General features: G+C 62.9%; 57 protein-coding genes (2 of these 57 only partly in view). 24 read left to right on the plus strand and 33 right to left on the minus strand.

Annotated features, from left to right (window positions below):
* Window positions 1-586, minus strand: the 5' portion of a protein-coding gene (locus tag EB235_RS04600; RefSeq protein WP_027032131.1) for a helix-turn-helix domain-containing protein. The gene continues 218 nt to the left of window position 1, outside the view; the window shows 586 of its 804 coding nt (coding positions 1-586); its start codon is at window positions 584-586; its stop codon lies off the left edge, out of view.
* A 114-nt stretch (window positions 587-700) separates the two neighbouring features.
* Between EB235_RS04600 and EB235_RS04605 the strand changes: the two genes are divergently transcribed.
* From EB235_RS04605 to EB235_RS04620, 4 genes are all read left to right on the plus strand, one after another.
* Window positions 701-1,561, plus strand: a complete 861-nt coding sequence (locus tag EB235_RS04605) for an SMP-30/gluconolactonase/LRE family protein (RefSeq protein ID WP_027032130.1) — start codon at window positions 701-703, stop codon at window positions 1,559-1,561.
* Window positions 1,562-1,654: 93 nt separating this feature from the next.
* Window positions 1,655-2,035, plus strand: a complete 381-nt coding sequence (locus tag EB235_RS04610; RefSeq protein WP_027032129.1) for a nuclear transport factor 2 family protein — start codon at window positions 1,655-1,657, stop codon at window positions 2,033-2,035.
* A gap of 124 nt (window positions 2,036-2,159) precedes the next feature.
* On the plus strand, window positions 2,160-5,003 hold the full coding sequence (locus EB235_RS04615; protein WP_171878132.1) for a caspase family protein: 2,844 nt from the start codon (window positions 2,160-2,162) through the stop codon (window positions 5,001-5,003).
* Between the two features lies 1 nt (window position 5,004).
* Window positions 5,005-5,604 carry a DNA-3-methyladenine glycosylase gene (locus EB235_RS04620; RefSeq protein WP_080680877.1) on the plus strand — a complete coding sequence of 200 codons (600 nt, stop codon included), beginning with the start codon at window positions 5,005-5,007 and terminating at the stop codon, window positions 5,602-5,604.
* A 132-nt stretch (window positions 5,605-5,736) separates the two neighbouring features.
* Here EB235_RS04620 and EB235_RS04625 read toward each other — a convergent pair whose 3' ends face one another.
* Window positions 5,737-6,441, minus strand: coding sequence for a phosphatase PAP2 family protein (locus tag EB235_RS04625; protein ID WP_027032127.1), 705 nt, complete (start codon window positions 6,439-6,441; stop codon window positions 5,737-5,739).
* A 15-nt stretch (window positions 6,442-6,456) separates the two neighbouring features.
* Window positions 6,457-6,798: a hypothetical protein gene (locus EB235_RS04630; protein WP_027032126.1), complete on the minus strand. Its 342-nt coding sequence runs from the start codon at window positions 6,796-6,798 to the stop codon at window positions 6,457-6,459.
* Window positions 6,799-6,967: 169 nt separating this feature from the next.
* Here EB235_RS04630 and EB235_RS04635 point away from each other — a divergent pair, with 169 nt between their 5' ends.
* A complete protein-coding gene (locus EB235_RS04635; RefSeq protein WP_027032125.1) occupies window positions 6,968-8,362 on the plus strand; it encodes a sensor histidine kinase in 1,395 nt (464 codons plus the stop codon).
* Window positions 8,359-9,021 carry a response regulator gene (locus tag EB235_RS04640; protein ID WP_027032124.1) on the plus strand — a complete coding sequence of 221 codons (663 nt, stop codon included), beginning with the start codon at window positions 8,359-8,361 and terminating at the stop codon, window positions 9,019-9,021. Before EB235_RS04635 ends, EB235_RS04640 begins: the two co-directional genes overlap by 4 nt.
* 124 nt (window positions 9,022-9,145) lie before the next feature.
* On the opposite strand, the gene EB235_RS04645 is transcribed toward EB235_RS04640, so the two are convergent.
* Together EB235_RS04645 and EB235_RS04650 are read right to left on the minus strand one after the other, a co-directional pair.
* Window positions 9,146-9,727 carry a hypothetical protein gene (locus EB235_RS04645; protein WP_027032123.1) on the minus strand — a complete coding sequence of 194 codons (582 nt, stop codon included), beginning with the start codon at window positions 9,725-9,727 and terminating at the stop codon, window positions 9,146-9,148.
* 549 nt (window positions 9,728-10,276) lie between these two features.
* The gene (locus EB235_RS04650) at window positions 10,277-10,789 is read right to left on the minus strand and encodes a hypothetical protein (RefSeq protein ID WP_027032122.1); all 513 of its coding nucleotides are present in this window, start codon (window positions 10,787-10,789) and stop codon (window positions 10,277-10,279) included.
* Window positions 10,790-11,092: 303 nt separating this feature from the next.
* Here EB235_RS04650 and EB235_RS04655 point away from each other — a divergent pair, with 303 nt between their 5' ends.
* Window positions 11,093-13,096 carry a PhoX family protein gene (locus EB235_RS04655; protein ID WP_027032121.1) on the plus strand — a complete coding sequence of 668 codons (2,004 nt, stop codon included), beginning with the start codon at window positions 11,093-11,095 and terminating at the stop codon, window positions 13,094-13,096.
* A gap of 134 nt (window positions 13,097-13,230) precedes the next feature.
* Window positions 13,231-13,455: a hypothetical protein gene (locus EB235_RS04660; protein ID WP_027032120.1), complete on the plus strand. Its 225-nt coding sequence runs from the start codon at window positions 13,231-13,233 to the stop codon at window positions 13,453-13,455.
* 21 nt (window positions 13,456-13,476) lie between these two features.
* Here the strand turns inward: EB235_RS04660 and EB235_RS04665 are convergent, their stop codons facing one another.
* From EB235_RS04665 to EB235_RS04675, 3 genes are all read right to left on the minus strand, one after another.
* A complete protein-coding gene (locus EB235_RS04665; protein ID WP_027032119.1) occupies window positions 13,477-14,157 on the minus strand; it encodes a GNAT family N-acetyltransferase in 681 nt (226 codons plus the stop codon).
* Entirely contained in the window at window positions 14,154-14,639 is a 486-nt protein-coding gene (locus tag EB235_RS04670; protein WP_080681059.1) for a MarR family winged helix-turn-helix transcriptional regulator, read from the minus strand. Before EB235_RS04670 ends, EB235_RS04665 begins: the two co-directional genes overlap by 4 nt.
* A gap of 207 nt (window positions 14,640-14,846) precedes the next feature.
* Complete coding sequence (locus EB235_RS04675) at window positions 14,847-16,034, minus strand: flavin-containing monooxygenase (RefSeq protein WP_027032117.1); 1,188 nt, start codon at window positions 16,032-16,034, stop codon at window positions 14,847-14,849.
* A 437-nt stretch (window positions 16,035-16,471) separates the two neighbouring features.
* Here EB235_RS04675 and EB235_RS04680 point away from each other — a divergent pair, with 437 nt between their 5' ends.
* A complete protein-coding gene (locus EB235_RS04680) occupies window positions 16,472-17,509 on the plus strand; it encodes a phosphatidylglycerol lysyltransferase domain-containing protein (protein ID WP_027032116.1) in 1,038 nt (345 codons plus the stop codon).
* A 31-nt stretch (window positions 17,510-17,540) separates the two neighbouring features.
* On the opposite strand, the gene EB235_RS04685 is transcribed toward EB235_RS04680, so the two are convergent.
* The 3 genes from EB235_RS04685 to EB235_RS04695 all read right to left on the minus strand — a co-directional run bounded on the left by EB235_RS04685 (window position 17,541) and on the right by EB235_RS04695 (window position 20,291).
* The gene (locus EB235_RS04685) at window positions 17,541-18,302 is read right to left on the minus strand and encodes an ABC transporter permease (RefSeq protein ID WP_027032115.1); all 762 of its coding nucleotides are present in this window, start codon (window positions 18,300-18,302) and stop codon (window positions 17,541-17,543) included.
* Window positions 18,299-19,225: an ABC transporter ATP-binding protein gene (locus EB235_RS04690; protein WP_027032114.1), complete on the minus strand. Its 927-nt coding sequence runs from the start codon at window positions 19,223-19,225 to the stop codon at window positions 18,299-18,301. Before EB235_RS04690 ends, EB235_RS04685 begins: the two co-directional genes overlap by 4 nt.
* A gap of 109 nt (window positions 19,226-19,334) precedes the next feature.
* Complete coding sequence (locus EB235_RS04695; protein ID WP_027032113.1) at window positions 19,335-20,291, minus strand: quinone oxidoreductase family protein; 957 nt, start codon at window positions 20,289-20,291, stop codon at window positions 19,335-19,337.
* A 60-nt stretch (window positions 20,292-20,351) separates the two neighbouring features.
* Here EB235_RS04695 and EB235_RS04700 point away from each other — a divergent pair, with 60 nt between their 5' ends.
* The 3 genes from EB235_RS04700 (at window position 20,352) to EB235_RS04710 (ending at window position 23,334) form a co-directional block, all read left to right on the plus strand.
* The gene (locus tag EB235_RS04700) at window positions 20,352-20,840 is read left to right on the plus strand and encodes a MarR family winged helix-turn-helix transcriptional regulator (protein ID WP_027032112.1); all 489 of its coding nucleotides are present in this window, start codon (window positions 20,352-20,354) and stop codon (window positions 20,838-20,840) included.
* A 117-nt stretch (window positions 20,841-20,957) separates the two neighbouring features.
* Entirely contained in the window at window positions 20,958-22,319 is a 1,362-nt protein-coding gene (locus EB235_RS04705) for a cytochrome ubiquinol oxidase subunit I (RefSeq protein ID WP_027032111.1), read from the plus strand.
* A gap of 10 nt (window positions 22,320-22,329) precedes the next feature.
* Complete coding sequence (locus EB235_RS04710; protein ID WP_027032110.1) at window positions 22,330-23,334, plus strand: cytochrome d ubiquinol oxidase subunit II; 1,005 nt, start codon at window positions 22,330-22,332, stop codon at window positions 23,332-23,334.
* 16 nt (window positions 23,335-23,350) lie between these two features.
* On the opposite strand, the gene EB235_RS04715 is transcribed toward EB235_RS04710, so the two are convergent.
* Window positions 23,351-25,939 carry an ATP-binding protein gene (locus EB235_RS04715; RefSeq protein ID WP_027032109.1) on the minus strand — a complete coding sequence of 863 codons (2,589 nt, stop codon included), beginning with the start codon at window positions 25,937-25,939 and terminating at the stop codon, window positions 23,351-23,353.
* Window positions 25,940-26,183: 244 nt separating this feature from the next.
* Here EB235_RS04715 and EB235_RS04720 point away from each other — a divergent pair, with 244 nt between their 5' ends.
* Both EB235_RS04720 and EB235_RS04725 read left to right on the plus strand, forming a co-directional pair.
* Complete coding sequence (locus tag EB235_RS04720; RefSeq protein WP_027032108.1) at window positions 26,184-26,456, plus strand: DUF4242 domain-containing protein; 273 nt, start codon at window positions 26,184-26,186, stop codon at window positions 26,454-26,456.
* A gap of 339 nt (window positions 26,457-26,795) precedes the next feature.
* A complete protein-coding gene (locus tag EB235_RS04725) occupies window positions 26,796-27,302 on the plus strand; it encodes a hypothetical protein (RefSeq protein ID WP_027032107.1) in 507 nt (168 codons plus the stop codon).
* Between the two features lie 108 nt (window positions 27,303-27,410).
* On the opposite strand, the gene msrA is transcribed toward EB235_RS04725, so the two are convergent.
* The 5 genes from msrA to EB235_RS04750 form a co-directional block, all read right to left on the minus strand.
* On the minus strand, window positions 27,411-28,139 hold the full coding sequence (gene msrA / locus EB235_RS04730) for a peptide-methionine (S)-S-oxide reductase MsrA (protein WP_027032106.1): 729 nt from the start codon (window positions 28,137-28,139) through the stop codon (window positions 27,411-27,413).
* Between the two features lie 113 nt (window positions 28,140-28,252).
* Window positions 28,253-28,576, minus strand: coding sequence for a hypothetical protein (locus tag EB235_RS04735; RefSeq protein ID WP_027032105.1), 324 nt, complete (start codon window positions 28,574-28,576; stop codon window positions 28,253-28,255).
* A 119-nt stretch (window positions 28,577-28,695) separates the two neighbouring features.
* Complete coding sequence (locus EB235_RS04740; RefSeq protein ID WP_027032104.1) at window positions 28,696-29,394, minus strand: DUF1223 domain-containing protein; 699 nt, start codon at window positions 29,392-29,394, stop codon at window positions 28,696-28,698.
* Window positions 29,395-29,658: 264 nt separating this feature from the next.
* Window positions 29,659-30,030, minus strand: coding sequence for an endonuclease domain-containing protein (locus tag EB235_RS04745; RefSeq protein WP_032925709.1), 372 nt, complete (start codon window positions 30,028-30,030; stop codon window positions 29,659-29,661).
* A gap of 136 nt (window positions 30,031-30,166) precedes the next feature.
* Complete coding sequence (locus EB235_RS04750; protein ID WP_027032103.1) at window positions 30,167-31,246, minus strand: TadE/TadG family type IV pilus assembly protein; 1,080 nt, start codon at window positions 31,244-31,246, stop codon at window positions 30,167-30,169.
* 162 nt (window positions 31,247-31,408) lie between these two features.
* On the opposite strand from EB235_RS04750, the gene lepA reads away from it, so the two are divergent.
* The 4 genes from lepA (at window position 31,409) to EB235_RS04770 (ending at window position 36,607) form a co-directional block, all read left to right on the plus strand.
* Window positions 31,409-33,214 (plus strand): translation elongation factor 4, encoded by a 1,806-nt coding sequence (lepA, locus tag EB235_RS04755; RefSeq protein ID WP_027032102.1) that lies wholly within the window; start codon window positions 31,409-31,411, stop codon window positions 33,212-33,214.
* A gap of 124 nt (window positions 33,215-33,338) precedes the next feature.
* A complete protein-coding gene (locus EB235_RS04760) occupies window positions 33,339-34,058 on the plus strand; it encodes a hypothetical protein (protein WP_027032101.1) in 720 nt (239 codons plus the stop codon).
* Window positions 34,059-34,107: 49 nt separating this feature from the next.
* On the plus strand, window positions 34,108-36,240 hold the full coding sequence (locus tag EB235_RS04765; RefSeq protein ID WP_167334883.1) for an NACHT domain-containing protein: 2,133 nt from the start codon (window positions 34,108-34,110) through the stop codon (window positions 36,238-36,240).
* A 196-nt stretch (window positions 36,241-36,436) separates the two neighbouring features.
* On the plus strand, window positions 36,437-36,607 hold the full coding sequence (locus tag EB235_RS04770; RefSeq protein WP_155256445.1) for a hypothetical protein: 171 nt from the start codon (window positions 36,437-36,439) through the stop codon (window positions 36,605-36,607).
* A 533-nt stretch (window positions 36,608-37,140) separates the two neighbouring features.
* Here the strand turns inward: EB235_RS04770 and EB235_RS04775 are convergent.
* A complete protein-coding gene (locus EB235_RS04775; protein WP_027032099.1) occupies window positions 37,141-37,338 on the minus strand; it encodes a hypothetical protein in 198 nt (65 codons plus the stop codon).
* Window positions 37,339-37,425: 87 nt separating this feature from the next.
* Between EB235_RS04775 and EB235_RS04780 the strand changes: the two genes are divergently transcribed.
* Window positions 37,426-37,941 (plus strand): hypothetical protein, encoded by a 516-nt coding sequence (locus EB235_RS04780; protein ID WP_027032098.1) that lies wholly within the window; start codon window positions 37,426-37,428, stop codon window positions 37,939-37,941.
* A 265-nt stretch (window positions 37,942-38,206) separates the two neighbouring features.
* On the opposite strand, the gene EB235_RS04785 is transcribed toward EB235_RS04780, so the two are convergent.
* The 3 genes from EB235_RS04785 to EB235_RS04795 form a co-directional block, all read right to left on the minus strand.
* Window positions 38,207-39,847: an ABC transporter substrate-binding protein gene (locus EB235_RS04785; protein ID WP_027032097.1), complete on the minus strand. Its 1,641-nt coding sequence runs from the start codon at window positions 39,845-39,847 to the stop codon at window positions 38,207-38,209.
* Between the two features lie 538 nt (window positions 39,848-40,385).
* The gene (secB, locus tag EB235_RS04790) at window positions 40,386-40,892 is read right to left on the minus strand and encodes a protein-export chaperone SecB (protein ID WP_027032096.1); all 507 of its coding nucleotides are present in this window, start codon (window positions 40,890-40,892) and stop codon (window positions 40,386-40,388) included.
* Window positions 40,893-41,013: 121 nt separating this feature from the next.
* On the minus strand, window positions 41,014-41,514 hold the full coding sequence (locus EB235_RS04795) for an FxsA family protein (RefSeq protein WP_027032095.1): 501 nt from the start codon (window positions 41,512-41,514) through the stop codon (window positions 41,014-41,016).
* Between the two features lie 198 nt (window positions 41,515-41,712).
* Here EB235_RS04795 and EB235_RS04800 point away from each other — a divergent pair, with 198 nt between their 5' ends.
* The 4 genes from EB235_RS04800 to EB235_RS04815 all read left to right on the plus strand — a co-directional run bounded on the left by EB235_RS04800 (window position 41,713) and on the right by EB235_RS04815 (window position 44,562).
* Window positions 41,713-42,420 carry a Tim44/TimA family putative adaptor protein gene (locus EB235_RS04800; protein ID WP_027032094.1) on the plus strand — a complete coding sequence of 236 codons (708 nt, stop codon included), beginning with the start codon at window positions 41,713-41,715 and terminating at the stop codon, window positions 42,418-42,420.
* Window positions 42,421-42,546: 126 nt separating this feature from the next.
* Window positions 42,547-43,644, plus strand: a complete 1,098-nt coding sequence (gene mltA, locus EB235_RS04805) for a murein transglycosylase A (protein WP_027032093.1) — start codon at window positions 42,547-42,549, stop codon at window positions 43,642-43,644.
* Window positions 43,644-44,174 (plus strand): Smr/MutS family protein, encoded by a 531-nt coding sequence (locus tag EB235_RS04810; protein ID WP_027032092.1) that lies wholly within the window; start codon window positions 43,644-43,646, stop codon window positions 44,172-44,174. Before mltA ends, EB235_RS04810 begins: the two co-directional genes overlap by 1 nt.
* A 19-nt stretch (window positions 44,175-44,193) precedes the next feature.
* On the plus strand, window positions 44,194-44,562 hold the full coding sequence (locus EB235_RS04815; protein WP_027032091.1) for a helix-turn-helix domain-containing protein: 369 nt from the start codon (window positions 44,194-44,196) through the stop codon (window positions 44,560-44,562).
* 69 nt (window positions 44,563-44,631) lie between these two features.
* Here EB235_RS04815 and EB235_RS04820 read toward each other — a convergent pair whose 3' ends face one another.
* The 4 genes from EB235_RS04820 to EB235_RS04835 form a co-directional block, all read right to left on the minus strand.
* Window positions 44,632-44,874: a hypothetical protein gene (locus tag EB235_RS04820; RefSeq protein WP_027032090.1), complete on the minus strand. Its 243-nt coding sequence runs from the start codon at window positions 44,872-44,874 to the stop codon at window positions 44,632-44,634.
* Window positions 44,875-45,058: 184 nt separating this feature from the next.
* Window positions 45,059-45,673 (minus strand): transglutaminase-like cysteine peptidase, encoded by a 615-nt coding sequence (locus EB235_RS04825; RefSeq protein WP_027032089.1) that lies wholly within the window; start codon window positions 45,671-45,673, stop codon window positions 45,059-45,061.
* 261 nt (window positions 45,674-45,934) lie between these two features.
* Window positions 45,935-47,212 carry a polyhydroxyalkanoate depolymerase gene (locus tag EB235_RS04830; RefSeq protein ID WP_027032088.1) on the minus strand — a complete coding sequence of 426 codons (1,278 nt, stop codon included), beginning with the start codon at window positions 47,210-47,212 and terminating at the stop codon, window positions 45,935-45,937.
* Window positions 47,213-47,496: 284 nt separating this feature from the next.
* Window positions 47,497-47,865, minus strand: a complete 369-nt coding sequence (locus EB235_RS04835) for a septal ring lytic transglycosylase RlpA family protein (protein WP_027032087.1) — start codon at window positions 47,863-47,865, stop codon at window positions 47,497-47,499.
* 309 nt (window positions 47,866-48,174) lie between these two features.
* Here EB235_RS04835 and EB235_RS04840 point away from each other — a divergent pair, with 309 nt between their 5' ends.
* A complete protein-coding gene (locus tag EB235_RS04840) occupies window positions 48,175-48,351 on the plus strand; it encodes a hypothetical protein (RefSeq protein ID WP_167334882.1) in 177 nt (58 codons plus the stop codon).
* A gap of 164 nt (window positions 48,352-48,515) precedes the next feature.
* Here the strand turns inward: EB235_RS04840 and EB235_RS04845 are convergent, their stop codons facing one another.
* The 8 genes from EB235_RS04845 to tauA form a co-directional block, all read right to left on the minus strand.
* Window positions 48,516-49,313 carry an ATP-binding cassette domain-containing protein gene (locus tag EB235_RS04845; RefSeq protein ID WP_027032086.1) on the minus strand — a complete coding sequence of 266 codons (798 nt, stop codon included), beginning with the start codon at window positions 49,311-49,313 and terminating at the stop codon, window positions 48,516-48,518.
* A 5-nt stretch (window positions 49,314-49,318) separates the two neighbouring features.
* Window positions 49,319-50,095: an ABC transporter permease subunit gene (locus EB235_RS04850; RefSeq protein ID WP_027032085.1), complete on the minus strand. Its 777-nt coding sequence runs from the start codon at window positions 50,093-50,095 to the stop codon at window positions 49,319-49,321.
* Entirely contained in the window at window positions 50,092-51,273 is a 1,182-nt protein-coding gene (gene ssuD / locus EB235_RS04855) for an FMNH2-dependent alkanesulfonate monooxygenase (RefSeq protein WP_051429730.1), read from the minus strand. The genes EB235_RS04850 and ssuD overlap by 4 nt, the downstream gene beginning before the upstream one ends.
* A 70-nt stretch (window positions 51,274-51,343) precedes the next feature.
* The gene (locus tag EB235_RS04860; RefSeq protein WP_027032083.1) at window positions 51,344-52,297 is read right to left on the minus strand and encodes a sulfonate ABC transporter substrate-binding protein; all 954 of its coding nucleotides are present in this window, start codon (window positions 52,295-52,297) and stop codon (window positions 51,344-51,346) included.
* A gap of 161 nt (window positions 52,298-52,458) precedes the next feature.
* On the minus strand, window positions 52,459-52,647 hold the full coding sequence (locus tag EB235_RS04865) for a hypothetical protein (RefSeq protein ID WP_027032082.1): 189 nt from the start codon (window positions 52,645-52,647) through the stop codon (window positions 52,459-52,461).
* A gap of 26 nt (window positions 52,648-52,673) precedes the next feature.
* On the minus strand, window positions 52,674-53,534 hold the full coding sequence (locus tag EB235_RS04870) for an ABC transporter permease subunit (RefSeq protein WP_027032081.1): 861 nt from the start codon (window positions 53,532-53,534) through the stop codon (window positions 52,674-52,676).
* Window positions 53,531-54,304 carry a taurine ABC transporter ATP-binding protein gene (locus tag EB235_RS04875; RefSeq protein ID WP_027032080.1) on the minus strand — a complete coding sequence of 258 codons (774 nt, stop codon included), beginning with the start codon at window positions 54,302-54,304 and terminating at the stop codon, window positions 53,531-53,533. Before EB235_RS04875 ends, EB235_RS04870 begins: the two co-directional genes overlap by 4 nt.
* A gap of 123 nt (window positions 54,305-54,427) precedes the next feature.
* Window positions 54,428-55,423, minus strand: the 3' portion of a protein-coding gene (gene tauA / locus EB235_RS04880) for a taurine ABC transporter substrate-binding protein (RefSeq protein ID WP_027032079.1). It continues 18 nt past the right edge of the window; 996 of the gene's 1,014 nt are visible here — the last part of the coding sequence; its start codon lies off the right edge, out of view; it ends in the stop codon at window positions 54,428-54,430.

The raw sequence follows: 55,423 nt of genomic DNA on the forward strand, positions 1-55,423 counted from the left end.
GCCGCACCATCTCCGCCGTCTCCGGCCGCATCCGCCTGGAGAAGCTGACGAAGGTCGCCTCCTTGTCGATATGGGTGATGGCCCAGCCGATGAAATTCTTGTTGGTCATCTCGAACAGGGGCCTGAGCGGTCCTTCGAAATTCCACTGGATCGGCGTCTCGACCAGCAATCTTGCCGAAAGGCCACGCCCGATTTCGATCAGGCCGAGCTCCTCGAGGTCACGCAGATAGAGGAACATCGAGGCTTCGCTCAGGCCCTGTGAGCGCATCACGCCTTCCGGCGTGAACTTTTCCGACAGCATGACGAAGATGAACAGCAGCGCCGGCCGGCCAGCGAGCCTGTGCTCGATCTCCGGTGCGATATGGTTGACCGGCCCCGGCCCCCGGTTCATCGAGCCGAGCACGTTTTCCAGCTCGACGCCGGCGGCAGCGCAGATCTCCACCAGCCGGTCGAGCTTGCAGTTGCGCTCATGGAAGATGCGCTTCACCGTCGGCTCGGAAACGCCCATGCGCTCGGCAAGCGCGCGATAGGTGACGCCCTTCGCCTTCAGCGTCCGCTTCAGTGCCTCGAAGATCAGTCCGTTCATGGGATGCACCTCCAGCCGCTAGTTTCGTATCGATATACGATACTAGCTGTAATCGGCCTTCCAGAAAAGTATCGAAAATTCTAGCTCTCCGCCTGTCATCACAGGAGAACAGCCATGAACCGCCTCATCATCCCAGCCTTTATCGCCACCATCGGTATCGCTGCCATATCGGCTGCCCAGGCCGACGAGCTCTGGCGCGCCCCGGGGCTCGAACAGCCGGAATCGGCGCTGTTCGACGCCGCCAACAATCGCATCATCGTCTCCAACATCGTTGGCAATCCGGGCGATGCCGACGGCAACGGCTATTTGTCGGTGCTGTCGATGGACGGCAAGACGGTGACCCAGCACTGGACCGACGGCATGGACGCGCCCAAGGGCATGGCGATATCGGGCGGCAAGCTCTATGTCGCCGACATCACCAAGGTCCGCGTTGTCGACTTGGCCAGCGGCAGGCTGATCACCAGCATCACGGTGCCGAATGCCGTGTTCCTCAACGACATGACCTCGGACCACACAGGCAAGGTTTATGTCACCGACATGCTGGCCGACACGATCTACCGCGTCGATGGCGACCAGCCGGAACTGTTCGTCAGGGACCCGTTGCTGGCTTCACCCAATGGCGTCTTCGCCGACGGTGACCGTTTGATCGTCGCCTCATGGGGCAAGGGCATCAAGCCCGACTTCAGCACCGCCGAACCGGGCGGACTGCTGTCGGTCGACATTGCCAGCAAGGTGGTTTCGCCATTGCCCGGAGCGCAGAAATTCGCCGACCTCGACGGCGTCGTCGCCATCGGCGACACCATCTATACCACCGCCTACATGACCGGCACGCTCTACCGATACAAGGCGGGCGGCGCGCCGGAAGCGGTGGCGCATTTCAAGCCAGGCAGCGCCGACATCGGCACCGACGGCAAGTCGATCCTCTACGTGCCACTGATGAACGAGGGCGAGGTGGCGGCGTTGAAGCTCGACTGAGAGCCGGCGCCAATTCGCGAGACCTTCGCTAACAGCTTCAGGATGGACCGTGATATCACGGCCCATCGACGGTGAAGGTCAAGGAGGTTCGCCATGGAAGACCCCGAAATCGAGGCGGCCCTAAATCGCCACTGGGCTGCTTCCGACGCCGATGATTTCGAGGCCGAGCACGAGATCTACCGGGAGGATGCGGTGCTCGACTATCCGCAATCGGGCGAGCGCATTCGCGGGCGGCGCAACATCCAGTCGTCGCGCGCCGCGCAGCCGAACCGCAAGCGCTTCACAGTGCGGCGGATCACGGGTGCCGGTGATCTCTGGATCACCGAATATGTGCTGACCTATGACGGGCGGCCATCCTACACGGTCAGCATCATGGAGTTCCTCGACGGCAAAGTGGCCCGCGAGACCCAGTATTTCGCTGATCCGTTCGAGCCGGGACCATCGCGTGCGCAATGGGTCGAGCGGATTCCGTGAAACCGGCCGCCGGCGCGGCCGACAAAGTTGCGGCTGGCCCCGTGCGGCCGGCAAGCATTGCCCGCCCAACTTCCGTCGATTGTCAGGTCTATCAGCGTTGGCTACGATGTAGCGGGGGCTACCAATGCGATCCGGACATGCGCTTCTTGCCGCTCTTGCCTCGGTGCTGTTGCTTGGCGCGGCGCCCGCGCTTTGCGCCGAGCTGCACGGCGTGGCGCTGGTCATCGGCGAGAGCGACTATGACAGCGAGGCGCTTCACGACCTGACGAACCCCAAGAATGATGCGCGGGCGATGGACGACCTGCTGGGCAATCTCGGCTTCGATGTCCACCGCGCGCTGAACGACAACCGGGCCGACCTCGAAAACGATATCCAACGGTTCGTCCGCGACGCCAAGGGCGCCGATGTGGCTCTGGTCTACTATTCTGGCCACGGCGTCGAGGCCGGTGGCGCGGACTATCTGGTGCCGACCGATGCCGATATCTCGACACCGGAGAAGGCCGGTGAGAGCCTGGTGCCGGTGCAAGACCTGCTCGAAGAACTGGCCAAAACCGTGCCGGTGACGATCACGCTGCTCGATGCCTGCCGCACCAATGCTTTCCCGAAAGGCACGACGATCCAGCTGCCCGGCAGCGCACAGATGATCGATGTCGCGACCACCGGGCTCGGCGAGATGCGTGGCGCGACGCCGATCGCAAAGCCCGGCGTGTCCAAGGACAGCCTCGGCATGGTGATCGGCTTCGCCGCATCGCCCGGAGAGGCGGCGCTCGACGGGCAAGCGGGCGGCAACTCGCCCTACGCGGCGGCGTTGCTCAAGCATTTTGGCGCCGGCGGCTATCCGTTCGACGAACTGATGACGCTGGTGCGGCAGGAGGTCTACCTCAAGACCGATGGCCGGCAACTGCCATGGACGAATTCGTCACTGCGGCGGGTGCTGAGCTTTGGTGCTCCGGCGCCCACGGGTGACAAGGACCAGGAGGCCATTCGCGAAGGCAGGCGGCGCTTGCTGCTCAGCATCGCCGACACGCCGGCCGATCTGCGCCGCGAAGTGGAAGCGGCCGCCGCCAAAGCGGCCGTGCCGATGGACGCCATTTACGGCCTGCTGCAGGCGCTGGGGCAGAAAGTGCCGAGCGATCCGACCGAGCTCGATCAGTTGCTGAAGGCGCAGACCGACACCATCAAGAAGGCGATGGCCGAACACACGGCGCTGACCAGCAGCGATCCGGAAATCGCCCGGCTCTCCGGCCTGGCGCAACAGGCGCTCGACGAGGGCGCGCTCGATCTCAGCGTCAGCTTCTGGGAACAGGCCAAGGACCGATACCTCGTCATCAGCAAAAGCCTCGATGCAGCGGAGGCCGATCTGAAGTCGAGGCGGCTCGAAGGCGGCGCGGTTATCGCCAAGACGGCGCAGGCCTACGCGCTTACGGGCGATTATCCGGCGGCGGCGGAGAACTATCGGCTGGCCTTCGACCAGGTCAAGAAATGGGACAGGGCGACGGCGGCGACCTACAAGGGCGGCGAGGCCGATGCGCTCGAGACGCAGGGCGACCAGAAGGGCGACAATGACGCCCTGAAACAGGCGATCGCGGCCTATGGCGATGCGCTGGACCTGTTGCCGCGCGGCAGCGACCGCCTGGGCTGGGCGCAGCTGCAGAACGGCCTTGGCTATGCGCTTGAAAGGCTCGGCGAACGCGAGAGCAGCACCGACAGCCTGAACGCGTCCATCAAGGCATTCCGCGCCGCCCTGAAGGAGCGCACCCGCAAGCGCGTGCCGCTCGACTGGGCGGTGACGCAGGGCAATCTGGGCATCACGCTCGCAATGCTCGGCGAACGCGATAACGGCACAGACACTTACAAGGCCGCCATTGCGGCCTTTCGCGCAGCACTGGAAGTCGAGACACGCGACCGCGTACCGCTCGACTGGGCCACGACGCAAAGCAATCTCGGCAATGTCCTCGTCCAGCTTAGCCAGCGCGAAACCGGTACCGACAGCCTGAACGAAGCCATCACGGCGTACCGCGCCGCACTGGAGGTGGCGACCCGCGATCGGGTGCCGTTCCAGTGGGCCGGGACGCAGTACAATCTTGGCGTTGCCCTCAAAATTCTCGGCACGAGTGAGAGTGGCAACGACAATCTGAACGCCGCCGTCACGGCGTACCGTGACGCGCTGGAAGTGATGACCCGCGACCGCCTGCCGCTCAACTGGGCGATGATCGAGAACAGTCTGGGCAATGCGCTTCGAACGCTGGGCGAGCGCGAGAGCGGGAGCGATAATCTGAACGCCGCCATCACCGCCTACCGGGCCGCGCTGCAGGAATGGACGCGCGATCGGGTGCCGCTCGACTGGGCGCTGGCACAGAACGATCTCGGCAAGGCGCTCGCGACGCTGGGCAAGCGCGAGAAAGGCACCGACAGCCTGGTTGCGGCGATAGCCGCCTTCCACGCCGCGTTGGAAGAAGCGACCCGCGACCGGGCGCCATACGACTTCGGCATTTTGCAGCGCAATCTGGGCGATGCGCTTGCAACGCTTGGCGAGCGCCAGAGCGGAGAACCCGGGGCGGACGACTGGCGGGCGGCCATCGCGGCCTGGCAGGCAGCGGCGGAGGTCCAGACAAGAGAGGCTCATCCGGGCTGGTGGGCGTATCTGCAGAGCGCGATCGGCTATCAGTTCGTGCTGCTGGGCGAGCGCGAAAACGACGTGACGCAGTTCGAGGCGGCCATCCCGATCCTGAGAAGCGCGCTCGCAGTCGAGGAAACGGTCGAGCCGCGGGGTGTCCCCAATACCCAGGATAGCCTGTGTCACGCATTGCTCGGGCTGGGCAGCCGCACAGGCGACCGCGACAGTCTGGCGGAAGCGAAATCGCTCTGCGAGGCAGCCATAGCGGGAAACGTGGCCATGGGTGTCGATGCCGGTGAAACGCCGGCCACTCTCGCCGCGGTCAATGTTGCCCTGGCGAAGTTGAATTAGAGTGGCCACCCGCCATCCGATCGCTCGTTCGGAGTTGCCGGACGATACGGCAGCCCTCGCCAGCACTCTGATCGGCAAGCTGGTGGTGCGCGAATTGCCTGAGGGCATTGTCAGCGGCCGCATTGTGGAGACCGAGGCCTATGTCGTCGGCGACGCCGCCGGGCATGGTTTCAGGGGGATGACGCCGCGCAACCGTTCGCTGTTCCTCGAGCGCGGCCACGCCTATGTCTATCTCGCCTATGGCATCTCGATGATGCTGAATGTCTCCAGCGAGATGGAAGGCATCGGCACCGGCGTTCTGATCCGGGCGCTCGAGCCTGTCGAGGGCATCGAGATCATGCGGCGCAATCGCGGTGTCGAGCGCTTGCGCGACCTTGCGCGCGGGCCGGGAAGGTTGGCCACCGCGTTGCGGATCGATCGTTCGCTCGACGGGCTCGACCTCTGCCGCAAAGGCCCGCTATGGCTCGCAAACGATGGCTTTGCAGCCGCCGAGGTCGGCCAAGGTGTCAGGATCGGTATTACGAAAGATGCGGACAGGCCGCTGCGCTTTTATGTCAGGGGCAGTCCGTTCGTCAGCGGTCCAAGATCGCTCAACCGATAAGAGAAAGGGATAGCGCCGTTGAAAGCTCTCAAATCCTTGATGATTTCGGCATCTGTGCTGTCGATGGTTTTCGCGCTGACGGGTTGCGGGCACTTGATCAACAGATTGATCTGACGGCGAGCCCTGGCGCCATCAGGCGCCATCGTCACTCATCACCTTGCGCCGCTGCAGCAGCCGCGCCACCAGCCAGCACAGCATCGCCCAGGCGAAGCCGGCGCACCAGCCGGCCAGCACATCCGACGGCCAGTGGACGCCGAGATAGATGCGGCTGACACCGACCAGCACCGTTGTCAGCACGGCGAGTGACAGGACATAGATTTTCGTCGCGCGGCCGTGCAGGACGCGCGCCGCCAAAGTGCCGAGCGTCAGATACGTCACAGCCGACAGCATGGCGTGGCCGCTCGGGAAAGACAGCGACGTCTCGTCGACCAGATGCGAGACGAGTTCGGGGCGCGGCCGGTCGATACCAAGTTTCAGGAGGCTCGACAGAACCTGGCCGCCGGCTACCGCGACAAAGAAGAGCAGTGCCATCGCCGGTCTGCGGATCAGCAGGAAATAGATCACCGTGGCGGTCGTGATCAACACCAGAACGGCGGAACTGCCGAGGCTGGTGACGTCGCGTATGGCGCTCTGCAGCCAGAGCGGCCCGATTGGAACGTTCGGCTGGCCAACTTGTCTGAAGGCGAGCAGGATTTCGGTATCGAAGGCGTGCGGCGTGGTGGCCCGCGCCACTTCCATCAGTTCCTCGAAACCCCATAGACACCCGGCGATGATCAAACCGGCCAGCAACACCGGAAATTCGATGCGGTTGAACAGACTGTTGGGGTCGTTCTTCATCGGCGGCCGGTCCCGTTACATCCGCCCCTGCAGATAGGGTCCAAGCGTGATCAGCGCCACCGCCGCTATTGCCAGTACGATGCCGCTCGCCTGCAGCGCGTTGACGCGCTCGCCGAAGAACACCAGCGCCACGACATTGACCGAGACCAGCTGGATGACCGCCGACAGGCTGAACGAGACAGACATGCCGAATTCGCGGATCAGCCGCAGCATGATCAGATTGCCCAGCGAATAGAGTGCCAGCGTCAAAAGGATCTTGCCCAGGCTTGGCGCCAGCCCCCACTGCTTGGCCGCGGTCGCCGCCAGAAGGAAGATCACCGTCGAAAAGCCAAGCTGCAGCAGTCCCGAAAAACTCAACGTCCCGTCCCCTTCGAAGCGGCTTTAGCCGCATGTGTCGCGGCCCTTGTTTCCGAAGCGCGCCCAGACGTCAAGCGACGTCGATCGAACGTAGGTCTTGGCAACGGCAAAGCGGAAGCTCAATGTGTGGGCGTCGCCCAGTCGATCGATGAAGGGCGGTCAGGGGCGGATGATTCGTATTCTTGGAAACCTGTTGCGGCGCTGGAGCGAGCTTTCGCTTGCCTTGCAGTTCCTCGTTGCCGGCGGCTTTGGCCTTCTGGTCGTCATGCTGGTGGTGGGCGCTTGGGTGACATCGCAAATCCGGGAAGGCGTCATCCACAATTCGGCTGCGTCGACGGCGCTTTATGTCGATAGCGTGATTGCGCCGCTGCTGCCCGATCTGCGCAAAAGCGAGGAACTCAGCGAGTCCGCAAAGCAGGCGCTCGACGAGACGCTCGGCCAGGGTGCGCTCGGCAAGCGCCTGGTCTCGTTCAGGCTCTGGCGCCTCGACGGTACCGTGCTCTACGCGAAAGACTCGACGCTAATCGGTCGCCGCTTCGATCTGACCGACAATCTGCGGTCCGCCTTCCAGGGCAACGTCACCGCGCAATTCGATACGTTCGACGGAGACGAAGTCAAGGAGCAGGGCATCGGCGTGCCGCTGCTGGAGATCTACAATCCCGTGCGCGAACCCTGGTCCGGCGAGGTAGTGGCTGTCACCGAGTTCTTCGAGGTCGCCAGCGATTTCAAAGCCACGCTGGCTTCCGCCCTTTTGTCGAGCTGGCTGATCGTGGCCGGCACCACCCTGACGGCTTTCCTGCTCCTGTCGGGTATCGTCTTGCGCGGCAGCCGCACCATCGACGATCAGCGCGGGGCGCTGCGCCGCCAGGTGTCGGAGCTGCAGGGCCTGGTGACGCAGAACAGCGCCTTGCGGCAGCGTGTGCAGCGGGCGTCCCGACGCGCCACCGCGCTCAATGAGAGATATTTGCGCCGGATCGGCGCCGACCTTCATGACGGGCCGGCCCAGCTCGTGGCCCTGGCGGCGCTGCGCATGGACAGCCCGGTCTTTTCCAGCGACGGCCAAGGGGGCGAAAGCCGCGCGGCCGAGGTCGCGATGATCCGCAAGACGCTGGAGGATGCGATGCGCGAAATACGCGGTATCTGCACTGGCTTGGTCCTGCCGCAGATAGAAACCGCCGCCGTAACGGATATACTGCGGCTGGCCGTCAACGAACATGAACGCAGGACGGGGACGTCGGTGACGCTCACGCTGGCCGGATCGTTGCGCGAACCCGGCGCCTCCGAGAAGATCAGCATCTATCGTTTCGTGCAGGAAGGGCTGAACAACGCCTATCGCCACGGACGAGGCAAGCATCAAGCGGTGAATGCAGGGATGAAAGGTGGCCGGCTGTTCGTTGAAGTATCGGACGCCGGACCAGGCTTCGATCCGACCGCACGGGTCGAGGGGCTGGGGCTTGCCGGCCTCAGGGAGCGGGTCGAAAGCATTGGCGGCCAGTTCGAAACCTTGACCGGGCCGCAAGGCACGCGATTGGTGATCAGTCTTTCGGTAGAGGAGCAAGCATGACTGGAGCCATTCGCGTTGCCATTGTCGACGATCATCCGCTGTTTCGTGAAGGCGTGACGCGCAGCCTTTCAGAGATCGGCGGCTTCGAAATGGTCGGCGAGGGCGCCACGGCGCAGGATGCCGAACAGATCGTCGCCAGGGCGAAGCCCGACATATTGCTGCTCGACATCTCGATGCCGGGCGGCGGCCTGGCCGCGGTTGCAGGCATCCTCGCCGGCCATCCCGGGCAAAAGATCGTCATGCTGACCGTTTCGGAGGCCAACGCCGATGTGACCAAGGCCCTGAACGCTGGGGTCCGCGGCTACGTCCTCAAAGGTGTCGGGTCGCGCACACTCGCCGATATCCTGCGCAACGTGGCGGCCGGCGAAAGTTATCTTTCGCCGATGTTGTCGGCCCGGCTGCTTTCGGATCTCCAGTCCCAAAAACCTGCCAACGCCATCGTCGGCCGGCTGCAGCAACTCACAGCACGGCAGACAGAAATCCTCCGGCTGGTGGCGGAAGGACTCAGCAACAAGGAGGTTGCCTTGCAACTTGAGCTGCAGGAAAAGACCGTCAAGCATCACATGACGGGCGTGCTGGCGAAACTCAATGCGCGCAACCGCACCGAGGCGGCCCTGATGATGCGTGAGTCGCGCGCCCGCGAAGAGAACCATTCTTAGGCTAGCAGGCTGCCCACCCTCGCGACGGCGGCAACCGCATGCTGCCTTACGGAGAGGAGGTCACCTCCGCCCGGGGGGCGGGCGGAGGTGACATGCGAAACTGACCGTTGCCCGTTGGTCAGCTTCACAGGGCCTTGAGACGCCTGATGTCGGCCGGCGTGACCCGACGGTCGATGATTGTGCGGCCGAGCGCATCCTCCATCCTGAAACGCCCGTTCTCGACCTTTTCCGTTATGCCATCGGGATGCTGGACCGTGATCTTCTTGCCGTCCATTGCGACCTTGTCACCGGTCGCCACATTGACATGATTGCTGGCGCCGCTGTCCGTTCCGGAATTCCCGTTATCACCGCTATTGCCGTTCCCGCTATCACCGCTGTTGCCGCTATTGCCGTTGCCGTTGCCGCTGTTGCCGTTGCCGCTATTGCCATTCCCGCTATTGCCATTCCCGCTGTTGCCGTTGCCGCTATTGCCGTTCCCGCTGTTGCCGTTGCCGCCGCTGTTACCGTTCCCGCTGCTGCCGCCGTTGCCGTTGCCGTTCCCGCTGTTACCGCCACCATTGCCTCCCTTGCCGGCCTCGGCGTCGGCGGCATGGATTCCGGGAACGAAGCTATGGAAGGCAATCCGATAGGGAGCGATGGCCAGCGCCAGCGCGACCGCTGCTCTGAGCGCCAGCCATAAGCAACGGGTCGTGATCGATCTGTACATCCTGCCTCGGTCGATTGAGCCCAGCGCGCCCAGGGTCAAGTTACAGCCGCAACCAGCATCGCCGAAAGACGTTGCCTCCGGAAGCTGCTTCCGAACGATTCGGCGCGACCTAGGACTTTTGCGGGCAAAAGCTTGGACTAAAGTCCAAGCACATGCTAATAAACGCCTCGTTTGGGCGGCGACGCGACCGCCATCGCCGACAGGAGTCAGGCTTTTTCCTGGTGCCCGGTGGTGGCATACGCCGCTCATCACGTCACCTCCGCCGGGGGCGGCGGAGGTGACTTGTGATGCTGGCCGTCGGCAGTTGCTCCCACCTTACAAGACTGAAGGCGATTGGTATCATCGGGAGTAGACCGTCGTTCAACGATCGTTCGGCCAAGGAATCCTTGATCTCGAAGCGTACCTCTTCCTGGGGACCGCCGTGATGCTGGACCTCAACCTTGTCATCGTCCTGCTGGCATTCGTGATATCGAGGTGACGCGGAAAGTCACCCCCGCCGGGGTGCGGCGGAGGTGACGTGTGATGCGGGCCGTTGCCTGTTGGCTCGCCTCACAAAGACTGCAGGCGGCTGAAATCTGCCGGCGTCGCCGGCCTTTCGACGATTGTGCGGCCGAGCGAATCCTTCATTTCGAAACGGCCGTTCTCGATCTCCTCCTTGGTGCCGTCGACATGTTCGACCTCGATCTTGTTGCCCTCTGCTTCGACCTTGTCGCCGGTCGCCGCATTGACGTGATGGCCGTTGTCGTCAGGGCCGTCGTCGTCGTGCTGGCCCGTGCCGGGTCCGGAATTGTTGGTGCCGCCGTGATCGTCACCGGCACCGTCGTCGTTGCCGCCGCCATCACCGCCGCCGCCACCGTTTCCGCTGCTGCCGCCACTTCCGCCCCCATCGCCACCGCCGCCCCCATCGCCACCGCCGCCATGTCCCCCATCCTTGGCATAAGCACTTGCGGCGACCACGCCGACCGCCGAGCCATGAAGCGCCAGTTGATAAGGGGCGATGGTCAACGCCAAGGCTGATGCCGCTCTCAATACCAGCCAACGGGTCGTGATCGATTTGCGCATCTCGGTTCCTTTCAATCATGCCGGCGGATCTCGAACCGGCGTTGCAGGTGCCGAGACCATCGCTGATTGAGAGACGTGATGTAACCGGCCCACGACCGATGCCGCGCCAGCCAAGACTTATGAAGGGACCGACCTCGGACCAAAGGCCCGGCGGCACACCGTCGCCAGAAAAACCTTTGCCGACGAGGCGGGTGCGGGTGCCGAATGAGCTTGCACGATTCTTAATGTCACGAAAATGTGATCAGCAGGCATTAGGGCTCGAAAGGTCACATCCAGCCACGCCAACAAGCCAGAGGACAGATCATGACCGACCACCGCTCCCCTGACAGCCGATTCCGCACCAGCCAGCTCGAGGAGAATGACGGCCCGGCCGTCAACCCAACGGACAACCGCACCATGGGCGAGATCATAGCCGCCAGGTTCTCGCGCCGGGACTTCCTCAGGGGGTCGCTGGCCGTCTCGGCCATTGCGGCCACGGTCAGCCCGCTCGCGCTTGTCGCCGCCGACGATGCCCGCGCCGCGGAAGGCTCGGCCTTCAAATTCGACGAGCTCCAGGCCGGCATCGACGACAAGCACCATGTCGCGCCGGGTTATGATGCCGACGTGCTGTTGCGCTGGGGCGATCCGCTGTTTGCCGATTCGCCGGAGTTCGATCCGACCAAGCAGTCGGCGCAGGCACAGGCCAGGCAGTTCGGCTACAACAACGACTATGTCGGCTACATCGCGATCGACGGCTCGGCCGAGCACGGCCTGCTGGTGGTTAACCACGAATACACCAACCCGCATTTGATGTTCCCGGGCATCGTCACGATCGTCGAGAAGGACGGCAAGAAGAAGCCCGAACTCGCGCTGCTGTCGAAGGAGCAGGTCGACGTCGAAATGGCGGCCCATGGCGGCACCATCGTCGAGATCCGCAAAGTGTCCGGCAAATGGCAAGTGGTGCGCGACGGCAAGCTCAACCGCCGCATCACCTCGACCACCGAAATGGCGATGTCGGGCCCGGTCGCCGGCCACGACCGCGTCAAGACCAATGCCGACCCATCCGGTACCAAGGTGTTCGGCACCATGAACAACTGCGCCGGCGGCGTCACGCCGTGGGGCACCTATGTCATGGCCGAGGAGAACATCCACGGCTACTTCGCCGGCGAACTGCCGGAAGGCCACAAGGAAGCCGCCAACTACAAGCGTCTCGGCATTCCGGAAGGCGCCTATGAATGGGGTGCGCATCACGACCGCTTCAACCTGGCCAGGGAGCCGAACGAACCCAACCGGTTCGGCTGGATCGTCGAAGTCGACGTCAACGATCCGACCTCGACCCCTCGCAAGCGCACCGCCATGGGCCGCTTCAAGCATGAGGGCGCCGAATCGATCGTCGCCAGGGATGGCCGCGTCGTCTTCTATCTCGGCGACGACGAGCGCTTCGACTATGTCTACAAATTCGTCACCACAGGCCGCTTCAACGCCAACGACCATGCCGCCAACAAGGACCTGCTCGACGACGGCACGCTGCATGTCGCCAAATTCGCCGAGGACGGCACGGTGGACTGGCTGCCGATCGTCTTTGGTCAAGGCCCGCTGACGGCGGAAAACGGCTTTGGCAGCCAGGCCGATGTGCTGATCGAAACGCGGCGTGCCGCCGATCTGCTCGGCGCCACCAAGATGGACCGGCCCGAAGACATCCAGCCCAATGGTGTCAACGGCAAGGTCTATGTCATGCTGACCAACAATTCCAAGCGCAAGGCCGACCAAGTCGACGCCGCCAACCCACGCGCTGAAAATGCCTTTGGCCATATCATCGAGGTCGCCGAGGCCGATGGCAATTTCACCGCCACCAAGGGCAAATGGGAAGTGCTGCTGAAATGCGGCGATCCCTCGGTGGCGGAAGTCGGCGCCACCTTCTCGACAGCGACGACGGCCAATGGCTGGTTCGGCATGCCCGACAATTGCGCGGTCGATTCGGCCGGTCGCCTCTGGGTCGCTACCGACGGCCAGGGTCCGAAGGCCACCGGCCGCACCGACGGCCTGTGGGCGGTGGATACGGAAGGTGCCGCGCGGGCAACGTCAAAGCTGTTCTTCCGGGTGCCGATCGGCGCCGAAATGTGCGGCCCGCTGTTTGCACCGGACGATCAGACCGCCTTCGTCGCCGTCCAGCATCCGGGCGACGGCGGCGAGGACTGGGAAGGCTTTGGCCGCCCGTCCTATTATGAAGATCTGTCGACCCGCTGGCCCGACTTCAAGCCCGACATGCCGGTGCGGCCGTCGGTCGTCGCCATCACCAGGCAGGGCGGCGGCAAGATCGCGGTCTGATCGCGGCCTGCATGCGTAATCTCAGGGAGGGGCTTCGGCGATTCGACGCCCCTCCTTTCCACGAAATCATTCAAGCCTCGGGAAAGATTGGCCATTTACACGTGGCGCCCTAATTCCTCTTTCAGGAGGTCGCCATGCCGAAGTCCATCTATGACCGTGGCCTGCTCAAGCCTGACGACATCGCCCGGCTGCAGCGTGTCTTTGATGAAGCCTGCAGAAGACGCGAAGCGCACCCCGAATCGACAGAGGCGCGTGAGCTGGCTCTCACCCTGCTCGCGCTCCACAATGCCGGCATGGTCGACGAGGAGATGCTGATGGAGGCCGTCGGTTTCCGGCGACTGGAGCCGAAATCGGCATGATGTCCGCCGTCGCGTCCAGCCTTATGCAGCGCGCTGGACGACGGCGACATTGATCGGGGTCCGCAAGCTGAAGCCGATGGACTCATACAGCTTTATCGCGCCGGCGTTGCTGGCATAGGCGTGCAGGTAGGGGATTTCGCCGCGTGCGAAAATCTGGTTGGTCACGAACACCGACAGCAACCGGCCAAGGCCGGCGCCGCGAAACTCGGGGTGCGCGCACACGCCGCTGAGTTCGCTATAGCCAGGCTGCTTCATGCGCTCGCCGGCCATCGCCACCAGCCTGCCCTCGACCTTCACGCCCCAGAAGGCGCCGAGGTTCAAGGCCCCTGACGTGAACGGGCCAGGCTTGGTAAGCGACGCCAGCGCCAGCATTTCGGCGGCGTCGTCCTGTGTCAGGAGCTGCACGCGTTCGTCCGACACGGCCTGTGACGGCGCCTGCGCGACCATCTGGACGGCGTTTGCGGTCGAGGTGGCCGCGAGGTCAGGCGGAAGAGCAATGGTGTCGGATTGCGCCATGATCACGCTTTCACCAGGACCAACAAGGTCGCTGAGCGCCTGCAGGCTTGCGGCATCGTCGGTAGCGGTGGCGGCAAAGAGGGCGATGGACGGTGAATAGCGCCTGGCGAGCTTGCCGCCTTGCGCGAAGGCCTGATGCCGCGTCTGAAGCGCGCTCCAGACGGGTCGGTCGAGAACATGTTTCATTGCGCGGTAGCCTTTTTGACACGCCGATCAAGCGGAGCCGCGGCCAGCCCCTCCTCGATGGCAGCGAGTTGATCGAGAAGCGGGCCTGAAAGATCGCGGCACAGATCCGCGACGGCGTTTTCGATGCGAGGCCAGACATCCCGTTTGGCGACGTCGACCAGGCGCTGGCCCTTGCCGGTCAGCGAGACCATCCGCCGCCGCTGGTCACCTTGTGACTGAATGGTTTCGACCAGCCCGAGCTCGGCCAGAAGCGACACGCTTCTTGTCACGCCCGGCTGTGTCAGCCCGAGCGACTGCGCCAGCTCACCGACGGCCAGCGGTCCCAGCCTGTCGAGGGCGGCCAGCAAGGGGTACTGGCTCGACTGAAGCGGAACCTCCAGGCTATCGAGCAGCTGTTGCGCATCGGCCTGCAATTGCTCGCCAATGCGCTTCAGCCTGCTGCCAAGGCAGAGATAGCCAAGCGATCGGATAACGTCTTCCATCATGGCGCCTCGCGATAAATCATAACATGTTATATAACATGGCAGATAAATACTCAAGACAGCCGTGTGCGCCTTGGGCAATTCCAGGAAAAGTGTGAAACGGTTTTCCGTCCGGAATTGCGTAAAAACAGAGAGATAGAGCAGTTAGCCGTTTCCGTGAAACGGTGAACTGCTCTGGAGCCAACAGGCGCTGTCGTCTCGATCAAATCAGCGTGGCGCGCCGGATAGCTGGGAGGAACGAACAATCTGCCTGGCGATCGCCTTGCCCAGTATGCCGGCATTGGCGAAGCAGCCGCGGATGCTCGGCCGCATGCCGGTGAACCACAGGCCGGGCAGTTTCGGATCGCCTTCGCCGCCATTGAAGAGCGGAACACCCTTGCTGTCGAGCACGCCGAGATTGCCGACCATGCGCTCCAGCCCGGTACGGTAGCCCGTCGCGGCGATGACGATATCGGGATCGATCAGGCTGCCATTGGCCAGGATCACGCCGTCGCGGCTGAATTCCCGTATCGCCGGCACGACGGTGATCTTGCCCGATTTGATGGCGTCGACGGCGCCATCGTCGGCGGCGATCGCGGTGTAATCCGTGGTCAGGCGGCTCGCACCACCGGCAGGTGCCGGGGGCATGCCGAATTTGGTCAGATCGCCGAAAACCAGCCGCTGCGCTGCCGTGATCACGGCATCGGCCACTCGTAGCGGCAAACGCGCCGTGAGCGGCGACAGCCGGTGAACGGCAATCTGGCCGATACGCTTGGGCAAGATGGCCGGGCCGCTGCGGGCCGACAGCCAGATGGCGGCGGTGTCGACGCCCGCCAGATGATTGAGGGCATCGAACCCCGAATTGCCGGCCCCGACGACCAGCACCTTCTTGCCGGCATAGGCCTTGGCGTCGCCAAAATCGGCCGAGTGGATGATCTGTCCCGCAAACGCCTGCGTGCCCTTCCACAGCGGCGTGAAGGGCTCCTTGTCGCGGCCGGTGGCAACAATGACATGACGTGCCAGGCGCGAGCCGGCGCTGGTGCGCACGGCCCAGTGATCGCCCCTGAACACGATGGTCTCGACCGCAACGCCAAACTCCACCGGCAGCCGGTTCGCCTCCTTGAAATCATTCATGTGTCGGATGACGATGTTCCTGTGCGGAAAGGCAGGGGTGTCCCCGGGATAGGCAAGGCCAGGCAGGCCAGAGAGATCGCGATGGGTGTTGAGATGCAGCTGCTGGTGCCGCCGATGCCAGGGCTCGGCCAGCCGGCTTTCCTTTTCCAGAATCGCCACCGGCACGCCGGCCTTCATCAAAGCCTGCGCGACAGCCAGTCCGGCAGCGCCGGCGCCAATGACGATCGCCGGCTCGACCGCCACCAACTGCTCCACCATCGGTCTGGTCGTCGTATCAGCCATTCACTCTCAAATCCCATCAAACCGCCGCGCATCCCGCAAGGCTCGCAGCACGCTGTAACCGTTTGATCGCGCGCAGACCCCACGGCAATCGGTGCCGATTGCCAGAGCCCTGCGCCGGCCGCAGCTGCGCACCAGGGCATTGCGCCGCCCAGCGGCAACGACTCCCATCGCGGAAATGCGCCCAAACAACGACATCAAGCGGATTGCCCGCTTCTGTCCGAAACCATCCAGTCCTATATGGCATATCAGCGGCATCGGCGATAATAGGTCGCGGCAATGTGATTGATTCGAGCCGCGGGGGCTGGCGGGTCTCGATACCGACGCGGGAATTCGAAACCGGCAACCGTTTTCGGCTTCCCGCGAAAAATAAGACGCCGTGGCGCGTCTTGCGTGCCGGAAGGCATGTCGCGTCACAGACGGCACGCGGAATCTCGACCATGGCCTCCTTGCGGATCTATTTCGACAAAATCCTCGAGGGCGCCTCGCCCAAGGTCGAGCGCCAAGCGCTGACGCATGTTGAACGGCTGGCGCTGGTGCGCCGCCATGGCGACTTCTCGCTCGCCTATTCCACCGCCGTGCAGCACAAGCTGTCCTATTTCGGCGACGCCGACGGCTACATCGCCTTCGGCACCAAGATGAAACATCATTTCGCGCTTGGCGACCCGGTGGCGGCGCCGGGGAAGCGAGCCGACTACATCAGGCGCTTTGTCGACAGTGCCCGCAACCCGTGGTTCGTTCAGATCGGCGAAGAGACCGCGCGCGTGCTGGCCGGGCTCGGCTACAAGGTCAACCGGCTGGGTATCGACACAAGCCTTGCCTTGCCCGAGCACGATTTTTCCGGCAAGCGCAACGAGACCGTGCGCTATTCCGAACGCTGGCTGCTCAAGAAGGGTTTTTCGTTCGAAGAGGACAAGCGGACGGTCTTCCTCGACGAGATCGCGCGGCTTTCCCAAAATTGGCGTAGCGACCGCATCGTCAAGCGCTGGGAGATGGGCTTTCTCAACCGCCCGTTTTACGAGCAGCTCGGCACCGACATGCGCCGCTTCGTCCTGCATGGCCCCGATGGCGAGCTGATCGCCTTGCTCGATTTCGACCCGCTTTTTCGCGACGGCGAGGTCATTGGCTACACCACCGCCTTCAAGCGCAAGCATATCGACGCCTCGCCGCATGCCGAGATCGGCCTGACCAAATACGCCGTCGACCGTTTTCGCGAGGAAGGCATATCGGTGGTCACGCTTGGCCTGTCGCCCATGCTCGACATCGGACCGAGCGGATTTGCCGAAAGCGATTTCTGGCGCAATGCGTTCCAGCGCGCCTACGACTCGCCCTGGATCAACCGCCGCAGGTTCAATTTGCAGGGTCAGGCGGCGTTCAAGCGCCGTTTCCACGGTGTGGAGGAACCGGTCTACATCGCCTTTCGCGAAGGAACCTATATCGAGATGCTGGGGTTGCTGCGGCTGGTCAAGGCGATTTAGATCGGCCGCGTTTCCGGGCGCCTTCGCCGCGTCAGTTGCGCAGCCGATAACCGGTCCGGAATATCCAGGCGACGATGGCGATGCAGACGGCAAGGAAAACCAGCGTCATGCCGAGGCTGATGCCGACCGAGACGTCGGACTTGCCATAAAAACTCCAGCGGAAGCCGCTGATCAGATAGACGACCGGGTTGAACAACGTGATCGTCTTCCAGATGCCGGGCAGCATGTTGATCGAATAGAAGCTGCCGCCGAGGAAGGTCAGCGGCGTGATGATCAAAAGCGGCACCAGCTGGAGCTGCTCGAAGCTTTTCGCCCAGATGCCGATGATGAAGCCGAACAGGCTGAAGGTCACCGCCGTCAGCACCAGGAAGGCGACCATCCAGAACGGATGCAGGATGGTGAGCGGCACGAACAGCGAGGCGGTGGCCAGGATGATCAGGCCGAGAATGATCGACTTGGTGGCGGCACCGCCGACATAGGCGATGACGATCTCCAGATAGGAGACCGGCGCCGACAAGAGCTCGTAGATCGAGCCGACGAATTTCGGGAAATAGATGGCGAAGGAGGCGTTGGAGATCGACTGCGTCAACAGCGACAGCATGATCAGCCCCGGCACGATAAAGGCGCCGTAGCTGATGCCGTCGATCTCGGTTATGCGCGAGCCGATGGCCGAACCGAAGACGACGAAATACAGCGATGTCGAGATGACCGGCGAGACAATGCTCTGCAGCACGGTGCGAAACGCACGCGCCATTTCCATCCGGTAGATCGCCCATACCGCGCGCAGGTTCATGCGTCTCTCCTCACCAGGTTGACGAAGATCTCCTCGAGCGAGCTGTTTTGCGTGTCGATGTCGCGGAACTGGATGCCTGATGCCTCGAGGTCGCGGATCAGCGAGGCGACGCCCGGCCGCTCGGCCTGGTTGTCATAGGTGTAGGTCAGCTGCCCGCCATCGGGCGACAGCTCCAGCGCGTAGCGCGAAAGAGCTTCCGGTATGGCTGTCAGCGGATTGCGCAGTTCCAGCACCAGCCGCTTGCGGCCGAGCTTGCGCATCAGCTCGGCCTTGTTTTCGACGAGGATGATCTCGCCGCGGTTGATGACGCCGACGCGGTCGGCCATCGCCTCGGCTTCCTCGATGTAATGGGTGGTGAGGATGATGGTGACGCCATCCTCGCGCAGCCTGCGCACCATTTCCCACATGTCCTGGCGCAACTCGACGTCGACGCCGGCGGTCGGCTCGTCGAGGAACAGGATGCGCGGCTCATGCGACAGCGCCTTGGCAATCATCAGCCTGCGCTTCATGCCGCCCGACAGCGTGATCGCCTTGGCGTCCTTCTTGTCCCACAGCGAGAGGTCGCGCAGGACCTTCTCGACAAAGGCCGGGTTGGCCGGCTTGCCGAACAGGCCGCGGCTGTAGCTGACGGTTGCCCAGACACTCTCGAAGGCGTCGATGGTCAATTCCTGCGGCACCAGGCCGATCAGGCTGCGCGCGGCGCGGTAATCCTTGTTGATGTCGTGGCCGTCGACGGTGACGGTGCCCGACGAGCGGTTGACGATGCCGCAGACGATCGAGATCAGCGTCGTCTTGCCGGCGCCGTTCGGGCCGAGCAGCGCGAAGATCTCGCCGCGCTGGATGTCGAGATTGACTTCCTTGAGCGCGGTGAAGCCGGTGGCATAGGTCTTGGAGACCCCGGAAATGGACAGAATGGAGGGCATGGCTGAAAACGACTGCCTGAAAGAGGTCCCCTGATATAGGCCGAATGTCGTTCCATGCAACCGGAAGTCAACGGTGCTGCTGACAGCTCTCGACACACGGTGCGTGCCGCTAGCCCAGCGCAAACACGGTGCGCCTGGTGCTGTCATCCCTGGCCCATGCCTGTTCGACATCCGCCAGGGGCACCGGCGTGGTGGCGATTTGAAGACCGGCCGGGACCACGGCGCGCAGCAGGTCGCCGGTGCAGGCGATGAAGCGGTCAAGAGGGACGCTGCCGATGCCGCTGCCCATCAATGTAATGGCCGACGATCGAAGCACGGCGCTTGGCAGCTTTATATCGGACCCACTGACGGCGCCGATCTGGACGAAGCGGACCGGCACGGCATCAGGGCTGGCCTTGGCGGCGGTGATCAGCAGGTGTTCGGCGCTGCTGCCCCAGAGATAGTCGATGACGACATCGACGCCGTCCTTGAATTGCCGCTTGAAATTTTCCTCAAGAGCTACCCCGTTTTCGATGAGGGGTATCGTCACATCGGCGCCAAGTGCCGAGACCGCATCGAGTGCCGCTGCGTTGCGGGCGGTGGCGATGATTTTCCTCGCACCGAGATGCCTGGCGATCTGGACGGCGAGGCGCCCCGCCGTACCGGTGGCGCCGTTGACCAGCACGGCTTCGCCCGGCTCCAGCTTCGCCCGCTCGGTAAAGGCGGCCCATGATGACATGCCGGGATTGGCGATAGCCGCGGCGGTGATGTCGTCCAGCCCCTCGGGCAGCGCCACGCAATGCGCCTCGGGCACAACAGTGCGCTCCGCCATGCTGCCGTTGGGCGCCCTGGGCAGGGCGAAATAGACCTTGCGGCCGTCGTCGAGCCGGCCGACGCCATCGATGCCGACGACGAAGGGGAACTGACCGGACGAACTGTAATGCGAGCCCGAGGCGCGGCTCTTGACGACATGGCTGATGGCGGCGGCGGTGACCGTGACTAAGGTTTCGCCCGGCGCCGGAACCGGTTCGGGGAAATCGCCGTAGACCGGTGTTTGCCCGGCGCTCGAAACAATCGCGGCTTTCATGGTGGTTTGCCTTTCTAGCTCTCATATTATGTGTATAATGCACATATAAGGAGCCTTGGCATGCCGTCAACAAAAAACGTGCAAAATACACATATCTCCGATCAGCTGCGGCAGATTCATAGCGCGGTGCTCGATATTGTCGGCCTGATGAACCGACCGCAGCGCGACGAGCTGCTGATCCAGGCGGCCGGCATTCCGCTCGACCGGGCGCTGTTCCCGCTGCTCGTCGGCATCGAGCGTTTCGGGCCGATCGGCGTCGTCGAGATCGCCGACCGCGTCGGGCGCGACTACACGACCGTCAGCCGCCAGGTGGCCAAGCTGGAGAGCCTTGGTCTGGTGCAGCGTCAGGCAAGTAGCGCCGATCGGCGCGTGCGCGAGGCGGTGATCAGCCCGAAAGGCAAGGCTATGACCGACCTCGTCGATACAGCACGCGAAAAAATCGGCCGCACCATTTTCGAGACCTGGGAGGCACGCGACGTCGAAGAGCTGGTGCGCCTGATGCGCAAATTCGCGGATGCGCTTGGCGCGGTGCCGGAGACCAATGCTTAGGCGGCGTATGAACCGGTAAAATTGTCCTGTGGCGTTCAGCCTCGCGGCAGGACGCCGCTTTGACCTGAACCCGCTTCGGGCCTATCCTCCGCCAGTACTTAGCAGCCGGAGCCCGCCATGGACCCGCTCATACTGTCGCGCATGCAGTTCGGCGCGAATATTTCGTTTCATATTCTGTTTCCAACGATCACCATTGCCCTTGGCTGGGTGCTGCTTTTCTTCAAGCTGCGCTACAACGCGACCAACGACTCCGCCTGGATGCGCGCCTATTTCACCTGGGTGAAGGTGTTCGCGCTGTCCTTCGCCATGGGCGTGGTGTCGGGCGTCACCATGAGCTTCCAGTTCGGCACCAACTGGCCGGGCTACATGGAAAAGGTCGGCAACATCGCCGGGCCGCTGCTGGCCTACGAGATCCTCACCGCCTTCTTCCTCGAGGCTGCTTTCCTCGGCATCATGCTGTTCGGCTTTCGCCGCGTCTCCAACCGCGTGCACACGCTGGCGACGGTGCTGGTGGCCGGCGGCACCACCGTCTCGGCCTTCTGGATCATCGCGCTCAATTCCTGGATGCAGACGCCGGCCGGCTTCGAGATGCGCGATGGCGTGGCGCATGCCGTCGACTGGTGGGCAATCGTCTTCAACCCGTCGATGCCCTACCGGCTGGTGCATATGCTGCTCGCCTCCGGCCTGACGGTGTCGTTCCTGATATCAGGCCTGTCAGCGCTGCGTTATCTCTATGGCGACCGATCGGAATCGATGTGGAAGGCGCTGCGCACCGGTGTCTTCACGGCGGCGGTGCTGATCCCGATCCAGATATTTGCCGGCGACCAGCATGGGCTGAACACGCTGGAACACCAGCCGCAGAAGATCGCCGCCATGGAGGCCAATTGGAACACCGGCCCCAACGTGCCGCTGGTTCTCTTTGCCTTGCCCGACGAGGCGGCCAAGGAAAACAGGTTCGAGATCGCCATTCCCGACGGCGCCAGCCTGGTGCTGCGGCACTCGACCAGCGGCGTCGTGCCGGGGCTGAACGATTTTCCAGGCAACCATCCGCCGGTCTTCCCACTGTTCTGGAGCTTCCGCATCATGGTCGGCACCGGCCTGCTGATGCTCGCCGTTTCGTGGTCGGCCGCCTTCTTCCTCAAGCGCCGGCACAGCCTGCCGAAGCCGCTCGCCATGCTGATGGTGCCGATGGCGCTGTCGGGTTGGCTGGCGACGCTGGCCGGCTGGTACACGACCGAGATCGGCCGCCAGCCCTGGCTGGTGACCGGCGTGCTGAAAACCGCCGACGCGGTCGGTCCGGTGGCCGGCAGCCATGTCGCGCTGACGCTTGCCATCTACCTCATTCTCTACGCGCTGTTGCTGATCGCCTATCTCGGCGTGCTGGTGCATCTGGCGCTGAAGGCGGCCAAGGATGGCGACACCTCGCCACTGCCCGGTGTCATGAAAGCAGCCATGTCGCAGCCGGCAGCTGGCGAGTAGGAGAAGAAGAATGACCTTCGACTGGCCAACCGCTCTCCCGCTGATCTTCGCCGGCCTGATGGGCCTCGCCATCCTCATCTACGTCATCCTCGACGGTTTCGATCTCGGCATCGGCATTCTGTTCTCGGTCGCCGAAGATGCCGAGCAGGACACCATGATTGCAGCCATCGGCCCGTTCTGGGATGCCAACGAGACCTGGCTGGTGCTGGCCGTCGGCCTGCTGCTGGTCGCCTTTCCCCTGGCGCATGGCGTCATCCTGACCGCGCTCTACATTCCGGTCTTCGTGCTACTGGTCGGGCTGATCCTGCGCGGCGTCGCCTTCGACTTCCGCGCCAAGGTGCCGAGTGGCAAGAAACACCGCTGGAACCGCATTTTCTTCCTGGGCTCCGTCATCGCCTCGCTGGCGCAGGGCTATATGCTGGGTGTCTATGTGCTCGGCCTCGATGTCGGAATTGGCGGCATGGCGTTCGGCGCCTTGGTGGCGTTCTGCCTGGCCGCGGCCTACGCGGCGATGGGTGCTGCCTGGGTGATCTACAAGACCGAAGGCGCGTTGCAGAAGAAGGCGGTGCTCTGGCTGCGCACCGCGCTGGTGCTGACCGCGCTCGGCATGGCGGCGGTGTCGCTGGCGACGCCTTTTGCCAGCCCACGCATCTTCGCCAAATGGTTCGTCTGGCCGGAAATGCTCTATCTGTCGCCGCTGCCGATCCTGTCGGCGCTGCTGTTTTTCTGGCTGTGGCGGCAGACTTTCCATCTGCCCAAGCCCGACGATCGCCATGCGATCAGGCCGTTCCTGACGCTGGCCGCCATCTTCGCGCTCGGCTTTGCCGGCCTTGCCTGGTCGTTCTACCCGTTCGTGGTGCCCGACAGGCTGACCATCTGGCAGGCGGCGTCCGCGACCGAAAGCCTGGCCATCATCCTGGCTGGCACCGTGGTCGTGCTGCCGGTCATCATCTTCTATTCCTTCTATGCCTACCGCGTGTTTGGCGGCAAGGCGACAGACCTGACTTACGACTGAGCCATCGCCAGCCGCCTCAGATCAGTCCCGAGTCGCGCGCGGCCGCCGTGGCCTCTCCGCGCGAAACGGCATCGAGCTTTCCCAGCACCGCTGAAACATGATGGTCGACCGTCTTCGGTGAAATGGTGAGATGCTCGGCGATCCGTTTGTTGGACAGGCCGCGCTCGATCAGCTGCAGCACTTCCATCTGGCGCTGGGTCAGGCCAGCGCTGTTGGCACGGGTGGTGCGGCGCGGCCCGCGGGCGATGTGAATAACGCCGTTTCGCCGCATGATGTCGCGCACATGGCTCGCGACCGGACGGGCGCCGAGCACCTCGAATATCTCCAGCGCCGTGCGCTGCGCCGCCTCGTCACCCTGCGCGAGCGCCAGTGCGCGTTCGTAGGGGGCGTCGAGACCGGCCCACGCCGTGGCAGCGCCCTGCCAGTCGCCGGCCAGCAGCATCCGGTAGGGCGCGGCCATACCCGATGTGTCGCCTGGGTCGATATCGGGGGCCAGCAGCTGCCGCCAGCCGGCCAGTTCGGCGAACACCGCCCGCGTCGGCGACAGGCTTTCGGCAAGGTCGATCAGCCGCAGCGCCTCGTCCTTGTCCGCCTCTTCAAGCCATGCCTGTTCGGCAATTACCGCCGCATAGGGCAACAGACGCTGCAGCTCGGCTCCCTTTTCGAGAAACAGCTTCATCTCGGCCAGAAGCGGCTCGGCCGATGGGTCGCCGCGACGGACCCTCAGCCGCGACAGCGCCACCAGGGCCGGATAACGCACAAGGGCGGTCGCCCGGTCGTTGGCAATCACATCCAGCGCCTCGGCAGCCGCCTCATCCCAGCATCCCTGCCGCAGCAGCAACTGCGCACGCACGCCACGCATGTAATCGCGCCACGTCGCCAGGTCGTTGTCGACGCAATAGTCGATGCCGCGATCAAGGAAGGATTGGGCCCGGCTATAGCCCAACTGGTTCATTTCACCACAAGCACAATTGGTGAAGGCACGCGCGGCATGTTCCTGGAAATTCTGCTCAAGCGCGATTTCGAGGCTGCGGGCAAGATGCAGCCGGCTTGAGTGCAGGTCCAGCCACTGCTCGGCGGCGCCGACATTGTTGAGAGCGTGGCAAACGACTTCCGGCCTGTTCAACCGTTCGGCGAGCTCGATCGCCCTGGCACCCAGCGACAAGGTCTCGTCCAGCCTTTCAGCCAGCATCGCCAATTGAGAAAGGTTCGAATAGGCCATCGCCAGCTCGGCACTGGCCGGCACGGTCTCCAGCAACGTGACCGCCTGGGCGCCGAACATGTCTGCGGCCTGTCGGTCGCCCAGGAGATAGGCGAAGCGCGATAGCCATCTGAGGCTGTCGCCTTCCTTCAGCTTGTTGCCAAGCGCCTGTTGCAAGACACGCGCCTGTTCCTGCGCCTTGATGGCCTCGTCTATGCGCGCAATCAAATGGCACTCGAAGGCATATTGCTCGTAAAGGCCGGCGCGCTCGTCCTCAGGCAAGGTATCGGCCTGGCGCAAGGCAACCTCGTAGTAGCCGGCGGCGTCGCGATGGGCGCCGACACGGGAGGCCTCACGTGCGGCGACCGGTGCGAACGCGCGTACCGCCTCGAAATTGTGCGCTTCCACAGCATGGTGGACGAGGCGCGCGGTGGCGACACTGCTATTCTCAAGCAGTGCCGACAGCGCACGCTGGTTGAACAGTCTCCTGGAACTCGTCGTCAGCATCATTTCGATGGCGCGGCGTGCTATCTCGTGCCGGAAAGCGTAGCCGTCGCCCAGATCGTCCAGCAGCCCATTCGACACACATTCCGCGAGTTGTCCGGCCGCGGCCACGCCGCACAGGCCCTGCAAGGCCCAGGCGTCGGCGCGCCTGGGAAACACCGATACCGCATCGAGCATCGAGCGGGCGCCGGCCGACAGCCGCTCGGCCCGTGCAACGACGGCGTCGCGCACACTGGCAGGTGGCGTCATCTCATTATCGGTGCACAATAGCTCGGTGACGAAGAAGGCGTTGCCGGCCGTCGCCCGGTAGATGGCATCGCCATCGCGGCCGGCGGCAATGGCGAGCGAGAGCACCGCGGCTTCGCTCAGCAGCGGCACATCGATCCGCATGATATTGCCGGCGGGAATTTCGCCGAGCGCGCGGCGCACCCGCATCTGCCCTTCGCTGCGGTCGGTGCGCGCCGTCAGAACGAGCAGGATGTGGGTGTTGGCGATGCGACGGCCGAGAAAGCGGACGAAGTCGAGCGTCGCGTCATCGGCCCAGTGCAGGTCCTCGATGAGCAGAAGCGTTGGCTGCGTCCTTGCCTCGAAGACTTCGAGCGCGTCGGAAAACAACGGCAGCCTCTGTCCCTGCCTTGCATCGATCGCCTGCTGCATCGCCCATTGCGCCTCGCGGGCGAGATCGTAGAGCGGCCCGAGCGGGTCGGGGATCGAGAGATCCTCGCAGGCGCTGCGCAGAATGCGCGCGTCGTGACCGGCCGCGCCGACAAAAGCCTCGACAAGCGTCGACTTGCCGGCCCCAGCCTCGCCCGACAGCGCCGCGACGCGCCCGCGCCCGCGGCTGGCTTCCGCCAAAAGTTCGTCCAGTTGCGCCAACTGCGCCTGCCGTTCCAGAAGCATCGTCATCGCTCAAATGGGGTCGGTTTCACCGCTGCGCTGGACATCCGCCACGACTGTCCACGGCGCTTGCCCGGAAATGTGACCCTCCACACATTCCGGTGCCATTCTCCACATAACGACGCCAACATAGGGAATCTTCCACACAAAATATAGGGAAAGGTTCCGATGTGCGCCCTTCGCGAGCGTGATCAATGTCCAGCCGCGCTCAAATCGAGCGTGAATCAACACAAAAGGGAAACCCGATATGCCTCGCTATGTAGTTGAACGCACATTTCCAAATGGCCTCAGCGTACCAATGAACGATGCCGGCGCCGATGCGCTGGGCGGCGTCATCATGCGCAACGCCGAAAAAGGCGTAACCTGGGTGCAGTCCTTCGTCTCGCCCGACAAGAAGCAGAGCTTCTGCATCTATGATGCGCCGTCGCCCGAGGCGATCCGCAGCACGGCGCAGAAGAATTCGCTGCCTGTCGACAAGATCACGGAGGTGCGGGTCCTTGACCCTTACTTTTACCGTTGATCCCGACAATGACCATGCAACTGCCCTTCGCAGCGGTGGCGGCTTGCCTGATATCTCGCTCCGCGAGGTGTTGGCGGGTTCGAGACCAGTCGGACGAGGCCCGCTACTGGGCCGGATTCTCCGGCGGCTTGCCTCGCTGCTGTTCGCACCATTGCGCTCGAGCCGGCGCCGGTTGCCTCCGCAGGACGATTATCTGAGACGCGATATCGGCCTGCCGGAGCTTGAGGAGCTGCCGCAATACTGGGACTTCACCCGGTCAAACCACTGACACGCGCAGCCATCCGACGTCGCTGCGGGAGCGGCTGCTCCCGCGCGCGCCTTCAACAACGAGGAGAGAAAATGAACATCCATCTGTGGACCAGACACCTCATCAACCTGTCGATCCTGTCGATCGCGGCCACGGCGGCGAATGCCCATGATACGGGCACGCTGGATGAGAAAGTGCGGGCGGCCGACAGCCGTTTCGAGAATGTGGCGATGGCGACCGCCGAAGGCTACGCGCCAATCCCTTGCGCAAGCGGCATCACAGGGGGCGCCATGGGCATCCACTATGTCAATGCGGCCTATTTGAAGGACGATGCGGTCGATCTCGCCAAGCCGGAAGCGGTGATGTACGAGCCGATGGCGGACGGCAAGCTGAAGCTTGTGGCAGTCGAGTACATCACCTCGAAAGGTCCGGCCTCGCTGGAGGGGCAGCTGTTCAACTTCAACAGCGCGCCCAACCGCTATGGCCTGGGGGCCTTCTATGAGCTGCATGTCTGGGCCTGGAAGAAGAACCCGACCGGCACCTTCGCCGACATGAACCCTGATGTGTCGTGCGACGCGATGAAGGCCGACGGCATGTAGCCGGCCTTCGCCCCGGGACTGGCCGGCATCCATAGCCCATCCCAGGCGGGGGCGGGCGGATGTCGGCAGGTCCCGGGGGTCACTCACCCCCCAGCGAGCCGCGAAAGATCAATTGCTCGCCGACAGCACCAGCACCGGCTTCTCGCTGTACAGCGCCGGAAACAGCTGCTTCAGGTTCGCCACCTTGGGCAGGTCGTTGTAGACGATGTAGGGATAGGTCGGGTTCAGCGTCAGGAAGTCCTGGTGATAGTTCTCGGCCGGATAGAAGGTCTTGCCGGTTTCGATCGTGGTGACGATCGGCGCGCCAAACAGCTTGGTCTTGTCGAGCTGGCCGATATAGCTCTGCGCAATCTTTGCCTGCGCATCGTTTTCGGCAAAGACCGTCGAGCGGTACTGGGTGCCGGAGTCCGGTCCCTGGTAGTTCAGCTGCGTCGGATTGTGGGCGACCGAGAAATAGACCTGCAGCAACTGGCCATAGGTCACCTTTGACGGGTCGTAGGTGATCTCGACGGATTCGGCATGGCCGGTGCGGCCGGTGCCGACAACCTCATAGACGGCGTTTTCAGCGCTGCCGCCGGTGTAGCCGGAGACGGCCTTGCTGACGCCCTTGACGTGCTGGAACACGCCCTGCACGCCCCAGAAGCAGCCGCCGGCGAAGATTGCCTTTTCGCTGCCGCTGACGGCCTTTTCATCCATTGCCGGCGGCGGGATGACCACCGCGTCTTCGGCTGAGCGCGCCGGGGTCTGCCAGAAGGCGGCCGCCGCCACCGCTGCAAAACCGAGCACGGCCAGCGCGCCGCGGGTAAAGAACGGCCGTGTCTTTTCGATACCGGTCATGTTCTGATCTCCTGTTGTTGTTCCAATATATACGACGCGAGCCGAGAAACAGTTCTCAATTTGCCGTGCGGCGCTCCCCCTCATCCGGCTGGGTGAGGGGGAGCCTGCCTGGCTTACTGCGCCGGCTTCATCGCATCCGCCGCCGGCTTCATCGCGTCGGCGGCAGGCTTCATCGCGTCAGCCGCCGGTTTCATCGCATCAGCGGCAGGCTTCATCGCATTGGCGGCTGGCTTCATGGCGTTGGTGGCCATCGGGTCCGCCGGCTTCATCGCATCGGTTGCCGGTTTCATGGCATCAGCCGCGGGCTTCATCGCGTTGGCGGCTGGTTTCATGGCGTTGGTGGCGTCGTCGGCGCGGGCGATGCCACCGGCCAGCAGCGCCGTCGAGCACAGAGCAAGGGCAAGTGCGGGCAGCGTCAGGCGGGAAAGAATGGTCATGGTCGTCTCCTTTGGGTTTGGTCGTTGGGGGTTGGTCGTTGGGGGTGACGGCTCATGCCGTCGGTATTTCGCGGCGCCGCTCGTGCGGCGTTGCGCAAATTCTTGTTGAAGCGAGTTTTCTAGTTCGTCGCTGCGGCGAGGATCGCCCCGCCGCCCGGCGATTGCACCAGCACGGCTGTGGTGAGGCCGCTGGGCGCGGCGGGCAGCGCATAGGCGGTGGCGTCGCCGGTCCAGCTGCCGAGTTTTGTCAGCCCATGCACGACGTTGGCATGCGGCAATGTGCGGCCGGTGTTTTCGCCGCGCGCCACCGGCACCTGCACGACGCCCTTGGCATAGCGCACCAGCCAGACATCGGCCTTGCCGCCGGGTGCCGCGCCGGCGCCGATCGAGACCTTGCCGTCGCCAAGCGACAGCGAAGGACCGCCGGTCTTGGCCGTCGCCGCGATCAGATGCTCGATTTCGCCCGGTGCGGCGCCGACGACATCGGCATGGCCGTTGACCACGACCTGCGGGGTGAACGGCCCGTCATGGCCGAGCGGCGGCTCATAAGACACCTGGCGCTGGGTGAACTCCTGTTTGCCGAACGTGTCCCTCCAGCCGAGATAGTCCCAGTAGGTGACGTTGAAGGACAGCGCCAGCACGCCGGGCTGGTCCTTGACCTTGATGAGATTGGCGTTGGCCGGCGGGCAGGACGAGCAGCCCTGGCTGGTGAACAGCTCGACCACGCTGAGCGGCTGGGCGGCGGCGGCATTGAGGGAGGCCGCGAGCGCGAGGGCTCCCAGGCCGGACAATGCGATCAGCTTGCTGCGTTTGGACATTGGCTGGCTCCCGTGGGTGACGGCGCCGATATGCGCCGCTCATGTCCCCACTTCGTTGCCGCCACGGGCTTCGTTACAGCGCTCACCGGTTTGTGATCGGAGCGCACTTCCCTTCTCCCCCTGAGGGAGAAGGTGTCGCCGAAGGCGACGGATGAGGGGTGTTCCAGGGAACACCAACGCCGCACTCCGCTGGAGCACCCCTCATCCGTCTCGCCGCTGCGCGGCGATCCACCTTCTCCCGCAGGGGGAGAAGGAAGAGCGCTCCTATCGCCAAGGCTGCAAACTGGTGTCTCGCACATAGGCGATGATGGTGTCGCAGACGGCGTCGATGTCTTTCAAGACATCGTCATTCCAGAAACGCAAAACCCGAAAGCCCTTTGCCTCCAACTCGGTCTTGCGGATCTGGTCGGTATCCGACGCCGCATGCTGGCTGCCATCGATCTCGATGATCAACCCGGCTTCAGGGCACATGAAATCGGCAATGTATTTTCCGATAGGGGCCTGGCGCCGGAATTTTATCTGGTCGAGCCTGCGGTCGCGTAGCTCTTGCCAGAGCTTGCCTTCCGCTTCCGTCATGTCGCGCCGGAGCGAACGAGCAAATTTGCGCTTGGCGGAGGTGACGGGTTGATGCGGCATGGCGTCAGATTAACCAGACGCAGTGCGTGATCCAATACCTCTCGTTCGTCTCGGCGCTGCGCGGCGATCACCGCCAGGGGCGAGTCACTGGCCTCGCCCGCCCTTCGGCCACCCTCGTGGGGGAGATCGGCTGTCCTTACTGCGTCAGCGCTGTGTCCGAGGGCCGCTTGTTGAAGTCGCACTTGCCGGTGACGTTGTAGAAAAAGTCGGCATTTGCGGACGGAGTCGGCACCGTTGTGCCACCGTCTTCCCAGGCTTGATAGCTGGTGACGCCACAAGGCACGATGGAGAAGATGTCGACCTTCGTCCCGGTCGCGGTCTCGACCAGTGAGTTCGCGTCCACCCCGCTATAGAGTCGGTTGGAGGTGCTCGTATCGTCCGATTTGAGGTATTGCGGGTTGCCCGATGGCACGTACATCTGCAGAGCGAGGCCACCCATCTGGCTGACATCGACTGCCGCGCCGGCGCCGTTGGCCGGATACATGGTGTTGACGCAGGTTGTCGAATATTTCCTGGTGCCACTGGTCTGGAGGATCGCATCGGCGGGCAGACCGGTGAAAGTGGCCACGATGGCGGTGGTGCAAACTTGCGACTGGACGAGCGTCTTGATGTCTGCGCCACCATTGTTGGTGATCGTATACACGTTCGTGGTGCCGTAGCCCTTCGGATCCCCGAAGTTGTTATAGGCATACTCGATAGACATCAGCGCTTTGGCCGTCGTCGCTCCAAATTGGGTGCCGTAGAGCGTCATCGTCTTGTTCCACCAGCCAGACACCTTGGTGATCTTGAAGGTCGCATTGACCAGCGCCGGCGGCTTGCTGACCGCCGACGCGACGGTAACGGGCACGGTGTCGATCCTGGCGATCTTCATGAAAATGGTCGGCATGGAGAAACTTGCCGAGGCCTGGCCTGTGGCGGCGGCGGTGGTGGTGCCAGCCACAAAACTGTTCAGCGTCGCAGTGCCCAGGCCACCATTGGCGACGAAGGAATCCTGCAGCGCCGACTGACGCTGCGCCAGCGTCGAGGTGGTGTCCATGGTGGTGATCGACAGCAGCGCGGCATCCAGCGCCTGCTGCTGGTTGGACCGGGTTTGGATCGCGCTCGTATAGTCGACCGAGAAGCCGATCGCGGATATAATCGGCACCAGCATGAGAAAGAACAATGGCACTATCGAGCCGCTGCGCGACTCCATGAACCTGACCGCAATCCCCCGCATTCTCAGCCCTTTCAACGCCATATCCGCCAGAGCTAACATACGATTCTCAAATTATGCTCTAATGCACTTGGTTAAATTTTATCGATATTCCCGCAATTCGTCCGAAATGATCGGCACAGGCCGCCGCTTGCCGCAGCTTTCGGCCCCTGCTAAAGCGCGCGGATGAGCACGCCCCTCGACCACATCCGCAATTTCTCCATCGTCGCCCATATCGACCATGGCAAATCCACGCTTGCCGACCGGCTGATCCAGTCCACCGGCGGGCTGGAGCTGCGCGACATGAAGGAGCAGGTGCTGGACTCGATGGACATCGAGCGCGAGCGCGGCATCACCATCAAGGCGCAGACGGTGCGGCTGAAGTACCGCGCCAACAATGGCGAGGACTATATCCTCAACCTGATCGACACGCCCGGCCATGTCGACTTCGCCTATGAAGTGTCGCGTTCGCTGGCCGCCTGCGAGGGTTCGCTGCTGGTCGTCGACGCGTCCCAGGGTGTCGAGGCGCAGACGCTGGCCAATGTCTACCAGGCGATCGACAACAACCACGAGATCGTCGTGGTGCTGAACAAGGTCGACCTGCCGGCCGCCGAGCCCGAGCGCATCCGCGAGCAGGTCGAGGAGGTGATCGGCATCGACGCGTCCAACGCCGTGCTGATCTCGGCCAAGACCGGGCTTGGCATTCCGGATGTCCTGGAAGCCATCGTCCATCAATTGCCGCCGCCGCGCGAGGGCGATGCGACGGCACCCTTGAAGGCGATGCTGGTCGACAGCTGGTATGACGCGTATCTGGGCGTCATCGTTCTGGTGCGCGTCATCGACGGCGTTTTGAAGAAGGGCCAGACCATCCGCATGATGGGCACCGGCGCCAAGCACCTGGTCGAGCGCACCGGTGTGTTCACGCCGGCCCGCATCAATGTCGACGAGCTCGGCCCCGGCGAGTTCGGCTTCTTCACCGGCTCGATCAAGGAAGTGGCCGACACACGCGTCGGCGACACCATCACCGAGGACAAGCGCCAGACGGCAAAGGCCCTGCCCGGCTTCAAGCCGGCGCAGCCGGTGGTGTTCTGCGGCCTGTTCCCGGTCGACGCCGCCGATTTCGAGGATCTGCGCGCCGCCGTCGGCAAACTGCGCCTCAACGACGCTTCTTTCTCTTATGAGATGGAAACCAGTGCCGCGCTCGGCTTCGGCTATCGCTGCGGCTTCCTTGGCTTGCTGCATCTCGAAATCATCCAGGAGCGGCTGGAGCGCGAGTTCAACCTCGACCTGATCGCCACCGCGCCCTCCGTCGTCTACCGGCTGCAGCTCAATGACGGCACGGAGAAGGAGCTGCACAACCCGGCCGACATGCCCGACGTGGTGAAGATCGCGTCGATCGAGGAGCCGTGGATCCGCGCCACCATCCTGACCCCCGACGACTATCTCGGCGGCATCCTGAAACTCTGCCAGGACCGGCGCGGCATCCAGGCCGACCTGTCCTATGTCGGCAAGCGCGCCATGCTGACCTACGATCTGCCGCTCAACGAAGTGGTGTTCGATTTCTATGATCGCCTGAAATCGATCTCCAAGGGCTATGCCTCCTTCGACTACCATCTGACCGACTACAAGGAAGGTGACCTGGTGAAGATGTCGATCCTGGTCAATGAGGAGCCGGTTGACGCGCTTTCCATGCTGGTGCACCGCACCGCGGCGGAAAAGCGCGGAAGGCAGATGGTCGAGAAGCTGAAGGAGCTGATCCCCAACCATCTGTTCAAGATCCCGGTCCAGGCCGCCATCGGCGGCAAGGTCATCGCGCGTGAAACCATCTCGGCGCTGCGCAAGGACGTGACCGCCAAATGCTATGGCGGCGACGTCTCACGCAAACGCAAGCTGCTGGACAAGCAGAAGGAAGGCAAGAAGCGGATGCGGCAGTTCGGCAAGGTCGATATTCCGCAGGAGGCGTTTATCCAGGCGCTGAAGATGGGGGATTGAGAAATGGCTATGCCAACGCCCGGATAGCACTATTAGCCGACATTAGCCGACACATATTGATATTGACCTATTCAACAGTCTATCGTGCGCAGGGGATTTGCATCTGTACACGACGGGGGCTGGCATGGTTTGGGTCGGAGACTTTGCGCTATCGCTTATGTCTAATTTTGTAAGCTCGGGACTTTCCCGTAGTTTCAGTCGAATAGAACGACGTGTTGCGACCCGCAATAGCATTCAGAAGGCTCTTTCAAAAGATTCTTCAAATCCTAAGGTCAAGCTTGCAAGAAAGGCACTCGACGTCCTTTCAACCGTTGTTGGCAATGACTACAACGACTCATTAATTTCACTTTTCAATAGGCTAATTATCGAAGGTTTTGCTGAACAACTAATTGAGTATGTTCTGTCGCCTGTAACTCAGTACACCGAGATAAAGATCCTCTTCCGAACCCGCTACGAGACGGAACTTAAGAAACTCTCAATCGACGGAGACGGGTTGTTCGAAGCGCTTGTAAAGGCATCTGAACACGTCGCGCTATCAGCATTCCATGACCCGCATCTCGTGAAGCTTCTTGCAGGCTATGCCAAGCAAAATAACGAACGGCTAGCGTCAATCAGCAAAAACATCAGCGATTTATTGTCATCAAGCGTCCCGCGGAACTATGATGAGAATGCGATAACGGGCCGTATAGCGAAGGGAATGATGGCCTCAAATCGCGATATAGCTGTTGAAACCAATAGGCGGCGAAAGCGATTTGCTATCGATAAAGTGTTTGTAAAGTCACGCCTCTCGCCGCAATTGAAGACTACTCAAACGGGTCTTATTTACACAGTTAACTTCCAGTGATGAGGATATTACCTACTCCGACTTTATCTCTTCCTTTAAGCGATCTGTGGTGCTTGGCGATCCCGGTGGCGGAAAGTCAACACTTTGTCAGAGCATTTGCTACGACCTATCCAGGGCACATGGGTTGGCCTCGAAGCACTCATCACGAACCGACCTTGCGATCCAGATCGCCAAGGTCCCTCTGAGGGTGGTTCTTCGGGAATTTGAAAAATGGCATGAGCGAGATGGTATTGGCATATTCGATTTTATAGTACGGGATACCTCCCAACGCTCCGGCGATGACATGGTAACTCTCAGTTTCTGGCTGAGAACTCAGCTATCAATCGGACAAGTTGTCATCGTCTTCGATGGCATAGATGAAATATTGGATGTATCAAGCCGACGCAAATATGTCCAATTGATAGAGGACTTTTCCCGCAGTTGGGAATCCGTTTCAGTCGTCTGCACGAGCAGGATAGTCGGATATGGCAAGGCACCCCTTTCCGAGGAATTTGAAATTCTTCAACTTAGTCAATTCGACCGCGATGAGGTTAAGCGTTACACGAAGTCACTCATCTCTCTTATAGAAAACAAGCACCTTGATCAGTGTGAGGATCAGGCGGAACAGTTCATATTACAGACGGATAGCAACGCTAGCGATCTGCGTAAAAACCCTCTGATGCTCGGACTTATGGTTTGGCTTTTTGTGGCGCAGGGCCACGTGCCGAGGCACAAGGCGGCGATTTATTCAGAATGTGCAACGCTGATGTTCGAAAAATGGGACCGGGATAGAGGCATACGGGCCGATATACCGGACGATTTCAATCTGATGCAGCTATTTTCAGAGCTTGCAAGTAAGGTCTTTGGCAATGTGGAACTCGAGAGCGGTGTAACAACAACATGGCTCGACAAGACGATGTTTGAGTTTTTCTCGCGCTGGTATGACGATAACGCTCGGGCTGGGAATGCGGCGAGGAGGCTAAGGGAGTTTATAACGGGTCGTTCTTGGGTTATGACCGACGTAGGGCCTGAGAGGTATTCATTTACTCATCGAACTTTTCTTGAGTATTTTTTTGCGAAGTCTATCAGCGATAAATTCGACACGGTAAAGCGAATTTTGTACGAGTTGCGGTCGAAAGTCAGCACGCGTGAATGGGACGTCATTTGTCATCTGGCTGTTCAGAATATTTGCTACCAAAATGCTCGAAAGTCGGAAGAATGCGTTGACGTTCTTATCGTCATGCAGGCGAATAGGGCAATCGGTTTTGAAAAGAGGCAGAACATACTGGCTTTCCTAGCCAATGCGATAGAATATTTAGTCCTTTCCGATGGTTACGTCCGCAAGGTGTTTCGATTGCTGATCGAGGCGGCTGATTTAGAAGTTCCATATATTTCATTCCGGTCGGAATCGCCGGCTTTGGTTGCGGCGAAGCTCCGGCCCGGGAATAGGCAGTTGTTTCTCGAAGAGATGAGTCGAGCTCTCGATCGGGTTATTCAGGGTAAGGATAACGGAAAGATAGGAAGATTTATAGGGTTCCTGCTGGGGGCAAGGAGGGCTCCAAGGCTTCCGGGATCTGAGCTAGAGGCTATACTTGGAGCATGTCGACTCCAATCGAAGGACCGGCTCAAAAAGGTAAGTATGCAGGACGTAGTTTTGGCAAGGCAGCTGTTACTTATTTTCCCGGAAATGTTCGACACATATTCTGAAAAATTTGGGGACGCATTAATAGCTGACACCGGCTTCGGTGAATTAGGCTTACATGATAACCTATTAATGATGGCTCTCGAGGGTCCCATGTTAAGGGTCGGGTCAGCGTCTAAGGATGATGACATAGGGCCGAAGATATTGCTGATGTTAGAGCGCCGATTGGCCGATAATAAGCCGTTCCTGATAGGGGCCACAACCGTATCTTTGCCAGAATTTCATGCTGAAACGATATATCGTGCGAAGAGTATGAGGCACTCCTTGAGTAAGAGGCATCCGTGGGACGCGAGAATGCGGTTCGAGTACTATGTGATGGTGAGCACCGAACTGGCTATCCTTGCTGTTCAAAAGCGCAATCAAGGGGAGGTAGATCGCTCTATCACGAAACGTCGGAGGGCGTATCCTATGGTACAGCAAGTTGAGCGAGAGAAAACATCAAAGTTATTTGACGAATGGGTGGATGGCCAGCGCTCTATATTTAAAATAGTGGCACGCTAGCCAGCCTGCTTTACTAATGGACTTAATAGGGCGAAATCTTCATCCGACAGGTTGTGACCTTCGATCTCGAGCTACATCCAGCAACATCGACGATGATAGGCCTGTCTGAAGGTGGGTGTGTAAGTTTGACCCGACGTACGGTGCTACATTCAGGAACATCACTGCTTAGCATACCCTCTCCTCGGCTTGCCCGGGGATGCGGCTCACCGCGCTCGTGGCCGCCGTGCTGTTTGTCGTTTCGGCTGGCATGATCCTCTGGGGCGCGCCCTTGCTGCCGATTTCGGCGCCACTGCCCGCCGTAGGTTATCCGTTCCTGGTGCTGACTTTTGTTGGCTGGATCTGGACGTTGGTGAGGGCTGGGCGATGAGCGGGGGGCGCCTTGTTTCGCGCGTGGGCGCTGCCCCTCATCTGCCTGCCCACCCTCCGCAGCAGTTGCGGAAGGGGCCTTTCCTCTCCCCCGTCGATCGGGGGAGAGGTGTCGAGCGAAGCTCGACGGAGTGGGGGTCGACCCTTGGGCGCAAGGCGAGACAATGCCTGCGCCTGGCGCCCCTCCTATGACCGTCGCGCTGGTTGCCAGGTGGTTCCCCCACTCCGTCTCGGCTTCGCCGAGCCACCTCTCCCCCCTCCGGAGGGAGAGGAAAGGAGCCTGGCCGGGGCCGCGCTGAGGCGGGCAATTGTACGCGCCCGGTCCGCACGCCCCGCATTGACATCGCGCGAATACCAGCGCCTTTGGACCCCGGCCATTGGGGGCTAAGGGGACTATCCATGAAAAAGATCTATGCAAAGCCGACTCTGAACAGGCGCGAGAAGCTTTCGGCCGTGACGGCGATAGCCTGTCCGGTATCGCAGCCCTGCAAATAACAGGCTCCGCTTGAAGGCCCGCCCTGCCGGGGCGGGCCTTCAAGCGCTGTCGCTGGACAGCGCCGTCTTCCACGCTACCGGCCTGTCAGCTTTGTACGAAACCGTACCAACCATCCCGGCTTGGTTGATCGCGCTGCCATCGCCGGTTACAAAAATCGGGCGGCGGACCTTAATCAGGTCGCCAGTGGCCGGCGCGGGACTCAGGCAATTGTCTTCACCGGCATGCGCGCCGGCCATTTACCAAACCCATGAGTGGACCACAGGCGCCCGCATCGCCCGGCGCACCCCTCGACACCTCTCCCGCTTTGCGCTTCACTTGCGCCCATGTCCGCGCCCGTCGAAATCCGCAACAGCGCCGCCAGCAACAGTTTTGCGATCATCGCGCCGTTCATCGGTGCAGCGGTGGCCGGGGTGCTGGCGTTTCGGGCGCTTTCATCCGACACCGCGCGCGGGCCGGTGTTGCTGCTGATTGTCTTTGCCGTGGGATGCCTTGGCTGGGGGCTGATCAAGGCGAGCAGCGGGTTCGACAGCGGGGTTCAGGTGGTGTTGGACAGCCAAGGCTTTCGCGACAAGCGCGCCGGCGATGTGCTGGTTCCCTGGGAGACGGTGCGCAGCGTAGGACTGGTGCATGGCAACCATGGCGGGCCGACGCTGGTGAATTTCGAGCTGACGGGGGAGATGCCCGAGGCGATCAAATATTCCAACGCCAATGCGCTCAATTTGATGCTGCCGGGGGGTGGGAACATCGTGCATATGGAGATGTCGTCGCTGGATATTTCGGAAGGCGAGATGATGGCGGCGATACGGAGATTGGCGCCTGGGGTGAAGGTGGGACGGTAAGCGGCGCCTTGCGTCGCGGAGCAGGGAAGACGAACGTTGGCGCTGCCCCTCACCTGCCTGCCGGCATCCTCTCCCCGTATAGTGACGGGGAGAGGGGTGCTGTCGTCTTGGCTTTCGCCAATCACAAACGTTGCAGAAAAGGCGCCGGCGTTGCGGCCAGCGTCTTTCTCCCCGTCACTATACGGGGAGAAATGCCCGGCAGGGCAATGAGGGGCGGCGCCGACCTCGGTTTAGGATGCTTTCAACGCGCCTCGGTCGACGCCTATCAACTCTCCAACCAAACCTTCTCGAAATGCTGCTCCAGCGCCTGGTGCTGCTCACACCCTTCGACGCCCTTGCGATACGTCCGGAAGACCGAGCGCCAGTAGGGTTGGATGATGATGCCTGAATCGCGCAAATTCTTCTCGATGCCGGCCATGATCTCCTTGCGCGCCTTGGCGTCCGGGGTGGCCAGCGCCTTGTCGAGCAGGTCGTCGAACTCCTTGCTGGCATAGGCGCTTTCGTTCCAGGCGGCGCCGGATTTATACGCCAGCGCCAGCACCTGGACGCCGAGCGGCCGGCCGAGCCATTCGGTGCACGAGAACGGATATTTGCTCCAGTCGTTCCAGAAGGTGGCGGCGGGCAGCACGGTGCGCTTGATCTTGAGGCCGGCCTCGCGCATCTGCGCCGAGATGGCATCGGCGGTGCTCTTTTGCCATTCGATGTCGACGGAGATGAGCTCGTATTCATGGTCCGCCTTGCCGGAGGCGGCGAGCAGTTTTTTCGCCTCGTCCACGTCGCGTTTTGCGGGGCCGATATCGGCATATTCGGGGTGCATGGGGCCGACATGGTGGTTGTCGGCGGGCTTGCCGCGGCCGTCGAGGCCGAGCTTCAGCACGGCGGAATTGTCGACGGCGAGCTGGGCGGCGCGGCGCAGCTTGACGTCGTCATAGGGCGCGTTGCCGATGTTGAAGCGGGCGACGATGGTGGAGCCGGTGGCGATCTCGGAGTTCTTGAGCCCCATCTTGTCGGTCTGCGAGACGGCATCGGAGGCGGTTTCGTGGTCGGTGTCGATCTCGCCGGATTCGAAGGCCGACAGCATGGCGTTGGGGTCGGAGCCGTAGTCGATCCACTGGATGCCATCCAGGTAGAACTCGCCTTTCCACCATGGCTTGTCCTTGCGCTTCACCTCGGCGCCGGTCTCGGCGTCCCACTTCACCAGCGCGCAGGGGCCCGTGGTGATGGCAAGCGCCTTCATCGGGTCGCCGTCGCCATCATAGGAGCGATGCATGATCAAAGCGGGATAGTCGGCCATGCCGGCGATCAGCGAAATGTCCGGCTTCGGCAGGTTCAGCTTGATGGTGTAGTCGTCGACCTTTTCGATGCCGCCATCGACGACCTTCTTGGTGTCGGCATTGACCAGCGCGCCCATGCGCGCGGCGACCGAATTGCCGGCAACGCCGGCCTCGCACCAGCGGGTGAGATTGTGGATGACATCGTCGGCGTTGAAGGTGTCGCCATTCGACCAGGTGATGCCCTTGCGCACATGCAGCGTCAGGGTTTTGGCGTCGTCGCTCATCTCCCATTTTTCCAAGAGCCAGGGCTCGAACGAGAAATCGGTGTTCCAGCGCACCAGATATTCGTTGCAGTGGCGGGCGACGTTGGACATTTCGACGCCGTCGAAGGTACGCGGATCCTTGAAGCCCTTGACGTTCATGGCGACGCGCAACACGCCGCCCTTTTTGGGCTCGGCGGCGCGGGCCGGGGTGGCGCTCAGGCCGCCCAGGGCCAGCGCGCCGGCGGCGCTGACGCCGAGGCCGGCCATGAGGGCAAGATATTCGCGGCGGTTGATGGCGCCCTTCCTGAAATCGTCGGCAACGGGCCTGGCTTGCGGATGCAATTTACGATCGGTCAGCATGAATCTCATCGTCGTTCCCTTATCATTGGGCGCCCCGACTGGTCGCGTACGCGGGGGCGGTTGCGACCGCCGGGACGCCATTGCCTGAGGGCGCAATGATAGGGCTGGGTGACGTTAGGGAGTGTTCTGGAATCCGCAGGAGTTGTGCGGTGCTCCGCATGGGCTGCAAATGGGTGGTCCAGAATAGCATCGGTCGGATTGCGAGTACGGGCGCTGCGTTTGCCCTGCGGCTTCGCGTTTCACCAGCGGCTTCCCCCACTCCGTCTCGGCTTCGCCGAGCCACCTCTCCCCCCTCCGGAGGGAGAGGAAGGGAGCCAGCTGGCACAAGTTCGCGCCTTTCCTCTCCCCCGTCGATCGGGGGAGAGGTGTCGAGCGAAGCTCGACGGAGTGGGGGTCGACCCATGGCTGGATCGACGTATTTCAATCGACCAGAACCCTTAAGGCGGCGCCTATGGGGGCTGTCCCGCCGGCCTTGCTGGACAAGGTCGAACGCCAATAAAAAACCCGGCGCGAGGCCGGGCTTTTCAGAAACGCTGAGGAGAAGCGATCAGCTCACCTGGACCTTGGACGACGCGGCCTGGTCCTCGGCGATCTTCTGCTGGAACATCTGCGCGAAATCGATCGGGTCGAGCATCAGCGGCGGGAAGCCGCCATTGCGGGTTGCCTCGGCGATGATCTGGCGGGCGAAGGGGAACAGCAGGCGCGGGCATTCGATGAACAGGATCGGCAGCATGTGCTCCTGCGGGAAGCCTGTGATGGCGAAGACGCCGCCATAGACCAGTTCGACATTGAACAGCACTTCCTGGTCGAAGGAAGCCTTGGCGTTCAGCGTCAGATTGACGTCGAACTGCTTGTCGGAGAGCGGGTTGGCATTGACGTTGACATTGATGGCGATGCCGGGGGCCTTGTCGCGGCCGCGCAGCGAGTTCGGCGCGCCGGGGCTTTCGAAGGACAGGTCCTTCACATACTGGGCGAGGACGTTGAGCGACGGCTGTGCCGCAGCGTTGCCGTTGCCGTTGGCCGCGCCGGTCGGCGCGTCATCATTGCTGGCCATGAGCCGTTTCCTTTTCCCCTGGGCAGCTTTGCTGACCGAATTGAAATCGGGCGTTGGCTAGCATGGTCGGCATGACAAGACAAGGTTTGCCGCCTTGCGACGGGAGGTGACCCAGACTGTCTTAATCGTCCTTGAGACGCCGCCACGGCGAGTTGTGGTCGGGGCCGCGCTTCAGATCGTCCTCACGCGAATAGTCGCCGTCTTCGAGGTCGATGACCTTGTCGCGGCTCCGGCCGCGAAAGCCGCCGGTCGAGAAATTGGTGGCGACGACGATGCGGCCCTTGAACCGGCTCCAGGCAAAGTCGCGCACCGGCGGCACGAACAGCAGCAGGCCGATAATATCCGTGATGAAGCCGGGGATGATCAGCAGGATCGCGGCGACCACGATCATGGCGCCGTGCGCAAGGTGGCGGCTGGGGTTCTGGCCGGCTTCCATCTCGGCACGGATGCGGGCCATGACGCCAAAGCCCTGGTAGCGGAGCAAGAGCACGCCGGCGATGCTGGACGCCAGCACCAGGCCGACCGTTGCCAGCGCCCCGATCTCACGGCCGACGATGACGAAACCGGCGATTTCCAGCAGCGGAAGCGCGAGGAGAAAGAAGGGAAGCAGCGAAATACGCAAGTCTTTACCGACCATTCGTTTGTTTTGTCCCGCCGGCAGCCAATCGCCGCTGGCACGGAGGCTGTTAGATAGGTATGCCTGCCTTTGATTTGAATGATTGCACCTTGCGTTCTATATGCTTTGAATGTTGAACGCTATGTGACCGCGGCCTGTTGGCTGGGCGGTCCGGCCTCGGGCAGGGATTGATTGGCGGAAGATATGGGATTCTTCGACTTCGGCACGATTTTCTTCCTGATCGCGGCGGTGGTGATCTTTTTCCAGCTGCGCAATGTGCTGGGCCGTCGGACCGGTAGCGAGCGGCCGCCCTTCGACCCCTATACGGCCCCGCGCACCGACAAGGACGCCGCCCAGAAGCCCGAGAATGTCGTTTCGCTGCCGCGCAAGCGGCTGCCGGGCGAGCCGGCACCGGCCGACACCTATACGGCCATCGACGCCTTCGCCAAGCCCGACACCGACCTCAACAAGGGCCTGCGCGCGATCAAGGACAACGACCCGTCCTTCGAGCCGAAGGGTTTCGTCGACGGCGCGAAGATGGCCTATGAGATGATCGTCATGGCCTATGCCGATGGCGACCGCAAAACGCTGAAGAACCTGTTGTCGCGCGAGGTTTTCGACGGTTTCGTCGCCGCGATCGGCGAACGCGAGGCCAAGGCGGAAAAGATCCAGTCCTCCTTCGTCGGCATCGACAAGGCCGACATCGTCTCGGCCGAGATGAAGGGTGGCGAGGCGCATGTGACGCTGCGCATCATCAGCGAGCTGATTTCAGCGACGCGCGACAAGGCGGGTGCGGTCATCGACGGCGATCCCGAAACCGTGGCCGAGGTCAAGGATGTCTGGACCTTCGCCCGCGACACGCGCTCGCGCGACCCGAACTGGAAGCTCGTCGCCACCGAAGAAGAAGACTGAGTCCCGATGCATGTCGCCCAAAAGTGCGAAGCGGTTTTGGGACAACGACTTGCGTCAAAACCAAGACTCGAAGCGCGTCGCATGACTCTCTTCAAACACGACGCGCTTTAAAGCGGCGGGGCTCCGGTGTCGCTATCGCCTCTCTTTTCGGCAAAGTCCTTCGACGATCTCCCCGGCTGGGGCGAGGATGACCACCTGCCGGCCTTCGAGGCTTTTCGCCGCTCCGCTTTCCATGTGCTGACAAAGCCTTATCGCAGCGGTGCGCTCGGCGTCGATTTCGGCGCCTTCGCGGAGGCCTATGCGCAAGCGCGCGCCGTTTCTTCGGTAACAAGAGTGCAAGCCCGCGCCTTCTTCGAGCGCCATTTTGTCCCCATGCTGGTGCGGCCCGAAACCGGCGCCGGCCTCGTCACCGGCTTCTACGAGCCGCAAGTCGAGGCCTCGCCGGTGCGCGCGGCGCGTTTTGTCGTGCCGCTTTTGTCGCGCCCGGCCGATCTCGTCGATGTCGACGACGCCAACCGGCCTGACGGGATGGATCCCTATCTCGCCTTCGCGCGCCAAACCCCGAACGGACTGGCCGAATATCCCGACCGCGGTGCGATCGAGCGCGGCGGGCTTGAGAACCAGGGGCTGGAGATCGCCTGGCTGGCCGACAAGGTCGACGCCTTCTTCATCCATGTGCAAGGGGCCGCACGGCTCGCCATGACCGATGGCCGGCTGCGCCGCATCACCTACGCCGCCAAGACAGGCCAGCGCTTTACCGGGCCGGGCAAGGTGCTGAGCGAGCTGGGCGAAATCCCGCTGGCCGAGGTGACGATGCAGTCGATCCGCGCCTGGTTCAAGGCGCATCCGGACCGCGTCGACGAGATCCTGTGGCGGAACCGCTCCTACATCTTCTTCCGCGAAGCCGATGTGGAGGATGTGAGCCTTGGCCCGATCGCCGCGGCCAAGGTGCCGCTGACGCCGGGGCGCTCGGTCGCGGTCGACCGGCTGCTGCACACGTTCGGCACGCCCTTTTATATCGACGCGCCGACGCTGACCGCTTTCGACAAAAAACCGTTCCGGCGGCTGATGATCGCGCAGGACACCGGCTCGGCCATCACCGGCCCCGCGCGCGGCGACCTGTTCGCCGGTTCGGGCGACGCCGCCGGCGAGATTGCGGGCGTCGTGCGCAATGCCGCCGATTTCCATGCGCTGGTGCCGCGCTCGCTGCTCGGGGGCGCCTGATGATCAAGCGCCCGGATAAGCTCAGCGAGGACGACCGGGTGTTGTGGAACCTGGTGGCGCGAACGGCCAAGCCGCTGAAGGGCAGGACTGCCGTCGATGTTCCCGACATTGCCGCTGATGCCAGACCAACGACGACGCAGTCGGTCCAGCCTGCCGCCACTGCCGCGGGTGTGGCAAAGCCGAAGGCCCAGCATGTCACGCACCGGCTCGATGAGCCGACGCTGGACAAATTGTCGAAGGGCCGGCTGCCGATCGAAGGCCGCGTCGACCTGCACGGGATGACGCAGGACGAGGCGTATTCGCTGCTGTTCTCGTTCCTGCACCGGGCGCATGCCGGCGGCGTCCGCTATGTCCTGGTCATCACCGGCAAGGGTTCGTCCTCCGGCGGCGACGGCGTGCTGCGGCGCGCCGTGCCCGCCTGGCTGTCGACGCCGGCGTTCCGGCCGCTGGTTTCCAGCCACGACCATGCCGCCCGCAACCATGGCGGCGCCGGCGCGCTCTATATCAGGCTGCGGCGGGTGCGTCCGTGAGGGTCGGGGAGCAGCCCGCATGACGCCGTTCGGCGAAAAACTGCGGGCACTTCGCGCCGAGCGCGGCGTCAGCCAGAAGGACATGGCGGCCGCAATCGGCGTCAGCGCCGCCTATCTCTCGGCGCTCGAGCATGGCCGGCGCGGTGCGCCGACCTGGACGCTGATCCAGAAGATCATCGGCTATTTCAACATCATCTGGGACGATGCCGAGGAGCTGGCGCGGCTGGCCGAAGCCTCGCACCCGCGTGTCAGGCTCGACACGTCGGGTCTCAACCCCGCCGCCACGGAGCTCGCAAACCTTCTGGCCGAGAACATCGAAAAGCTCGACGAGACGGAACTGCGCCGCATCACAGCCTCGATCCGCGCGGCGCTGGGTCGGCTGAAGTAGTCGCACCGGCCGGGCGTTCACCGCAAGACAGTGCCCGCCGGCGTCAGCCAGCGGGCAGCTGTAGCGGGATCAGGGCTTGCCGGCTGCGCCGCCATTGCTATTGGTGCCGCGGCCACCATTGTCGCCGTGATCGCGGCCACCGTTTCCGCCGCCCAGGCAGTCCGATGCACCGGCAGTGCCACAACAACGGCCAGCCCACAGATCGTTGAGGTTGGTCTTGGCACAGCTTTTGGTCTCATCGGCCATAGCGGTACCGGCAAGGCTCGACATGGCGATGGCGGCGAGAAGGGTATTACGCAGGAAAGCAGTCATTTGAAGTCTCCATGGTTGGGTTTCGTCGTTCACAGCTGTGTGTCGCCGGGTGGGACGAAATGGTTCATGGAGGGTATGGAAAAATTTTGAGGTGGCGTGAGGAGCGCTGCTGGAGACGGCGGCGCCGCCCCTCATCCGCCTGCCGGCACCTTCTCCCCGTAGAGAGACGGGGAGAAGGGAACGCCTACTGAACCGAGCCCACCAGGATCTGCTGGCCGCCGCGGATCGAGACCCAGCGGCCGGTGTTGTCGATCGCCTGCCGCTTGAGGAAGCGGTAGCCGGTCTGGTCCCAGGCCTTGACCTTGTTGGTCAGATTGTCGAGCACATAGTCGCCCTTGTCGGTGCGCACCGTCAGCACGGAGTGGCCTTCGCCGTCGGGCTTGCGCACCACGGTGATGAGAAGATCGGACAGCGAGATGCCCATGTGGGACAGCCGGCGGCGCTTTTCCAGCACATAGTCCTCGCAATCGCCAACGCCCTTGTCGGGATAGGCCCAGACCTCATCCTTGCCGTAAATGTCCATGTCGCTCATCGGCTTGACGGCCGCGTTGACCCTGGCTGTAACGCCGGCGAGCTTGCTCATCAGCCCACTGGTCATTTTCGCCGGCGCCAGATTGCTCGGACGGATGGAGCATTCGCCTGGATGCAGCTTGCAGAAATCATAGTGGCCGATCGGCTGCGAGGTCATCCCCCCGGTCGCCATGGCTCCGGCAGCCATTGCCGGCCAGCTTCCCGTGACTGCCAATCCAGCTGCCACCGCGCAAAAACGCAGCCTTTTCGCGATTGTTGAGGAATTCATTGTCCCCGTCCACCCTGTTGTTAACGAAACGTTAAGGGGGATTTACAGCCCGTGTCAATCGCGACGACCACAGGACTGGGGACATGGTTACCCACAGGGAAGGACAGCGGCACATGTGCAACAGAATCTTCCGGCCGCTGCTTTTGCCCGGGGAATATTGCGCGCGTTGCCGCTATACTTTTGTTTTACGCAAGGTCGTTGTCACAAGACCGTCGCGCACCCTCGGGCCAGGCCCGTGGGCGTGGTTTGGGTGACACGCACCTACCGCTTGGCGGTGCGGACCAGCTTCGGTCTCACAGCGACGCGGTTCTGGCGGCCATAGCTGGTGATGAAGTCTACGATGCGCGGCACGATCTCGGAGCGGAAGCGCGAGCCGTTGAAGACGCCGTAATGGCCGACCGCCGGCTGCATGTAGTGCGCCTTCTTGTCAGCCGGGATGTTGACGCACAGATCCTGCGCCGCTTTGGTCTGGCCAAGGCCCGAAATGTCGTCATTCTCGCCCTCGACCGTGAACAGGGCGACGTTGCGAATGACGGACGGATCGATCTTCGTGCCGCGATGCGTCATCTCGCCCTTGGGCAAGGCCTGGCGCACGAACACGGTGTCGACGGTCTGCAGGTAGAACTCCGCCGTCAGGTCCATGACGGCCAGATATTCGTCATAGAAGTCGCGGTGTTTTTCGGCATTGTCGCCGTCATGCTTCACAAGGTGCATGAAGAAGTCCTTGTGGGCGATGATGTGGCGGTCGAGATTCATGCTCATGAAGCCGGACAGCTGCAGGAAGCCGGGATAGACCTCGCGGCCGAAGCCCGGCACCGGCCAGGGCGCGTGCATGACGACATTGTCGCGGAACCAGTCGATGCCCTTTTCCTCGGCCAGGAGATTGACCGCGGTCGGGTTGCGGCGGGTGTCGATCGGCCCGCCCATCAGGGTCATCGTCGACGGCACGAAGGGGTCGCCCTTGGTCTCCATCAGCGCCACCGCCGCCAGCACGGGCACGGAAGGCTGGCACACCGCCATCACATGGGTGTCGGGGCCGAGCGCGTGGAACATCTCGATGATGTAGTCGATATAGTCGTCGAGATCGAAGCTGCCGTCGGCCAGCGGCACCATGCGGGCGTCGACCCAGTCGGTGATGTGGACATCGGCATAGGGCAGCATGGCTTCCACCGTGCCGCGCAGCAGCGTCGCATAGTGGCCCGACATCGGCGCCACGATCAGAAGCTTCGGATCCGGCTTGCGACCGGCGGGGAGACCGCGCTCGAAGCGGACGAGGTTGCAGAACGGCTTCGACCAGACGGTTTTCTCGGTGACCGCGACGCTCTTCCAGTCGACGACGGTCTTGACGAGGCCGAAGGCCGGTTTGCCGTAGCGGCGCGTGGTGCGTTCGAACAGTTCGGCGCCCGCCGCGATCGAACGGCCCCAGGGGGTGTGCGAGATCGGATTGAGCGGGTTGGAGTAGAACATCCGCACCGCATCGGCGTAGAGGCGCGCAGGCTGCAAGGCGGCGTGGTTCATTTCGTAGAGCTGGTAGAACATCAAGAACCCCGCTGCTGCCTCGACCGAAGGGACGACGAGCAGCGCCGAGCCTTAAATGTCTCGCGGCGAAGTTAACAACTAATTGCTGCGACGCAATACGTCACGTTGCGTGACCAATAGTTCTTTCGTCCAAACCGTTGCAAATCCGCCTGGAATGGCCGAGCCGGCTCAATGTGCAGTGCCGAAATGTGTAGGAAATGTGTCTGGCGATGCCGACACCGGACCATGATCCCGAAAAGTGGGCTGCGGTCTTCGGTAGAGATTCATGGTCCAGGGAAATCGGATCAGATGCGCGCCATGCAAACGGCTGTCTGGCCGGAGCCAATGAAGCCGAGCTGGCCGGCGGCGCCTTTCGACAGGTCGAGCACGCGTCCCCTGATGAATGGACCCCGATCGTTGATGCGCACGATGACGCTTTTGCCATTGTTCTGGTTGGTGACCCGCAATTTGGTGCCGAAAGGCAGCGTGCGGTGGGCGGCGGTCATCGCCGAAGGGTTCATGCGCTCGCCCGATGCGGTCTTCGAGTGCAGCGCGTACCACGATGCACGGCCGCACTGGCCGGCGGCGGCGGTTGCCGAAGTGGCGGAAGCGCCGACCATCAGGCCAGCAGCGATCGTTACCGCGACAAGCGCGGTCTGGTTTAGGTTCTTCATCTGTAAGGGGTGGCTCCGTTTTTGACAGACCCCAGCCGTTAGGTGGCGAATAAGGCAGGAAATGCGGCAAGCATCTGTCAGTTCCGTGGCAAGAGCACACGTTTGGAGTCACAGGGTAACAGTCTGTCAGGGATTTTCCGAAGCGCCGTGACCAATTCTTGATGGTCATCATGGCTATATCCGGGACTTATTTGACAAGATCGAGCGTTGATATTCAAGTAGAAATGAGTGCGGTCGAGCCAGATCCTTTGGCTCTTTCATCGCGGCCACGGTGCCGCAATCGATCGACTGGGAAAGCGAGATCCGTCAATGAGACTGACCAAAAATCTGCTGGCCTTGATTGTGCTGGCCGTAGGCGCGCTGTGGTCGCTGCAAGGCATCGGCGTGGTCGGCGGCAGCTTCATGACCGGCCAGTCGCAATGGCTCTATATCGGCCTCGTGGCCATGCTGGTGGGGCTGATCGGGTTGGTGTGGGCGAACCGATAGGCTTCGAAGGTCGACCCCCACTCCGTCGAGCTTCGCTCGACACCTCTCCCCCGATCGACGGGGGAGAGGAAGGGCGCTGTCCTACCGATAGATCGGTAACAGTTTGAACCGGATACATGGGTAACAGTTCTCCCCTATGCGTCCGCCGCCGCAGCCCTGGCGCCCTAACCGAACAGCCGATCCAGTATCATGCCTTCGAGCCGGGCAAGCTCGGCGGAACCGCGCCGGCGTGGCCGGGCCACCGGCACGTCGAGATCAAGCGCGATCTTGCCTTCGCTGATCACCACGACCCGGTCGGCGAGCGCCACCGCCTCGGCGACATCATGCGTCACCAGCACCGCGGTGAACTTCTGCGCGAGCCAGATGCGTTCCAGCAATTGCTGCATCTCGATGCGGGTCAGCGCGTCGAGCGCGCCGAGCGGCTCGTCGAGCGCCAGGATCTGCGGGTGGCCGACCAGCGCGCGGGCGAGCGCGACGCGCTGCTTCTGGCCGCCGGACAGCACCGAAGGCCATTCATCGGCGCGATCGGCAAGGCCAACCTCGCCAAGGATATCGAGGGCGCGTTGCCTTGCGTCCGTGCCGGACGCGATGCCGGTCAGCCCGACCTCGACATTCCTGACCACGCTGGCCCAAGGCAGCAGGCGCGGCTCCTGGAACATGAAGCGGGTACAGCTGTGGCCTTGTTCCTCGGCGCCGAGCGTCAGCGATCCCGATGTCGGCCGGTCGAGCCCAGCCAGCAGCCTGAGCAAGGTGCTCTTGCCGCAGCCGCTCTTGCCGATGACGGCAACGAACTGTCCGGCCGGCACGTCAAGGTCGATGCCGTCGAGCACGATCTTGTCGCCGAAGCGTTTTCCCACGCCCTTGAAGGCGAAGGCGCGCCGTCCTTCGACCGATATCGCCGGGCGCACCGGCACTGGTGCGGCGACAAAGGAGCGGACGGAGGTCAGGCTGGCAGCAGGCATGGGCGTTATCCGTTCTGGAAAGCCGGATGCCAGCCGAGCGATAGCCGCTCGAGCAGGCGGGCGAGGCTGTCGGCGAGCTTGCCGAGCAGCGCATAGATCAGGATCGACAGCACGACGACATCGATCAGCAGGAATTCACGCGCCTGCATGGCCATGTAGCCGAGGCCGGAGCTGGCCGAGATGGTCTCGGCGACAATCAGCGTCAGCCACATGATGCCCAAGGCGTAGCGCAGGCCGACGAAGATCGCCGGCAGCGCGCCGGGCAGGATCACCCTGAAGAACAGTGCGCGTCGGTCCATGCCGTAGACGCGGCCCATCTCGACCAGTTGCGGATCGACGCTCTGGATGCCGAGCAGGGTGTTGACGTAGATCGGGAAGAACACGCCAAGCGCCACCAGGAACAGCTTTGCTTCCTCGTCGATGCCGAACCACAGGATGACGAGCGGGATCAGCGCCAGATGCGGGATGTTGCGGATCATCTGCAGCGTGGTGTCGGTCAGGCCGCGGCTGAGCCGCGACAGCCCGTTGGCAAGGCCGAGCGCGAAGCCGATCGAGCCGCCGACGGCAAAGCCGGCAAGCGCGCGCGCCGTGGACACGCCGATGTTGCGGATCAATTCGCCCGACAGCGTCAGCCGCCAGAAGGCCTCGGCGACAGCGCTTGGCGCTGGCAACACATTGGCCGGCATGACGCCCGCGCGGCTGGCAGCCTCCCAGCCGGCGATGACCAGCACCGGCAACACCCAGCCGATAGCATTTGCCTGGAGGCGAGAAAGAAAGCTCATGAGGAGGCCTGCAGGCGGGCCGCGCCATGGAAGCCGACCGAGAACTCATTGGCGATGTTCTGATGCGCCCGCTGCCGGCTGGTGCCGAGCCCGAGCTTCGGAAACAACAGCTCAGCGACGCGGTAGGCTTCCTCGAGATGCGGATAGCCGGAGCCGATGATGGTATCGATGCCGATCGCCTGGTACTCGCGGATGCGCTCGGTGATCTGCTCCGGTGTGCCGACCAGCGCGGTGCCGGCGCCGCCGCGCACCAGGCCGACACCAGCCCACAGATTGGGCGACACGACGAGCCTGTCGCGGCGGCCGCCATGCAGCTCGGCCATGCGGCGCTGGCCGACCGAGTCCATCTGGTTGAGGAAGCGCGCCTGGGCATTTTCGATCTGGGCTGACGTGACATGGCTGATCAGCCGGTCGGCGGCGCGCCAGGCTTCGTCCTCGGTTTCGCGAACGATGAAATGCAGCCGGATGCCGAAACGCAGCTTCCGGCCGCGCAGCGCTGCTTTCTCGCGCGCCGAGGCCAGTTTCTCGGCGACCTGTGCCGGCGGCTCGCCCCAGGTCAGGTACATGTCGACGAGGTCGGCGGCGAGGTCCTGCCCGGCGTCCGACGAGCCGCCGAAATAGAGAGGCGGCCGTTCCTGGCTTGGCAGCAGGTCAAGGCGGCCATTCTCGACGCGATAATATTTGCCGTCGAAATTGACGCGCTCGCCCGAGACCAGGCCGCGCCAGATGGTCAGGAATTCATGCGCCTGGGCATAGCGTTCGTCATGCGGCAGGAAGACGCCGTCACCGGCAAGCTCGGTCGGGTTGCCGCCGACCACGACATTGAGCAGCAGGCGGCCATTGCTCAGCCGGTCAAGCGCCGCCGTCTGGCGCGCGGCGAAGGTGGGCAACGTCACGCCGGGCCTGAGTGCCACCAGGAATTTGAGTTTTTCGGTGAGCGTCGCAAGCCCCGTCGCGGTGATCCAGGAATCCTCGCAATTCTGCCCGGTCGGCAACAGCACGCCGGGAAAGCCGAGCCGGTCGACCGCCTGGGCGATCTCCTTGAAGTAGCCGAATTCCGGCGGCCGCTGCTGCTGTTCGGAGCCGAGATAGGAGCCGTCGCCATGCGTGGGGATGAACCAGAAGAAATCGAGCTGCCCCTCTGGCGTGATCTTGGCTGGAGCGTCTGGCGCAGTCACGGGCGGATCTCCTGGAGATTACAAACGGCAAAGGCGCCGGACGTTTCCGCCCGGCGCCGCCCGAGAAAAATCAGTTACCCGGCGCAGTCCACACCGCGTCGGAAATACGGACCGCCTTCGGGATCAGGCCGAGCTTGTAGAAGCGGTCGGCGGTCGCCTGCTGGCTGGCGACAATCTCGTCGCTGAGCGGGAAAATGCCAAATTTGCTGCGGTTGGCGGCGATGATCTGGGCGTCGAGCGGCACACCGGTCACCTCATGCAGCGCCTCGGCGACCTTGTCGCGGTTCTGGTCTGCCCATTTCGCGGCCTCGCCCAGAGCAGCGATGGTCGTGGTCACGACCTCCGGATGCGCCTTGGCGAAATCCTTGTTGGCGAGAATATAGCTGTTGACCTTGAGCACGTCGCTGGAACGGGCCAGCACACGCGGCTGGTAACGTGTCTCGGCGATGGCGAAGAACGGATCCCAGACCGCCCAGGCATCGATCTGGTCGCTGGCGAAGGCGGCGGCGGCGTCCGCAGGGCTGAGATAGATCGGTGTGATCTGATCGTAGGGAAGGCCGGCCTTCTCCAGCGTCGCCACAAGAAGATTGTGCGCGGAAGTGCCCTTGCCGACGCCAACGCGTTTGCCCTTGAGATCGGCGACCGACTGGATGGGAGAGGCCGGTTTGACGAAGACTGCCTCGCCATCACCATTGGGCGGCATCGCAGCGACATAGACAATGTTGGCCCCAGCCGATTGTCCAAAAATCGGCGGCGCGTCACCCGTGTAACCGACATCGACGGCGCCGACATTCAAGGCCTCGACCAGCGGCGGACCGGCGGTGAATTCGACCCACTTCACCACGACGCCCTTGTCGCTCAGCGCCTTCTCGATCACCTGCTGCTGCCTGGCGACGACCGGCAGGCCGGTTTTCTGGTAGCCGATAGAGAGCTGCCTCAGCTCCTGCGCGGAGGCGCCAAACGACAGGGCAACACCCGCCGCCAGTAGGCCGATGCCGAAAACGCGTCTCGTCAGACTGAACATGGTCCCTCTCCTTCGCTGCGGATCGGCGTCGGGAAAATGTCCTCGCCGGTTGGAAGATGGATTAGGCTAGGTAGTTCTATAAAGTTAGTAGAGGAATGATTTTGCGAGTTGTCCATATAACGTGGAAAGATTTTCTGCGGCAACGTGTGGGTTGCGCCCCCTCACTGCGACCAGTATTGCCAGGCCCAGTAAAAACTCTCGTCGCGTGGCGGCAGGCGGTCGCGGCCGGCCTGGAATTGGACCGGCGCCGGCGAGCGCTGGCTTTCCTGCCTCGCCGCTTTGTCATCGGAAGCAAGGCCCAGCAGCCAGGCGCCGAAATGGGCGAACAGCACGGCGGTGGAATGGGTCATCGTCATTCTCCTGCGCTTGCGGTTGATCACTCGCGTCCCGCCCAGGGGACGAGCACGCGCTCGATCCGGCGGATAATGAATTCGAGCACGAAGGCGATGGCCGCGATCACCAGAATGCCCATGATCACCACGTCGGTGACCAGGAACTGGGCGGCGGACTGGATCATGAAGCCAAGCCCGCGCGTGGCCGCCACCAGTTCGGCTGCGACCAGCGTCGACCAGCCGGCGCCGAGCGCGATGCGCAGCCCGGTCAGGATCGAGGGCAGCGCGCTGGGCAGGATGACGTGGCGAACCACCTGGCGCTTCGTCGCGCCGAGCGAACGCGCAGCGTTGATGCGCTCCTGCGAGACGCCGCGAACGCCTGACGCGGTCGACAGCGCCACCGGCGCCAGCATGGCAATGGCAATCACCAGGATTTTTGACGGCTCGCCGATGCCGAACCAGATGATGACCAGCGGCAGATAGGCGAGCGGCGGGATCGGCCGCAGGAATTCCAAGAGCGGATCGAAGATGCCGCGACCGATGGTGCTGATGCCGATGGCGAGACCCACCGGCACGCCGACGAGTAGGGCCGCGACCAGGGCGGCAAACACGCGGCCGAGGCTGGCGATGGCGTGCTGCAGCAGGGTTGCATCGACGAAGCCGTCATTGGCGACAACGAAGAATTTGTTCCAGACGGCGGCAGGCGAGGGCAGGAAGACCGGCGATACCAGTTGCAGGCGGGCCGACAGCGCCCAGACCGCCAGCACCACCAGGATGGTGACCGCGCTGATCATGCGCGCCGAAACGCCTTTGCGCTTCGGGGCGGCCGGCGACCATGGCACCGACAGACCATCGACCTCGTCGATCTTCTGGCTCGGTCGCTCCGCGTAGGGCGTTACAGTCATGCCGCCTCTCCTTCGAAGATGGCGTCGGTCAGTTCGCCGCGCGCCGAGGCGAAGGCCGAGTCGGCCTTGATCGTGCGGATGGCCTCGCCCGCCGCGTAGCGCCTGGAGAAACCGGGCTCGAAGGTCCGCACCACGCGGCCGGGGCCTGGCGCCAAAACGACGATGCGGGTGGCGAGCACCAGCGCCTCCTCGATGCCGTGCGTCACCATCAGCACGCCGACATGACTGGCCGTCCAGAGGTCAAGCAGCGTCGTCTGCATGCGCTCGCGCGTCAGCGCGTCGAGCGCACCGAGCGGTTCGTCGAGCAGCAGGAATTCAGGTTCTGCGGCAAGCGCGCGGGCAAGGCCGACGCGCTGGCGCATGCCACCGGAAAGCTCCCAGATACGCTTGTCACCGGCGTCGGTCAGCTTGACCAGCGCCAGCAGTTCATCGGCGCGGCGCGCCCGCTCGGCCGTCCTGACACCGCGCAGCCGAAGCGCGAAGGCGACGTTTTCGCGCGCGGTGAGCCAGGGAAACAGCGCATCGTTCTGGAACACCACGGCGCGATCCGAGCCCGGTGCGATGATCGGCTTGCCGTTGGTCATGGCGGTGCCGCGCGACGGCGTGACCAGGCCGGCGGCAACATTGAGCAGCGAGGTCTTGCCGCAGCCGGAACGGCCGACCAGCACGACAAAGTCGCCCTTGGCGACACCGATCGACACACGCTCGACGGCGGGTGCCGACTGGCCCTCATAGTGGATCGAGATTTTATCGAGCACGAGATGCGGCATGGGGCCTCGCAGAAGGTCTGTTGAAATCCGACTGCCCCGAAACCGCTCCTCGTCAGCGGTTCCAGGGCAGGCAGCACGCGGCGTCAGGGAAGGAGATCCGCGCGTTCAGGTGGCGTCAGGCGCTCAGTTGGAGGCCAGCGCCTCGGTGACGTATTTCGATGTCACGTATTTCGAATAGTCGGGCAGCACGGCGTCGACCTTGCCTTGCTCCTTGAGGAAGGCGGAGGCCGCCGCGACCGCCTTGACCGTGCCGCCGCCGAGGAACTTGTCGGAGGCCTGCTCCTCCAGCGTCGGGAAGACATAGCCCTTCAGCAGCTCCGGCACCTCTTCCAGCTTGGCGCCGGTGAGCTTGGCGATCTTGCCGGCCTGCGGCGAGGACACCGACCAGGCACCGGGCTTGGCCAGGTACTCGGCATAGGCAGCACCCGTCACCTTGACGAAGTCGCGCACCGCTTCCGGGTTCTTCTCGGCGAAATCGGTGCGCACGATCCAGGCGTCGAAGGTCGGTGCGCCCCAGGCGGCGACCTGCGAAGAATCCAGCACCACCTTGCCTTTCGTCTTGATCTGGCCGAGCGCCGGATCCCAGACATAGGCCGCATCGATGTCGCCGCGCGCGAAGGCGGCGGCGATTTCCGGCGGCCGCAGGTTGAGGATCTCAACCGACTTCGGATCGACATTCTCGTGCTTGAGCGCGGCAAGCAGGCTGTAATGCGTCGTCGAGACGAAGGGCACGGCGACCTTCTTGCCGGCGAGGTCGGCGACTTTCTCGATGCCGGCGCCGTTGCGGGCGACCAACGCCTCGGACGGCCCGATCAGGCCGACGACGAAGATGGTCTGGATCGGCAGTTCGCGGCTCGCCGCCGCTGCCAGCGGGCTCGAACCGACATAGCCGATATCGACCGAGCCGGAAGCGACCGCGGCAATGACATCGGCGCCGGAATCGAATTTGCGCCAGTCGATGCTGGCCTTGGTCGCCTTTTCATAGGTGCCGTCGGCCTGCGGCACTTTGGAAGGCTCGACCACCGTCTGGTAGCCGATGGTGATCTTCAAATCTTCGGCCAAGGCCGGGCTGAGGATGGCGGCACCAGCAAGGGCGGCGGACGACAGAAGAAGGATGCG

Source organism: Mesorhizobium loti R88b, assembly GCF_013170845.1.
Classification (GTDB): Bacteria; Pseudomonadota; Alphaproteobacteria; order Rhizobiales; family Rhizobiaceae; genus Mesorhizobium; species Mesorhizobium loti_B.

Bases quoted from the DNA above. Each gene is read 5' to 3' on its own strand.
- EB235_RS04605 (WP_027032130.1), top strand. From the start codon at position 701: ATGAACCGCCTCATCATCCCAGCCTTTATCGCCACCATCGGTATCGCT.
- EB235_RS04610 (WP_027032129.1), top strand. From the start codon at position 1,655: ATGGAAGACCCCGAAATCGAGGCGGCCCTAAATCGCCACTGGGCTGCT.
- EB235_RS04615 (WP_171878132.1), top strand. From the start codon at position 2,160: ATGCGATCCGGACATGCGCTTCTTGCCGCTCTTGCCTCGGTGCTGTTG.
- EB235_RS04625 (WP_027032127.1), bottom strand. From the start codon at position 6,441: ATGAAGAACGACCCCAACAGTCTGTTCAACCGCATCGAATTTCCGGTG.
- EB235_RS04635 (WP_027032125.1), top strand. From the start codon at position 6,968: ATGATTCGTATTCTTGGAAACCTGTTGCGGCGCTGGAGCGAGCTTTCG.
- EB235_RS04640 (WP_027032124.1), top strand. From the start codon at position 8,359: ATGACTGGAGCCATTCGCGTTGCCATTGTCGACGATCATCCGCTGTTT.
- EB235_RS04645 (WP_027032123.1), bottom strand. From the start codon at position 9,727: ATGTACAGATCGATCACGACCCGTTGCTTATGGCTGGCGCTCAGAGCA.
- EB235_RS04650 (WP_027032122.1), bottom strand. From the start codon at position 10,789: ATGCGCAAATCGATCACGACCCGTTGGCTGGTATTGAGAGCGGCATCA.
- EB235_RS04655 (WP_027032121.1), top strand. From the start codon at position 11,093: ATGACCGACCACCGCTCCCCTGACAGCCGATTCCGCACCAGCCAGCTC.
- EB235_RS04660 (WP_027032120.1), top strand. From the start codon at position 13,231: ATGCCGAAGTCCATCTATGACCGTGGCCTGCTCAAGCCTGACGACATC.
- EB235_RS04665 (WP_027032119.1), bottom strand. From the start codon at position 14,157: ATGAAACATGTTCTCGACCGACCCGTCTGGAGCGCGCTTCAGACGCGG.
- EB235_RS04670 (WP_080681059.1), bottom strand. From the start codon at position 14,639: ATGGAAGACGTTATCCGATCGCTTGGCTATCTCTGCCTTGGCAGCAGG.
- EB235_RS04675 (WP_027032117.1), bottom strand. From the start codon at position 16,034: ATGGCTGATACGACGACCAGACCGATGGTGGAGCAGTTGGTGGCGGTC.
- EB235_RS04680 (WP_027032116.1), top strand. From the start codon at position 16,472: ATGGCCTCCTTGCGGATCTATTTCGACAAAATCCTCGAGGGCGCCTCG.
- EB235_RS04685 (WP_027032115.1), bottom strand. From the start codon at position 18,302: ATGAACCTGCGCGCGGTATGGGCGATCTACCGGATGGAAATGGCGCGT.
- EB235_RS04690 (WP_027032114.1), bottom strand. From the start codon at position 19,225: ATGCCCTCCATTCTGTCCATTTCCGGGGTCTCCAAGACCTATGCCACC.
- EB235_RS04695 (WP_027032113.1), bottom strand. From the start codon at position 20,291: ATGAAAGCCGCGATTGTTTCGAGCGCCGGGCAAACACCGGTCTACGGC.
- EB235_RS04700 (WP_027032112.1), top strand. From the start codon at position 20,352: ATGCCGTCAACAAAAAACGTGCAAAATACACATATCTCCGATCAGCTG.
- EB235_RS04705 (WP_027032111.1), top strand. From the start codon at position 20,958: ATGGACCCGCTCATACTGTCGCGCATGCAGTTCGGCGCGAATATTTCG.
- EB235_RS04710 (WP_027032110.1), top strand. From the start codon at position 22,330: ATGACCTTCGACTGGCCAACCGCTCTCCCGCTGATCTTCGCCGGCCTG.
- EB235_RS04715 (WP_027032109.1), bottom strand. From the start codon at position 25,939: ATGCTTCTGGAACGGCAGGCGCAGTTGGCGCAACTGGACGAACTTTTG.
- EB235_RS04720 (WP_027032108.1), top strand. From the start codon at position 26,184: ATGCCTCGCTATGTAGTTGAACGCACATTTCCAAATGGCCTCAGCGTA.
- EB235_RS04725 (WP_027032107.1), top strand. From the start codon at position 26,796: ATGAACATCCATCTGTGGACCAGACACCTCATCAACCTGTCGATCCTG.
- msrA (WP_027032106.1), bottom strand. From the start codon at position 28,139: ATGACCGGTATCGAAAAGACACGGCCGTTCTTTACCCGCGGCGCGCTG.
- EB235_RS04735 (WP_027032105.1), bottom strand. From the start codon at position 28,576: ATGACCATTCTTTCCCGCCTGACGCTGCCCGCACTTGCCCTTGCTCTG.
- EB235_RS04740 (WP_027032104.1), bottom strand. From the start codon at position 29,394: ATGTCCAAACGCAGCAAGCTGATCGCATTGTCCGGCCTGGGAGCCCTC.
- EB235_RS04745 (WP_032925709.1), bottom strand. From the start codon at position 30,030: ATGCCGCATCAACCCGTCACCTCCGCCAAGCGCAAATTTGCTCGTTCG.
- EB235_RS04750 (WP_027032103.1), bottom strand. From the start codon at position 31,246: ATGCGGGGGATTGCGGTCAGGTTCATGGAGTCGCGCAGCGGCTCGATA.
- lepA (WP_027032102.1), top strand. From the start codon at position 31,409: ATGAGCACGCCCCTCGACCACATCCGCAATTTCTCCATCGTCGCCCAT.
- EB235_RS04760 (WP_027032101.1), top strand. From the start codon at position 33,339: ATGGTTTGGGTCGGAGACTTTGCGCTATCGCTTATGTCTAATTTTGTA.
- EB235_RS04770 (WP_155256445.1), top strand. From the start codon at position 36,437: ATGCGGCTCACCGCGCTCGTGGCCGCCGTGCTGTTTGTCGTTTCGGCT.
- EB235_RS04775 (WP_027032099.1), bottom strand. From the start codon at position 37,338: ATGGCCGGCGCGCATGCCGGTGAAGACAATTGCCTGAGTCCCGCGCCG.
- EB235_RS04780 (WP_027032098.1), top strand. From the start codon at position 37,426: ATGTCCGCGCCCGTCGAAATCCGCAACAGCGCCGCCAGCAACAGTTTT.
- EB235_RS04785 (WP_027032097.1), bottom strand. From the start codon at position 39,847: ATGAGATTCATGCTGACCGATCGTAAATTGCATCCGCAAGCCAGGCCC.
- secB (WP_027032096.1), bottom strand. From the start codon at position 40,892: ATGGCCAGCAATGATGACGCGCCGACCGGCGCGGCCAACGGCAACGGC.
- EB235_RS04800 (WP_027032094.1), top strand. From the start codon at position 41,713: ATGGGATTCTTCGACTTCGGCACGATTTTCTTCCTGATCGCGGCGGTG.
- EB235_RS04810 (WP_027032092.1), top strand. From the start codon at position 43,644: ATGATCAAGCGCCCGGATAAGCTCAGCGAGGACGACCGGGTGTTGTGG.
- EB235_RS04815 (WP_027032091.1), top strand. From the start codon at position 44,194: ATGACGCCGTTCGGCGAAAAACTGCGGGCACTTCGCGCCGAGCGCGGC.
- EB235_RS04820 (WP_027032090.1), bottom strand. From the start codon at position 44,874: ATGACTGCTTTCCTGCGTAATACCCTTCTCGCCGCCATCGCCATGTCG.
- EB235_RS04825 (WP_027032089.1), bottom strand. From the start codon at position 45,673: ATGAATTCCTCAACAATCGCGAAAAGGCTGCGTTTTTGCGCGGTGGCA.
- EB235_RS04830 (WP_027032088.1), bottom strand. From the start codon at position 47,212: ATGTTCTACCAGCTCTACGAAATGAACCACGCCGCCTTGCAGCCTGCG.
- EB235_RS04835 (WP_027032087.1), bottom strand. From the start codon at position 47,865: ATGAAGAACCTAAACCAGACCGCGCTTGTCGCGGTAACGATCGCTGCT.
- EB235_RS04840 (WP_167334882.1), top strand. From the start codon at position 48,175: ATGAGACTGACCAAAAATCTGCTGGCCTTGATTGTGCTGGCCGTAGGC.
- EB235_RS04845 (WP_027032086.1), bottom strand. From the start codon at position 49,313: ATGCCTGCTGCCAGCCTGACCTCCGTCCGCTCCTTTGTCGCCGCACCA.
- EB235_RS04850 (WP_027032085.1), bottom strand. From the start codon at position 50,095: ATGAGCTTTCTTTCTCGCCTCCAGGCAAATGCTATCGGCTGGGTGTTG.
- EB235_RS04860 (WP_027032083.1), bottom strand. From the start codon at position 52,297: ATGTTCAGTCTGACGAGACGCGTTTTCGGCATCGGCCTACTGGCGGCG.
- EB235_RS04865 (WP_027032082.1), bottom strand. From the start codon at position 52,647: ATGACCCATTCCACCGCCGTGCTGTTCGCCCATTTCGGCGCCTGGCTG.
- EB235_RS04870 (WP_027032081.1), bottom strand. From the start codon at position 53,534: ATGACTGTAACGCCCTACGCGGAGCGACCGAGCCAGAAGATCGACGAG.
- EB235_RS04875 (WP_027032080.1), bottom strand. From the start codon at position 54,304: ATGCCGCATCTCGTGCTCGATAAAATCTCGATCCACTATGAGGGCCAG.